This is a genomic window from Paractinoplanes polyasparticus, assembly GCF_019710575.1.
GTDB lineage: Bacteria > Actinomycetota > Actinomycetes > Mycobacteriales > Micromonosporaceae > Actinoplanes > Actinoplanes polyasparticus.
Genome location: NZ_JAHWFK010000064.1, coordinates 1 through 57,671, shown reverse-complemented (window position 1 = coordinate 57,671; position 57,671 = coordinate 1). Strand labels below are relative to the sequence as shown.

Here is a 57,671-nt window from a genome sequence, read left to right as displayed (position 1 = left end):
TTCAGGCCGGTCGCCGGACGACGCGCAGCCGGCCGGCCGCCGCGACATCCGGGCAGCCGGCGAGCCCCAGGGCGTCGTGCAGCTCGGCCTTGAACATGTGCAGCACGCGGCGGGCGCCCCGTTCGCCGCCGGCGGCCAGCCCCCAGATCAGTGGCCGCCCGAGCAGGACCCCGGAGGCGCCCAGGGCGAGCGCGCGCAGCACGTCCGTGCCGTTGCGGACGCCGCTGTCGAGCAGGATCTCGCATTCGCCGCGCACCGCGGCGGCGACACCGGGCAGGGCGTCGATGCTGGGCAGAGCGCCGTCGAGCTGGCGGCCGCCATGGTTGGACACCACGATCGCGTCCACGCCGTGGTCGACCGCCAGCCGCGCGTCCTCCGGCGCGAGGATCCCCTTCACCACCAGTGGGAGCCGGGTGTGCTCACGCAGCCGGTCGAGGATGGACCAGGTGAGGGCGGGGGAGAACTCCTGGCTGGTGTGTGCGGCGACCGCGGAGCCGTCGACGGCCGGCTGATGTGCGGCCGCGGTGGTCTCGATGTTCGCGGTGCGCACGTGGGCCGGCAACGCGAACCTGTTGCGGATGTCGCGAAGCCGCCGCCCCATCCACGGCACGTCGACGGTCACCACGATCGCCTCGCAGCCCGCGTCCTCGGCCCGCCGCACCAGATTCAGCGTGGTGGCCTCGTCGCGCAGCCAGTAGAGCTGAAGCCAGACCCGCCCGCCGGCCTCGGTGATCTGCTCGAGCGGCACACTGCTGAGGGTGCTGACCACGTAAGGGATCCCGGCCGTCTTCGCGGCACGGGCGGTGGCCGCTTCGCCTTCCGGATGGATCAGCCGCTGGTAGGCCACCGGCGCGGCGGCGACCGGCATCTCGGCCGGCCCGCCCAGCATCGTGCAGCGGGTGCTGCCGGCGGAGACGTCCTGCAGCACCCGGGGTACGACGAACACGCTGTCCAGGGCGGCCCGGTTGGCCGAGAGCGTCGCCTCGGCGCCGCTCCCGCCGGCGACGAAATCCCACACCTCGGCGGGCAGGAGCGCGGCGGCGGCCCGTTCGAAATCGGCCGTCGTGATTGGTTCAGCGTTGCGGTTCACGCGGCCTCGTTCTTTCGGTGTCATTTTCGGGACATTCGGTCGAATCTTTGTCCGGAGGTCCGGTCATCGGTGGATAAGGCATCGTTTTCTCCCGTGTGCAGGTCGGCCTCGTGGGGACTGTATTGCCTGATCAGGGGGGCCGGTGAAAGTGCCGATGGACAGATCCGACAGATCGTGGGCGACCGCTGTCCGACTGCTCAAGCGATTTCCGAACCATTTCCTGCAGGCCGGTGCGCCGATGTCGAATGACCGACCGAGATGGACAGTCGGACACCATCGAATCGGTTACGGATCGTGCCTAGTATCAGTTCGCCCGGCTGGTTCCAGCGCCGGGTCGTGGTATTTGGTGAACTGTGGTACGGGGGAGTTTGCCTTGCGAGAACTCATCAATCAGAATGCATTCCGGGTCCTGGCCCCGGTGCCGGACGAGGAGCCCTTCCTCGATCACCAGCCGGGGCGGCCGGTCGGTGACGGCGGCACCGAATGGCTGCCGGTCGCCGCACTGCGTCCGGCCGATTCGCCGCGGCGGGCCGGCGAGGACTTCGGGCACATCGAGATGCTGGCCTCGATCGAGGACCGGCTGCCGCCGATCCTGGTGCACCGGGGCAGCATGCGCGTCATCGACGGCATGCACCGCCTGCGCGCCGCCAAGCTGCGCGGCGACGACCTCATCGAGGTCTGCTGGTTCGACGGCACCGACCAGGAGGCCTTCGTCCTGGCGGTCACCGCCAACACGACACACGGCCTGCCGCTGTCGCTGGCCGACCGCACGCTGGCCACCGAGCGCATCATCGCCTCGCAGCCGACCTGGTCGGACCGGGCCATCGCGGCGGCGGCCGGGCTGGGCGCGCGCACGGTCGGCAACATCCGCCGCCGCATCCAGGACGAAGCCGGCATGGAGCCGGTCAGCGCACGCACCGGCCGGGACGGCCGGGTGCGGCCGGTGGACAACAGCGTGGGACGGCTGCGCGCCTCCGCGCTCATCAAGCAACGTCCCGAGGCGTCGCTGCGCGAGATCGCCCGCGAGGTCGGCGTCTCCCCGTCGACGGTCCGGGACGTGCGCCTGCGCCTCGAACGCGGCGAGGACCCCCTGCCGCAGATCCGGCAGCGCCGGGAGCGGCCGGCCGGGCGTGAGTCGATCCCGCTGATGCTGCAGGGGCTGCAGAGCGATCCGTCGCTGCGGTTCACCGAGTCGGGCCGAACGGTGCTGCGCTGGATACACACCCGCGCGATCCGAGCCGAGGAGTGGGCCGAGGTCGAGCACAAGGTGCCCGCGCACTGCGCCTACATCCTGGCCGACGTGGCCCGCTCGTGCGCCGACGAGTGGCTCCAGATAGCCGAGGGGCTCGAGCAGCGCGACACCCGCCCGGCCTGAGAAGAAACCACGAGCCCTTGCCGAAGGAGAGACTGTCATGGTCGTTGTGATGACGCCGGGTGCGACCCCGGCGGATGTGGAGGCGGTCGTCGGGCTGGTCCGGTCGGCGGGTGGACAGGCGTTCGTCAGCCGCGGGCTGTCCCGCACGATCGTCGGCCTGGTCGGCGACGTGACCGACTTCGAGGCCCTCAACCTGGGCAGCCTGCCCGGCGTGCTGCAGGTGATCCGGGTGTCGGTGCCGTTCAAGCTGGTCAGCCGCGAGCACCACGCCACCCGCTCGGTGATCCGGGTCGGCGGCGTGCCGATCGGACCGGACACGCTGACCGTGATTGCCGGCCCCTGCGCGGTGGAGTCGCCCGAACAGACCCTCGAGGCGGCGCGGATGGCCAAGTCGGCCGGCGCCTCGATGCTGCGGGGCGGCGCGTTCAAGCCGCGGACGTCCCCCTATTCCTATCAGGGACTGGGGGAACAGGGCCTGCGCATCCTGGCCGACGTGCGGGCCGAGACCGGGCTGCCGGTGGTCACCGAGGTCATCGATCCGTCCAGCGTGGACATGGTCGCCTCCTACGCCGACATGCTGCAGGTCGGCGCGCGCAACATGCAGAACTTCGCCCTGTTGCAGGCGGTCGGCTCGGCGGGCAAGCCGGTCCTGCTCAAGCGCGGCTTCAGCGCGACCATCGAGGAGTGGCTCAGCGCCGCCGAATACATCGCCCAGCGCGGAAACCTGGACATCGTGCTGTGCGAGCGCGGCATCCGGACGTTCGAGACCGCCACCCGCAACACCCTGGACATCAGCGCGGTTCCGGTGGCCCAGCGGCTCTCCCACCTGCCGGTGATCGTGGATCCGTCGCATTCCGGCGGCCGGCGCGACCTGGTGCTGCCGCTGACCCGCGCGGCGATCGCGGTGGGCGCGGACGGCCTGCTCATCGACGTGCACCCGGAGCCCAAGGAGGCGCTCTGCGACGGTGACCAGGCGCTGGCCGAGGCCGACATCCGTGAGATCGCCGACGTGCTGGCCGCCATGACCCCACTCATGGGCCGCATGCTCGCCCTCCCCGCGGAGGAGCTGGGCCGGATCGTCGCCGGTGTCTGACCCGGCGAAACCGGCAAACTTTCCATTCCCGGCTAGGGGTTAGGGGTCCGGCCGGCCTCATGGTCAGGGGATGCCATCGTCATAACTGAATGTTATGTTCCGGATGCGATGACCTGAACGACGCCCGGCGCGCGAGATCAGCGATCGATGCGCGCCGTTGGCGTCGGCAACTTCGAGCATGGGGGAGAAGAGTCATGGTCCCTGGCTGATCGACCGGTGTCCACACCCGGAATGAATGCGACCCGTCATCCACCGCCGTCATCGGAGTCGGCGGTCGATTCGTGTCCGCATGCGGAATGCCGCAATCGCCAGCTGAGGCCGATCTGCTCTGTGTGAGCCGCATTCGTGGCGCCGGCGGGCCGGGACCGACGGTCCGGCCCGTCCGAGTCGTGCCCCGAGCGTGCTCCACCAGGAGTGCCGGCCTGACACGTGCGCGCCCGAGTGCTGCCCGGCGCGCGCGTCAAGAGCCCGAGGAGCTCCGTTGACATCTGAAGAAGAGGACATCAACCAACAACCAGTCACCCTGCTGGAGATCAGCTCACTCGACCTGAGCGGATCACTCCGATCGGCCGGTGCCGACCCGGTGCACGTCGAGGTCATGATGCACGCGCAGAACGACCTGCCGCCGATCGTGGTGCACCGGTCGTCGATGCGCGTCATCGACGGCGCGCACCGGATCGAGGCCGCGCTGCGACGCGGCGAGACGACCATCGCCGGACGTTTCTTCGACGGTTCCGCCGACGAGGCGTTCGTGCTCTCGGTACGGCTCAATGTGTCGCACGGCCTGCCGCTCGCGCTGGCCGACCGCAAGCGTGCCGCGGAGCGCATCGCCGTGTCTCACCCGCACTGGTCGGATCGCCGGGTCGCCGCGGTGACCGGCATCTCGCCCGGCACGGTGGCCGACATCCGGCGCCGCGTCGCCGGCGCGGCCGCGCCCGAGGCCGGCCGGGTCGGCCAGGACGGCCGGGTGCGTCCGCTGGACAGCAGCGCGGGGCGCCTGCTGGCCGGCCGGTTGATGGCCGAGAACCCGGACCTGTCGCTCCGGCAGGTGGCCAAGGCCGCGGCGATCTCGCCGGAGACCGCCCGGGACGTTCGCAACCGGCTGCTCAGCGGCGCCGACGTGGTGCCGGCCCGGCGACCCCGGGGCTCGTCGCCGGCGAAGGGCGCGGCCCGCAGCGTCGAGCATCGGCCGCTGACCATCTTCCGGGCCGGCGACCAGCCGGAACCGGAGATCGACCGGTCCGTGATCGTCGGCCGGCTGATGAGCGATCCCGCCCTGCGCTACACCGAGACCGGGCGGAACCTGCTGCGCCTTCTGACGCTGCACACCCGCTGGACGGAGGAGTGGGACGCCATCGTCGACAACGTGCCGCCGCACTGCACCGACGTGGTGGCCGACCTGGCCCGTCAATTCGCCGACCAGTGGGCCCATTTCGCCACCCGGGTCGGCCCGGGACAGCGCGTCGCGGGCTGAACCCTCCGCACATAGACCGGCGGCCGGACCACCGATGCGGTGGTCCGGCCGCTGTCATTCGGCCGATCCGGTGCCTACCAGCGCCATTCGCGCTTGTTGTAGAGGTGCTCGGCGGTGATGCCGTTGCCGGAGCACCAGCCGAGGAACTCCTCGATCTGCTTGATCTGGTAGGTGTCCTCGTTGTAGGTCGTCGCCATGACGTGGCCCTGCCAGCTCTCCTCGCCCATGGCGTAGATGTAGCCCTCGTCCGCGCCGAGCTCGGTCATGATGGCGCCGGCCTGCTTGGCGTTGGATCCCGAGAGCTTGCGCGAGTCGCTCATCCGCTTGGTCACCGGGCGGGTCAGCAGGCCCTGGTAGAGCCAGGTGAGCGGGGCACCGTCGCACTCCATGCCGAGGAACGCCATGTCGACGTGGCCCAGGTGCTTGCGGACGTAGCGGTACAGCACCGGGTCGATGCCCGACGAGTCGGCGCCCACGTAGACGTTGGCCCCCGCGATCTGCACGAAGTAGGTCGACTTGGCGCGGATGTCCAGGTCGGAGTGCTCGCCCAGGAACGGTGTGGCCACCACCCGGCCGCCGGGGATCGGAATCTCGTCGAAGTCGTCGACCTCGACGACCCGGAAGCCCAGCGCCTTGAGGTAGAGCCCGATCGAGGGGTCGCACAGGTTGCCCCGCGACGAGCGCGGAACGACGACCGCGCCGATCCGGCTGCGCAGCTGGAACAGCGTCTCCAGCACGATGTGGTCCTGGTGGCCGTGCGTGATGAGCACGTAGTCGATGCGCTCCGGCAGGTCGTCGAGCGTGTAGCGGTCGCCGTGCCGGTTGTCGGCGCTGATGAAGGGGTCGGTGACGATGGTCGTCTCCGGCGACTGGATGACCAGGCAGGCGTGCCCGAAGTAGCGGACCCGGCCACCCGACTCGATGCTGCGGTCGGGCGAGAGGCTCGGCCGGTCGGTGAGCAGCGTGCGCAGCTGCACGGTCTGCGCGTCGTCGAGCTCGAGCGCCCCACGCAGGTGCCCCACCGTGGTGGGCGCGATCCGCGCCTTGAACAGCTCGTCGATGCCCGCGTGGGTGAACGGGATCTCCAGGTCCAGCACGTCCGGGTTCGGCAGTCGCGGCGTGCTCAGGATGAACGGCCGCTCGATGCCGGTCTCCAGTGACAGCTGGATCGACTGGCGGCTGACGTCGTAGTAGGGGCTGGTGTAGAGGACCGGCTCGAGCAGGTGCAGCGACGCCTGGTTGCCGGTGTCGTAGGCCAGCTCGACCAGCCCGTTGAGCGGCGACGGCAGCTTGGGGTAGAGCGGGGTGAGGTCGAAGCCGGTCGCGCTCTGCCGGAGCAGGTCGTCCGCGTCGGCGATCGCGTCCGCGAACGCCAGCATGTCGGCCCGGTCCCGCTTGATCGTGTCGAGCAGCGCCGCGATCTCCATGCTGCGCGCTTCCTCGACGTTGACGAAGTAGCCTCCGCGCAGCGCCGGATTGACGCTGGCCGCCACGTGCACCTGCGGATTCTGCAGATACGACTCCAGCAGCGGCACCTGGACCTTGGCCAGGTTCAGCGAGGCCGCCGCCGGCGACACGATGTGCATCCAGGCATAGAACCGGTCGACCAGCGGCTCGATGATCGCATTGGATCGCAGAAACACCGGCTCGTCACTGACACTCATGAACCCTCCAACCGAGAATGGTCACTCCGATCGACGGCAGAATTGTTTCCCGTCGTATCAGGAAGCGGGGAGTGCGTGGCTGCCACCGCGTTCCGGGAGTCACTATCGCAGCAGGGACCGTGTCGATGTCAACCGCGCGAAAATAGGTGCGTCCAACTGTTTTTCCGCGCAGTTGAACGGTCGTCCCGGGCGCTGTTCGACCGTGCTCGCCCATTGCGGTAGGCGAGCCTATCCTCACCCTCGTCAGCATCGGACGGGGAGGAAAAATGATCGGCACCACGGCGCCCGGCCGGCCCCTTGTCCGGCTGGCTCTGCACCGGTTGGAGAGAGTCGGCCCGCGAATGACGAGAATGATCGTCGCCGGTCCGGCCGTCGCGCAATTCGACGTCGGACCGTTCACCGACACGTACGTGCGGGTGGCTTTTCTGCGGCCCGGGGTGACCTACCCCGGCGACCTCGACATGCGCCGCATCCACGCCGATCTGCCGCGCGCGGCGTGGCCGCGCACCCGCACCTACACGGTGCGCTCCCTCGACCCGGTGGCCGGCGAGATGGCGATCGACATCTATGACCACGGCCGACCCGGGCTGACGCCGTCCTGGCTGTCCACGCTCCGCCCGGGCGATCCGGTGCTCCTGCACGAGTCGCGCGGTCTCTACCGGCCGGGCGCTGAGGCGGACTGGCATCTGCTGGTGGGCGACGCCGTCGCGCTGCCGGCGATCGCCGTGACCCTCGAGGCCATGGCGCCGGGCCGGCGGGCCAGGGTGATCGTCGAGGTCGGCGACGCCGGTGAGGAGCAGGAGCTGCCCACCGCCGCGGACTGCGAGATCCGGTGGGTGCACCGCAACCGGGGCGGGAGCCTGGCCGAGGCCGTGCGGTCGCTGTCCTTCGAGCCCGGGGTGGTGCAGGCTTTCGTGCACGGCGAGGGCGGCGTGATGCAGGATCTGCGCCGCTTCCTGCTCCGCGAACGCGCAGTGGCCAAGGAATTGCTGTCAATTTCCGGATATTGGCGCCGGGGACTCAACGACGAGCAGTGGCGTCAGGCGAAGGCGGCGGCGGCAGGCCGCTGACCGGGCACTGTCCAACCGGCGGAGGCACGCGGTTGGACAGGCGCCGAGATGCAATGTCCTATATCACCGAGGCCGATGGTGCAGGCAGGCGGTCCGGAAGGTCATTCACAGAAGATTCTTAGGTTCGGACCTTAATCGGGTAACCCGCCCCTGACCTGCCGAAAATGACGTCCGTCCGATCTGGATCTGCGTTTCCGTCGTTTGCTCCGCTTCGGTAGGGTCCGGTCCCATGCAGTAATGGGATGTGCCCGGCGGGGGGGCTCGTGATATTGAGTAGGCGAAGTTCGGAATTGCTGCTGTTCGATCAGGTCCACGAGGCGTCCACCCGCGGCAGCGGCGCGGTGCTGCTGGTCAGCGGCCCGGTCGGAACGGGGAAGACCGCCCTGCTCCAGGCCATGTCGGCGCGCGCCGCCCGCGAGGGCAGCTGGTGCTTCGAGGTAACCGGATCGGCCCGCGAGCGCGAGCTTCCGTACGGGGTCGTCGACCGGCTGATCCAGTCGATGTGTGGCGCCGGGATGGCCGATCCGTTCCCCGGCGGCCTCGACAGTGGCGAAGACTTCTTCGTGCTGATGGACCGTGTGGCCGCAGCGGTTCGCGACTTCGCTTGCGGTCGGACCCTGCTCATCGGCATCGACGACGTCCACTTCGCCGACGAGCAGTCGTTGCGGTGCCTCAGCTTTCTCATCCGGCGGGTCGAGTCGTCCGGTGTGGTGATGGTGCTGAACGAGAGCACCTCCTACGAGCGCGACACGGCGGATCTGCGCGCCGAGATGCTGCACCTACCGTTCTGCCGCCGGCTCCGGCTCACCCCGCTGACCCGCGCCGACATCGCCGAGCAGCTGCGCGAGCCTTTCGGTGGCGTGCCCGACCGGGCGCTCGTGCAGTTCTGCGCCGAGGTCAGCGGCGGCATCCCGCTGCTCCTGTTCGCGCTCATCGACGATCTGTCCGCCGCCTCCGACCCGGCAACCGGCGAGCCGGGCGTGAACTTCCGGCACGCCGTCCTGCGCAGCCTGCACCGCTGTGCCCCGTCGACCGCCAAGATCGGTGAAGCGATCGCGGTCCTCGGCGACCACGCCACCCCCGAGCTGGTCGCGGAGCTCAGCGGTCTCGACGTGGCCCAGGTCGACGAGGGCATCCGGGATCTGCGGGAGATGGGCGTCCTCGGCTGGGACGGGTTCCGGCACCCGCGCACCCGCGCGGCGGTGCTCTCCGGCATCCCGTTCCCGGAGCGGCCCGTGATGCACAGCCGGGCCGCCGAGCTGCTGCACGGCAGCGGGGCCTCGGCGAGCGCCGTGGCGGAGCATCTGATCACGGCGCAGGACGGTGGCAAGGCGCCGTGGCGGGTCGCCATCCTCTGCGAGGCGGCCCGCGAGGCGATGGCCGCGGGCGACGTCGACAGCGCGGTGAGCAGCCTGCGGCACGCCGTCTCGGCGAGCTCCGGCGAGGATCAGCGGGCCCGGGCCGGCGTCCTGCTCGCCGACGCGCAGTGGCACGCCGATCCGAGCCGGGCGGCGCGCCGCCTGCACGAGCTGGGCCAGGACGCCCGGGCCGGCCTGCTCGCCGGTCCCGACGTGCTGACCGCGGTCAATCAGCTGCTCTGGTGGGGCGAGTTCGACGAGGCCGAGGAGCTGATGCGGCTCACCGACCCCGGCGAGGGCGACTCGGGCGCGGCGCACCTCTGGTCCTTCTTCCGCCGCACCGGCGACGAGACCGGTCTGCCCGCCGACTCGCCGCTCGCCCTCAGCGGCCCGTTGGCCGCCGCGGCCTACCTCAGCGCGGCGGCGAGCCTCGCTGTCGACGGCGCGCCGAGCGACCGGGCCGACCAGATGCTGGTCGGCATGCGGGCGGGCACCCCGCTGACGCCCGCCCTCTACGCCCTCGTCGTGCTGGTGCAGACCGGCCGGCTGGCGGAGGCGATCGCCTGGTGCGACCGCCTGCTCAAGGAGGAGTGGATCAACCGGGTGCCGATGCGGCGGGTGATGATCGCGACGATCGAGGCCGTGGCCATGCTGCGGGCCGGCGACAGCGCCACCGCTCTCAGCAGCATCCGGGAGGTCTTCGACACCGTGCCGCCGCCCGTGTGGGGCGTGGTGGTCGGCCTTCCGCTGTCGGTCGCGGTCCGCGCCAGCACCGATCTGGGCGACAACGACTCGGCCCGGTCCTATCTGGCGGTCCCGGTGCCGCCCGCGATGTTCGACACGCCGTTCGCGCTGCCCTACCTGCTCGCCCTCGGCCAGTACCACCTGGCCATGGGCCACCCGGAGAGCGCGGCGACCTACACCCGGTCGTGCCTGGACCTGATCGCCCGCTGGGGCGTCGACGCGGCGTGCATTGTGGACGGTCCGGCCGGTCCCGAAACCGATCCGGTGCCGGGCTTTCCGCCCGCCGAGGCGCTGCCGCCGGCGCCCGAGGACGGGGCCAAGCTCACCGACGCCGAGCACCGGGTCGCCACGCTCGCCGCCGCCGGCAAGACCAACCGGCAGATCGCCGAGCGCCTTTTCGTCACGGTGAGCACCGTCGAGCAGCACCTCACCAAGGTCTATCGCAAACTCAACGTGCGCAGCCGGGCCGGGCTCCAGAGATACGGCTGCTGATTTCCGGTCCGGGGCGGTTGGACATCGTTTGACGGTCGCGAATGCGAAAACCTACCGTCGCGGGTGTCAGCTTCTTCGTATTGCTCGGAGGTTTGCGATGTCTTCGGCGTCGGTCAAGGAACTCATTCGCAGTAAGCCCCGCATGTGGGGGTGGCTCTACCGATGACGGCCACTCTCGAACGTCCCGTCGATTCGCCCGCGAGCACGGCCCGGCCGGCCATTTCACGAATGGTCGGAGTGGGCACCGCGTCGACCGGAACAACGGTCACCCAACCCGAATTGCTGGGACTTCTGGGAATCGACGATCCGAAGGTCCGCTCGGTTTATCTGAACAGCGCGATCACCCAGCGGCGCCTCACCCTTCCGGAGCCGGACGCCGACGGCCGGCGCCGGCCCGAGCCGCAGGGTGATCTGCTGGCCAAGCACAAGCGCCTCGCCATCGAGATGGGCAGCCAGGCGCTGCAGGCCTGCCTCAAGCGGACCGGCGCGGCCCTCTCCGACCTGCGCCACCTCTGCTGCGTGACGTCGACCGGCTTCCTGACCCCCGGGCTCAGCGCGCTGCTCATCAAGGAACTCGGCATCGACCCGCACTGCAGCCGTTCCGACATCGTGGGGATGGGCTGCAACGCCGGGCTCAACGCGCTCAACGTCGTCGCCGGTTGGTCCGCCGCGCACCCCGGTGAGCTGGCCGTGGTGCTCTGCGCCGAGGCCTGCTCGGCGGCGTACGCCCTCGACGGCACCATGCGCACGGCGGTCGTCAACAGCCTCTTCGGCGACGGCGCGGCCGCGCTGGCACTGATCAGTGACGGCCCCGGCGAGGCCCGCCCGGGTCCGCGGATCCTCAAGTTCGCCAGCTTCCTGATCACCGACGCGATCGACGCGATGCGCTACGACTGGGACAGCGCCCTCGACCGCTTCAGCTTCTTTCTCGACCCCCAGATCCCCTACGTCGTCGGGGCCAACGCCGAGACCGTGGTCGACCGGCTCCTCGCCGGCACCGGCCTGCGGCGCAGCGACATCGGGCACTGGCTCGTCCACTCCGGAGGCAAGAAGGTGATCGACGCCGTGGTGGTGAACCTCGGTCTGAGCCGCCACGACGTCCGGCACACCGTCCGGGTGCTGCGCGACTACGGCAACGTCTCCAGCGGCTCGTTCCTCTTCTCCTACGAGCGTCTGGTCGAGGAGGGTGTCACCCGGCCCGGCGACTACGGGGTTCTGATGACCATGGGTCCGGGCTCGACCATCGAAACGGCACTGATCCAATGGTGAGCGCGGCGGGCATCGACGACCTGGTGCTGCACGTCGACGGAGGCGAGCCGGTGTCGACGGCCGCGGTCGAGGCGGTGCTGAGGATCTGCGACCGGGCCGAGGACGGGTTCGCCTCCGGACTGCTGACCGCGTACGTCTCCGGCGCCCCGCGCCCGGGCTGGACGGAGGATCTCTCCGTCGGCCTGCTGACCAAGTGGGAACGCGCGGTGCGCCGGCTGGAACGGCTCGGCCTGGTCACCGTCGCCGTCGCCGAAGGGGACTGCGGTGGCACGGCCCTCGACGTCCTGCTCGCCACGGACATGCGGATCGCGGCGCCGGGAACCCGGCTGATCGTCCCCGCGGGTGGCGGCGCCACGTGGCCCGGCATGGCGTTGTACCGGCTCGCCCGGCAGGGCTCCAGTTCCGGCGTGCGGACGGCGGCGCTGCTCGGCACGCCGCTCGGCGCCGAGCAGGCGGCGACGGCCGGGCTGATCGACGTCGTGGCCGACCGGCCGGACGCGGTCCTCACCGAGATCGCCACCGTGTCGGCCGGCATCACCGGAAAGGAGCTGGCGATCCGGCGGCAGCTTCAGCTCGACGCCTCCGAGCACAGCTTCGAGGAGGCTCTCGGCTCGCATCTGGCCGCCTGCGACCGCGCCCTGCGCCGGGCGGCAGCATCGTGACCACGGCGGCCCCGGTGCGGGACCTCGGCGCCGACCGGGTGCGCCTGACCGACGTCGCGGCACAGACCGACCGGGTGCTGGCGGCGTTGCCGTCCCCCGGCCGGCGCACGCCGGGACAGCGGGCAGAGGCGGCGGCCGCCCACGACGCGGCCCGCCGCCTGCGGGCCCGGTTCATGGCGGCGTACGCCGATCATGTCTACGACGAGCTCACCGCTGGCCGCACGCGGCACCTGCGGGTGGACGAGCTCGCCGAGGCGGCCGCGGACGAGTTTCCGGGGCTGGCGCCCACCTCCGGACAGCTGGCCCGGGAACGGTCCCGCGATCAGTCCGACCAGGAGGGGCTCGAGATCGACCAGGGCATCTTCCTGCGGGCGGTGCTGCGGTCGGAGCGGTCCGGGCGGCATCTGATGGCCGCGATGCTGCGGCCCACCGCGCGGGCCCGGCGGCTGCTCCCGGAGTTCCGGCGTACGGGCGTGCTGGTCACCGAGGCGGTGCGGCTGGAACGGCGCGACGGGGTGGCCCGGCTGACGATGTGCCGGCAGGACAACCTCAACGCCGAGGACGAGCAGCAGGTCGACGACATGGAGACCGCCGTCGACCTGGCCCTGCTCGACCCCGCCGTACGGGTGGGTCTGGTCCGGGGCGGCGAGATGAGCCATCCCCGGTACCGGGGCCGGCGGGTGTTCAGCGCCGGAATCGACCTCAAGGCGATCAGCGCCGGCCGGATCTCGCTTACCGGGTTCCTGCTCCGGCGCGAGCTCGGCTACCTGCACAAGCTGGTGCGCGGCGTGGCCGACGACGACCCGGACCGGTGGCTGCCGCCGGCACAGAAACCGTGGGTGGCGGCCGTCGACTCCTTCGCGATCGGCGGCGGCTGCCAGCTCCTGCTGGTCTTCGACCACGTGCTGGCGGCCTCCGACGCCTACCTCAGCCTGCCCGCCGCCCGCGAGGGGATCGTTCCGGGCGCCGGCAACCTGCGCCTCGGCCGCATCGCCGGGGCCCGGCTGTCGCGTCAGGTCATCCTGGGCGGCCGCCGGATCCGGGCCACCGAACCGGACGCACGGCTGCTGGTCGACGAGGTGGTGGCGCCGGAGGAGATGGACGAGGCGGTGGAGCGCAGCCTGGCCGCGCTGTCCGGGGACGCCGTCGTGGCCAACCGGCGGATGCTCAACGTGGCCGAGGAGCCGCTCGACGCGCTGCGCGAATACCTGGCCGAGTTCGCTCTCGAGCAGGCGTTGCGCATCCACGCCGGCGACGTGATCGACAAGGTCGGCCGGTTCGCGGGGCGTTCGGCATGAGCGGGGCCCGGGTGCGCTACGAGAAGAAGGACCACGTCGCCCGGGTCACGCTGGACCGTCCCGACGTGCTCAACGCCATGGATCTGCGCATGCACGAGGAACTGGCCGAGGTCTGGGACGACGCCGAGGCGGACGACGAGGTCCGGGTCGTGGTGCTGACCGGAGCCGGCGATCGCGCGTTCTCCGTGGGACAGGATCTCAAGGAACGGGCACGCGGCGACGCGGCGGGCACGCCCGCCTCCTCCTTCGGCAGCCGGGGCCGGCCCGGCTGGCCGCGGCTCACCGAGCGTTTCGATTTCAGCAAGCCGGTCGTCGCGCGGGTCGACGGCTACGCCCTCGGCGGGGGCTTCGAGCTCGCCCTGGCCTGCGACCTGATCGTCGCGTCCGACCGCGCGGTGTTCGGTCTGCCGGAGGTGCGGCTGGGTCTCGTGCCGGGCGCCGGCGGCGTGTTCCGGCTGATCCGGCAGTTGCCGCAGAAGGTCGCGATGGGCCACCTGCTGACCGGTCGCCGGCTGGGCGCGGCCGCCGCACACGCGTACGGGCTGGTCAACGATGTCGTTCCGGCCGGGCGTCTGGACGAGTGCGTCGACGGCTGGGTCGCCGACCTGCTGGCCGCGGCGCCGCTTTCGGTCCGGGCGATCAAACAGGCCGCGCTGCGCTCGGTCGACCTGTCCCTGCCCGGCGCCTTCACCGCCACCTACGACTGGGAGGAGCGGCGCCGGCGCAGCGCCGACGCCGCCGAGGGACCCCGCGCCTTCGCGGAGAGACGTCCACCTAGCTGGTCCGGGACGTACGCCGAGCCGGGCAGCACACGAATCGAGGGAGACAAGTGACCATCACCGCCAAAGAAGTGACGCGCCTCCGGCCGGGCCGGAACCTCGGGGCGGCGACCGCCGCAGCCGCGGCCTTCCTCGAGGCGCTCGGCGTCGACCTGAGCCCGGAGAGCCTGCACGAGACGCCGGCCCGCATGGCCCGGGCCTACGCCGACCTGCTGACCGCCCGCGAGTTCAAGCTCACCACGTTCGACAACGACGAGGGGTACGACGAACTGGTCATGGCCCGCGACATTCCGTTCCGCTCGGTGTGCGAGCACCACCTGCTCCCGTTCACCGGGGTGGCGCACGTCGGCTACCTGCCCGCCTCCCGCATCCTCGGCCTGTCCAAGCTGGCCCGGGTCGTCGAGATGTTCGCGCACGGTGCCCAGGTGCAGGAAAGGCTGACGAAGCAGATCGCCGACTGGCTCACCAAGGAGCTCCAGCCGAACGGGGTAGGCGTGGTGATCGAGGCGGAGCACCTGTGCATGACGCTGCGCGGAGTGCAGGCCGTCGGCGCGCGCACCATCACCTCGACGATGCTGGGAGCGCTGCGCGACGACGCCCGCTCCCGCAGCGAGTTCCTGGCCGCCGCGGGACTCGGGGGCCGGTGATCCCATGACTGCGCTGCGGAAATCGGAGCTGCACGCGAGCATGTCCGACCCGGTCCTGGACACGATGAACTTCCTCAACGAGGTCACGCTGCGCTATCCCGATGCCGTCTCGTTCGCGCCGGGCCGCCCGTACGACGGCTTTTTCGAGACCGACGAGGTGATCGCCCACCTCCGCCGGTATCTCGACCACCTGAGCGACCAGGGCGCCACGCCGGCCCAGGTGCGCACGGCGGTCTACCAGTACGGTCCCACCGCCGGCCAGATCCGCGAGATCATCGCCGACTCGCTGCGCCGGGACGAGGGCATCGACGTTCCGGCCGAGTCCATCGTGGTCACCGTGGGCGCCCAGGAAGCGATGATGCTGGTCGTACGCGCGCTGATCCGCGACCCGCGCGATGTGCTGCTGGTCTCCAGCCCCTGCTATGTGGGCATCACCGGGGTGGCCCGGCTCCTGGACGTGACGCTCAGCGCGGTGCCGGAGACGGCCGACGGGGTCTGCCCGGCCCACCTCGCAGCGGCGATCCGGGCCGAGCGGGCCGCCGGACGCCGCCCGCGCGCGTTCTACCTCGTACCCGACCACGCCAACCCGTCCGGTTCTACGCTCTCCCGCACGGCCCGGGCCGAACTGCTCGAGCTGGCCGCGCGCGAGCAGATCCTGATCCTCGAGGACACCCCCTATCGTCTGGTCAGCCCGGGCGAACCCGTGCCCACGCTGAAGGCGCTGGACCGCAACCGCTCGGTGGTGCATCTCGGCTCGTACTCGAAGACGCTCTTCCCGGGCGCCCGGGTGGGCTTCGCCGTGGCCGACCAGCCGGTGGCGAGCGACGACGGCCGGGACGGCCTGCTGGCCGACGAGCTCTCGAAGATCAAGAGCATGGTCACCGTCAACACCTCGTCGCTGAGCCAGGCGGTGGTGGCAGGCGCGCTGCTGGCCTCGGGCGGCCGGGTCTCGGAGCTCAACGCCAAGGCGGCCGGCCACTACGGCGAGGCCATGCGCCGGGTGCTCGACCGGCTCGCCGAGCGGCTGCCGGAAGGGCGCCGGGCGGAGCTGGGAGTGCGGTGGAACGAGCCCAGCGGCGGCTTCTTCCTCGGCCTGACCGTCGGCTTCGAGGCCGACGACGCGGCGCTCACCCGCTCCGCCGAGGACTTCGGCGTCATCTGGACGCCGATGCGCTACTTCCACCCGGACGACGGCGGGCGGCGGGCCCTGCGGCTCTCCGTCAGCTACCTGTCGCCCGAGGAGATCGACGAAGGCATCACCCGGCTGGTGGCGTTCATCGAGGCCGAAACCGATCGGAAGCTGTGACATGGACATTCGCACGATCGACCATCTGGAGATGTTCACCGAGGACGCCGAGGAGTGCGCCGCCCGGCTCTGCACCGGATTCGGCTTCGCCGTGCACGGACGCGGCGACCTGGAGGACCGGGTCTCCCTCCTGCTGCGCCAGCACGACATCACCCTGCTCGTGACCGAGCCGCTCACCGCCGGCCACCGGGCGCACGACTACCTCGCCCGGCACGGCGAGGGCATCGCCGTGGTCGGATTGGCCGTCGACGACGCGGCCGCTGCCTTCACCGAGGCCGTCGAGCGGGGCGCCACCCCGCTCGAACCCCCGCACACCCTCGACCCCGAGGGCAGCCGGGTCACCTTCGCGGCGGTGAACGGCTTCGGCGACGTCGAGCATCGCTTCGCCTCGCGCCGGCGCCCGGACGGGCCGTTCGCGCCGGGCCTGATCGCCGAGCGGCCGCAACCCGCCGCCGGGCTGCTGCGCGACGTGGACCATCTGGCCGTCTGCCTGCCGCCCGGTGAGCTGGACGGCACGATCCGCCGGTACCAGCAGGTGTTCGACCTCGAGCACACCTTCGAGGAAAGGATCATCGTCGGGAAGCAGGCGATGCGCTCGAAGGTGGTGCAGAGCCGCTCGGGCGGTGTCACCTTCACCATCATCGAACCGGACGTCACCCGCGACCCGGGCCAGATCGACGCCTTCATCGCGGCCCACGAGGGCGCGGGCGTGCAGCACGTCGCCTTCCGCACCGAGGACATCGTGGCCGGCGTCCGCACCTGTGCTGCCGGCGGCGTGCCGTTCCTGTCCACGCCCGGCGAGTACTACGCGGCGCTGCCGGGACGGCTCGGTGCGGTCGGCGTCCCGGTGGAACGGCTGCGCGAGCTCAGCATCCTCGCCGACCGCGACTACGGCGGCGTCATGCTCCAGATCTTCACGGCGTCCACCCACCCGCGGCGCACCCTCTTCTGGGAGCTCATCGAGCGGCGCGGCGCACGCACCTTCGGCAGCAACAACATCAAGGCCCTGTACGAGGCGGTCGAACGCGAACAGGCCGCGGCGCAGGCCTGAGCGGGGAGGAGTTCGGTGGTGCGCAGTCTCCTGGTCGTCGGCACGGGTCTGATCGGCACCTCGGTGGCGCTCGCCGCCCGGCGCGCCGGGGTCGAGGTGTTCCTGGCCGACCGCGACGCCGCGACGGCCCGGGTGGCCGAGTCGCTCGGTGCGGGCCGGGCCGAGACGCCCCGCCACCCGGTGGACCTGGCCCTGGTCGCGGTGCCGCCCACCCAGGTCGGCCTGGTGCTGCGGGAGGCGCAGCAGCGCCGGGCAGCGCGCAGCTACACCGACGTGGCCGGGGTCAAGGGCGAGCCGGGGCGCGACGTCCTGCGGCTGGCGCCCGACCCGGCGGCGTACGTGGGAGGCCACCCGATGGCCGGGCGCGAACGCTCCGGCCCTCTGGCGGCCACCGCCGACCTGTTCACCGGCCGGACCTGGGTGCTGACCCCGTCCGAGCGGACCGGCGCCGCGGCGCTGCGGAGCGCCACCACGCTGGCCGAGCTGTGCGGCGCGACGCCGGTGTGCCTGGACAGCCGGGCGCACGACGCGATGGTGGCGCTGACCTCGCACGTGCCGCATCTCATGGCCGGCCTCACCGCGGCCCGCCTGCGGGAGGGGCCGGCCGGCACCGAGAAGCTGGTCGGCGAGGGAGTACGCGACGTCACCCGGGTCGCGGCCGGCGACCCGGCACTGTGGACCGACATCGTCCGCTCGAACGCCGCACCGATCGCCGCCGTGCTCCGAGCCGTCCACGACGACCTCACCCGCCTGCTGGCCGCCGTGGAAGCCTTGGCCGCCACCGGGCCGGACGGCCACGAACAGGCCGTGCACGACATCGCCGCCCTGCTGGAGCAGGGAGCGGCCGGCGCGGCCCGGGCCCGCCCGCCCGGCGACCGCATCCGGCTCCGGGTGACCGTCGGCCCCCAGCCGGGCGCCCTGGCCGCCCTGCTGCCGGCGACGCCGCAAGCCGTCGTCGCCGCCACCGCCAACCCCGACGGCACCCTGGCCGTCCACCTCGACGTGCCCGCCGCAACGGCCGGTGCCGCTGCGGCCGAGCTCCGCGCGGCCGGCTGGGACGTCGCCGTCGACGAGGGGGCGGCCGTGTGCCGGGTCGCGGCGGGCCGCTGACGGCCGTGGCCGTCGTGACCGGTGCGTGGCGCCACCGGGAAGCTTCGGCACCGTTTGGCAGCTCGCAGCGGCCACCAGCCCGAGTCGGCCGCCAGTTGTCTTCGGAGCATCGACGGGGATTGGGGTAACGCTGCCGCGATCCGGGCGTCAGCTCACCTCGATCAGGCCGTGGCGATGCCCAGCACAACGGGGGCCACGGCGACGAGCAGGATGACGGCCGGCGCACCGACCCCCTTCTTGTCGCCCGCACGCAGATGTGTGATCACGGCGCCCAGGAAGTACAGGACGACGCCGATCGCTGCCGCGATGCCCAGCGGGCGGTAGGCGATGCCGACGAGCAGCCCCAGTGCGCCAGCGATCTTGACAAGGCCGAGGGGCAGGAACCAGCTGTCACGCACCCCGATCGCTTTGAGCGGCTCGATGATCTTCGGGTCGCGGACGATGTCGCCGCGGGCAGACATGAGCAGCACCAACGACAGCAGGATGGCGACGACGACATACGCGATGAACACGGAAACTCCCATGAAGACAAGGGGGCTGTCGGTTGGCCCAGGAACCCGGTGCGGCAGATAGTGAGCGGATGCCGATAATCTATGTACTTCAACGATTGACGTCAAACGACGATATCCGTCTTGCTATGGTCGGACCATGGCTCCACGACGCGGCGGCACTGCCCCTACGACCAGCGCTGCCGCCCATTCGTCCGGCGGCGACGACTCCGGAACCGTGGGGCCGGAGTCGCGCCTCTCCCTGCTCCTGGCGAGGCACGGGGGAACCGCCGACGCCCGAATCCGTGAGGCGCTCACCACTTCCGGGGTCACCCCCCGCCACGCCGTCGTGCTGATGCACCTCGACGGCGGTCAGTTCAGCCAGCGTGACCTCGGTGCCCGGCTGGGTGTGGACCCCAGCGTCCTGGTCGCCCTGCTCAACGCGCTGGAGGACCGTGATCTGGTACGACGGCGCCGCGATCCGGCCGATCGCCGCCGCCACATCGTCGAGATCACCGAAGCCGGCGCGGCTGCCATGACCAAGTTCGACGCCGCCATCGCCCGTGTCGAGGAGGAACTCTTCGCCGACCTCACCGTCCAGGAGCGCGGCGCTTTGCACTCTCTACTGGCCCGGGTCCGTACGACCCAAGCCGGCGCCTGTGCCACCGCGACAGCTCCGGACACGGACTGCTGAATATGCCCATGGTGCCGGTCGGTTCTCTCCGGCAGCGCCCCGACAGGTGGCGGGCTACGAAAGAGTTGGCGGGGGCTATCTATCGGGAGCCGGCGGTCTAGAGTGGACCCGTGCTGGGAGTCGTCGCGGCCGCGCTTGGCGGTCCTGAGGTATTACAGGTGACTGAACTGCCCGAGCCTGAGGCCAGGCCCGGGCAGGTTGTGGTCAGGATCCGCGCGGTCTGTGTGCATCCGGCTGACGTGGCGGCCACCACCGGCGAAATTCCTCGTGGGCCGGTTCCGCCGCCGTTCTCGCCCGGGTGGGACATCGCCGGCGAGGTGGCCTCCGTCGGCCCCGACACGGCCGATTTCGGGGTGGGTGACCGCGTCGTCGGGATGATTCCGTGGTACTTGACCCGGGGTGCGCCGGGCGGCTACGCCGAGCTCGTGGCGGCCGACACGGACTGGTTGGTGCGGTTGCCGGACGGGCTCGACTTCGTGTCCGCATCCACGGTGCCGCTCAACGCCCAGACCGCACACCAGGGGCTGTCACTGGTGTCATTGGCCATGCTTCCGGCCGGCAGCAGCATTCTGGTCACCGGTGCCAGCGGCGGTGTCGGCGGCTTCGCCACCCAGCTTGCCGTTCAGAGCGGCTACCGTGTCCTGGCGCAGGCCAGCCACTCCGATGAGCAATGGGTGCACAGTCTCGGCGCTGACGAGGTAGTTCCCCGTTCCGTCGATCTGGCCACGGTCGGGTCGGTGGCCGCGGTGTTCGACGCGGTCCCCCTGGGCGAGGCGGCGGCCGCTGCCGTCGAGGACAGGGGAATCGTGGTGGCGACCCGGCCCACGCCGGCCATCATCCCAGCACGTGGTGTGCGCCAAGAGCTGCAACTCATCGCGCACGATCGCGAGCTGTTGGCGGACTTGGTGGGTCAAGTGGCGGCGGGACGGCTGCGCACGCGCGTGGCGGCCACGATGCCGTTGACCGAAGCGGCCGAGGCCCATCGGCGCGTACTGGCCGGTGGCCTGCGCGGAAAGCTCGTGCTGACGGTGGGCTGACGGGGAGCGTGGCCGCGACTGAGCCTGCCGCGGCGACGGCCGTCAGCTCGGCATCACCGGTAGGTTGAAGACTTCCGGTCCAGGTACGGATCGGCTTCGGCTCGGATCGTGAGGCAGCTCGTGGGGATCGTGTCGACCATTGTGCCGGCGCCGTTCGGGCATCGGTAGCGGACCAGGGCCGCCCATTCGCAGGCGCTCTCGACCACTCCCGCACGGCGGGCGCCACTGCGGTGCACCCATACCGGGTCGCCCGGCCGGCATGCCCCTGCCATTTCCGAGGCGGTCGGGCCCGGCGGGGAAACTGGGGTGGTATCAGCCCCGTACGTCTCGGTGTGGTCGCCGCTCTCGGTGGCCAAGGCCCAGGTGATAACGGCTTTGTCGATGGTGTTCGCGTGCCGCTTGGCGCTGAACATCGCCCGGTCCGCGCGGCGCAGCAAGTCGGGAAGATCAGCGGAGCGCCCAGCCGGTACGACGCCGATCGAGGCGGTGACGGACAGGGTGTGGCCCAGCACGTCCATCGGGGGCGCGATCGCAGCGCTCACCGAGCCGGCCATCTCGTGCCACCACGCATCCGGGACGTCGGCGCGCGGCGCGCGCGGCAGCGCGGCGAACTCGTCACCGCCGAACCGGGCCACCAGATGGTCGCCGAGGCAGGCGGCCATGCGCCGGGCGACCACGCAGAGGACCTCATCGCCGGCATCGTGCCCGTACGTGTCGTTGATCGGCTTGAAACCGTTGAGGTCGAGGACCAGAACGGCCGACGAGCGAGCGTCGGCGCGCAGCAGCTCGGGGGCGAGCGCGTGGAAGAGGCGGCGGTTGGCGAGTCCGGTGAGCTCGTCGTGGCCGGCCATCCAGCGGAGTGAGGCGCGCTCCTGCTCCAGCTGCTGGACGTGCGCCGCGAGCTGATCGATGCGAGCTTGGAGGCGGGCGGTCTCGGACCCCGCGCGCAGCTGAGCGTCCTCTGTCAGTGCACCGCCCGCGGCGGCGGTTGCAGGATCGAGGATCCGCATCGGCCGTCCTCTCAAAGCTGCGGGGGACCAGCTGGAGCTGTCAAGGTGGCGGCGAGGGATCGCCAAGCGCCACAAGGGAATCATGACAGTCGGCCGAGGCCCGTGCAAGATTTCACGAAGACAGGTCTCACCATGACAGGATGCATCCGAACCGGTTTTCGGCTACTCTAAGTGCTGCCACTTTCGTGGTGAAAGAGTCGTGCGTACTCGTTAATACTGATTCTGCACGTCAGGCGGCCGTCGCATCGGTGGCAGATTGGTTACGCACAGCAAGCAACTCCAGGGGGAGGGGCGCTGATGAGCAGCGAAACCGGCTGGATGATTTCCAGCAGGTCGACAGGCAACGGCGGCAGTTGCGTCGAGGCCCGCCGTCAGGACGGCTTCATCGAGGTCCGAAACAGCAAGGCACGCGAGGCCGGCACCGTGGTCTTCACCACCGAGGAGTGGGACTCGTTCCTGTTCGGCGCCAAGCGCGGCGAGTTCGACCGGCTCCTGACCGACTGATCACGACAGGCTTCCGCCGCTCGTCACCGGAACTCTGCGACCGGCACGGAATCTTTGCTGATGAGATCGAAGATCCGCCGGTATTCGTCAACCTCGACCTGCTCCTCCAGGTAGAGGGCACCGACGTGCGATTCGAGGTAAACCACGTCGGGATCGTCCGGGTCGTCGAACTCCAGGATCCGGAAGGCGCCGGCCATCGCCGCGTGCGCCCCGACCGAGAACGGCAGCACCCGGACGTCGACCGTATCCTCCCGGGACAGCCGCCGTAGATGCTCGATCTGCCCCTTCATCACGTGTTCGCCGCCGACCGGCCGGGTCAACGCTCCCTCGCCGAGCACCGTCACGAGGTGGATCGGTGGGTTACGGGCGAAGAGGGTCTTCTGCCGCTGCATGCGGAGCTTGATGTGGCGCTCGGCGAGCTCCGGGTCGACCGGCTGCTCGGCGCCGAAGATAGCGCGCGCGTACTCCGGGGTCTGCAGCTCGCCGGGAATGACCTCGCCGTCGTAACCGAACATCCGGGATGCGGACGCCTCCAGGCCCACGTACAGCTTGAACCATTCGGGGATCACCGGGCTGGCGTCCCACCACTCCTGCTGTGACGTGCCCAGCGCGAGGTCGGCAAGCGCGTCAGTGATGCTCTGATCCGCACCGTAGAGCCAGCAGAGCGCGCGTACGTTGGCCCCGGTGACCGGCACCTTGCCCGTCTCGATGCGGTGCAGCGTCGGCTCCGAGATGCCCAGGCGCGCTTCCACCACATCACGCCGGCTCATGCCGGACGTCGTGCGAAGCCGCGTCAATCGCCGCCCCAACGCCCGCCGCACGACGCGTTGGCCTGTGACCGGCACCCTTACCTCCGCCTTGCCAACCCATGTGGACGGTGTGACGCCGACTACCGTACCCGCGACACCGCGTTGTCAACAGGCAACCCGTCGTTGCTGACCGAACGTGTCAGGGCGGCGTGCCCGTGTTCGCGGTGATTCGTACGGGCTCGTAACGCCCGTGGGAAGCGCCAAGGCTGTGCCGGAGCCCGTCACCATGTCTGGTCGGCGGCACGGATCATGATTACGTTGACCGCTGCCCGCCGGTCGCGCAGGACGATGTAGGCGACCGCATCGGCGACGTCGGTGGGATGCAGCGGCTCGAGGCCGCTGATCTGTCCCAGCGCTGTCTCGCGGATGTCGTCGTCCAGGTGTATCCCACTCCTCGATCGTCGCGTGCAGCGCGGTGCCCAGCAGCATGACGCCGGCGTTGTTGACCAGGATGTCCAGCCGCTGGAACCGCTCGACGGTGTCCTGAACGGCCTGGTACGCCTGCTCGGGGCCGGTGATGTCGGCCTCGAACGCCTCCGCCCGCCCTCGTCCGCGATTCCCCGGACCAACCGGCTCAACCGCTCGCGGCGGCCGTCTACCAGGGCCACCACCGCGCCCTCAGCGGCCAGGCGTCGGCCGGTGGCGGCGCCGATGCCACTGCTGGCGCCAGTAACCAGCGCGACCGCTCCGGACAGTGGTTTGGCGTCCATGCTCGGCCTCTCCTTCGAGTCGTGACTCGCGCGGAGTCCGGGATCACTCGATCCCGTTGCTCGATCCGCGATCGGGAAGAGAATCGCTCGGATCGACGATGTTCAATGACTTGGACGGGCTCCTCACGATCGCCGAACGGGTTACCTTCCGCCACCCGCTCGTTCGGTCGGCCGTCTACCGGGCGGCGGCACCGCCCGAGCGCCGGGCCGCTCACCTGGCCCTGGCCCAGGTAACCGACCGGCAAGACGCCGCCGACCGTCGCGCCCGGCACCTCGCCGCGGCCGCGGCCGTGCCGGACGAGGAGGTCGCCACCGAACTGGAGAGATCGGCCGCTCAGGCCCGGGCCCGGGGTGGGATCGCGGCGGCGGCCGCGTTCCTCCGGCGCGCGGTCGTCCTGACCGCCGACCCCCACCGGCGCACCGATCGGCTGCTTGCGGCCGCCGAGGCCTGCCTTCCGGCCGGCGACCTCGACGAGGTACGGCAACTGCTGCGAATCCTCGGCGAGCAACAGCCGGACGCGCTCGCCGCCGGGCGGGCCATGGCGTTGCGAGGACAGGTCGCCTTCGCGTCCGGCCATGGTCGCGAAGCCACGGAGCTGCTACTGGAACTGCCCTCGTCGCCGAGGCCGACACGGTTTCCAAGGCGATCGGCAGTCCGATGCCGCCCTATGCCCAGCTGCGGCTGCTCTCGCTCCAGGGGCGAGAGGCCGAGGCGGCCCAGATCATCGGCCCCACCATCACCAATTCGATCGCCGCCGGCTTCGGATTGGGGGTCATCGCGGCCAACTGGGCAGCGGCCGTCCTGTACAACGGACTGGTCCGGTATCCGGAGGCCCTGCGCGCCATTCAGTCCGGCGGAGACCTCTTCGACGCGAACCTCTCCGCCTGGGTTCTGCCGGAACTGGTGGAAGCCGCGGTTCGCGTAGGCGATTCCGGGGTGGTGCTCGATGCCCTGGCCCGGCTCGTCAAGGAGACTCAGCCGTTCGGTGACGCACGGGACCACCTGCGCAGGGCGTACGACATCTTCGTGACGATCGGGATGGAGGGGTTCGCCGAGCGCGCGCGCCGGGAGCTCATCGCCACCGGCGAGACCGTGCGGAGACGGGCGGTCGCGACGGCCGCCGACGTGGAGCTGACCCCTCAGGAGCGGCAGATCGCCCGGCTGGTCCGGGAGGGCTTCACCGACGCGGAGGTCGCGTCCCGGCTGTTCCTCAGCCCGCGCACCGTCGAGTGGCACTTGCGCAAGGTGCTCGGGAAGCTCGGCGTCACCTCCCGGCGCCAGTTGCGCGACGCGTTCCCGCCGCGCCCCTCCGCCGGAGATGACGTCGACCGGTCTACTGGGTGACCGAGGGGTCGTGGACCCGGCCGATGAACAGCGGCACGCCGCTGGACCTGTCGTGGATGACGTACAGGAACGGCCGGTCCACGAAGAAGTCCGGCCCGCTCGGGATCGACGGCGGCCGGACGATCACGGCCGACGCCGCAGCCGCCTCGGCGCCCTTCTCGTCGATCCCGATGAAGGTCTCGTGCACCACATCGTCGATCTTCAGGGACGGATCGGTGCTCATGCCGGTGAGGTCGGCCCGCGCGGTGAACGCGGTCGGCATGCCCAGCCCGCTCAGTGTGGAGCCCAGCTGGACCGGCAGCCGGAACGTCCACTTCGGCAAGCGCAAGCGGACGTCCCGGATCTGAAAGCCCAGCAGTAGGCTGCCCAGCCACGCCGCGTCGAGCTGCGCCTCGAGCGCGGCCAGTCCGAGCCGGGTCGGCATGACGACCGCCATGGCGAGGCTGCCGTCGGCGAACGGCACGTCGACCGCGCGCCAGCCGTCTGTTTCGAGGTAGCCCATCCGCTCGAACGGCCCCCGCATCAGCGGCACGTCGACGACCCGGCCGTCGTCGCGGGTGAACGGCGCCGTGGCGGTCGCGGGCACGGTGAACGGGTACCGCCACGGCGCCTTCAGGTAGATGGTGTTCGTCAGGATCAGTGTCGTGTCGGGGCTCACCGAACCGGATTGCAGCAACTCGGGAATCCTCGAGTTGGTCCGGTCCGACGCCCAGGCGTTGATCTCCTGACGGGCGTCCTCCGTCGCACCGCGGAAGTCGACCGGATGTGCCGCGGCACCGTAGTACCCCGCCAGGACGTCCTGGAAGGCCGGCCGCAGGGTGAGGTCGAGTCGCGTCCACAGGGCGTTGGCGGTGGTCAGCTTGGGCGCCTTGATGCCGTCGCCGTCCTGGTACCGGCCCGCCAGCAGCTGATCGACGGTGTTGAGCCCGTTGTCGAGGGCGGCAGGACGCGGTTGCGGCGCGTGCAGCACCGTGTCCATCTCGTCCGCCGTGGTGCTTCCGGCGCCGGCGCGCGTCATCGCCAACGCGAGCGCGACCGAGTACGGGGCGCACACCACGTTGCCGTCGGGGGACACCGCGGCCAGCGAGCGGTACAAATCCGCGGTGAAGCCACGGACGGCGGCCGCGGCGGCCGGCGCCGAAGCCGGATCGGGCGGTACGCGCCCGGAGCTCCCCGATGCGGCCCGCCGGCGCGCGTCAACGGGGGCGCCGAGGGCCGCTACGGCGAGCGGGACAGCCTGCAGGAGGGATCGACGCGAGACCATAGGGCGACGGTAGAACGGTCGTCTGCCGGCACGCCAGAGTTCGAGCCAATAAATCCAGAGTCATCGATATTGCGCGCTCGCAGCCCTTGACCCGGGTCAGGGCAGTTCCTCCGCGGCGTCCTTCAACGAGATCAGCACGCGGCGGGTCTGCGGCGTGTCGGGGAGCACCGCGAGAAGCAGGGGAGCGGTCGAGAACGCCGACTGGTGAACCATCATCCGGCGCACCCATTCCATGCCCGCCGCCAGTTCGGCTTCGGGGTCGGTCGTGCCGCCCTCGCGTACCCAGTTGCCGAGGGCCGATCGGTGGATCGCGTCGATGAGGGCGGCGATGGCCATCGGCTGGAACGGGGGCGCGTCGGGCGGGAGGTGATCGCGCAGGTACGACCGGGTCAGCGCCACGTACCGCTCGTGTTCGACGACCTCCCGTTTGCGCAACTCGGGCACGATACGCGTGAGTTTGTAGCGCCGGAGCACGAGTTCGGGCCGGCTGAGGAATTCATGCAGCGACTCCTCGGTGGCCGCGATGACGGCATCCACCGGATCCGTGCCTTCCGGAGCCGCCGCGAGACACCGCTCGACCAGCCCGAGGCGCTCGGTGTGGTCCGGGAATACCAGTTCGTCCTTGCTTTCGAAGTGCCGGAAAACGGTACGGCGGGACACGCTGGACGCCGCGGCAACGGCTTCGACCGTGACGTTCGCGTACCCCTCCTTCAGGAACAGGGCCATGGCCGTTTCCGAGATCCGGTACTTGGTGTCGAGTATTTTCCGCGAAGTCACCGACCGGTGCCCTCTCCTGACGTCGTGTGGCGCGAATTGCCGTCCGGCGAACTGTAACCCTGCCCAGCGCGTGCCGACGCACGCCGCAGCCGCCGGATGTTCCACCGATGGCGGACGGTTCCCCAGATTCCGCGGCGGAACAGCAGCACCACGAGGACGAAGACCGATCCGGTGATCAGGTCGATGCCGTGGAAGCCGGAGGAGGCGAGGTAATCGGCGAGCGTCACGGTCAGGAACGCGCCCACGATGCCACCCCACAGCGTGCCGATACCACCGAGAACCGTCATCAGCACGACGTCGCCCGAGGTGGTCCAGTGCAGTTCGGTCAGCGCGACGAATCCGTGGTTGATGGCGAACACACCACCGGCCAGACCGGTCAGCCCGGCGGAGAGCACGAAGGCGACAGCCTTGTATTTGTCGGCGTCGTAGCCGAGCGCCCGGGCGCGCGGCGTGTTGTCGCGGATCGACACCAGGACTCGTCCGAACGGTGAGTGCACGATCCGCCACGCCGCCCACATGCCGAACAGCAGGATCGGCAGGGCCGCGTAATAGAAATAGAACGACTCGGTCTCCACCAGCTCGATGCCGAAGAACGACCGGGGTACGCCTTGCAGCCCGTTCTCGCCGCCCGTCAGGTCGCTCCACTGATAGCCGATGAAGTAGACCATCTGCGCGAAGGCGAGGGTGACCATCGCGAAGTAGATTCCGGAGCGGCGCACCGACACGTACCCGATGGGAAGCGCGAGAATCATCGCGAAGACTGCGCCACCGATGACGGCCACCGGGAACGGCACGCCGTAGTGCGTGGCGATCAGGCCGGTCACATACGCCGAACTGCCCCAGAACGCCGCGTGCCCGAAGGAGAGCAGGCCGGTGAAGCCGAGCAGGATGTCCAGGGCGATCGCGAACAGCGCCAGCGCCACGATGTCCATCGCCACCGGCGGATAGATGAACCAGGGCAGCGCCAGCGCCGCCACCAGGCCGACAGCCAGCAGAATCCACCGCAGCCTCGGGTTGCTCGCGGTCACGGGGGCGTCGGCCCCGGCCGGCGGGGCCTCTCTGATCACGGAGTGAGTCATGTTGTCGCCTCCTGGCGTCCGAACAACCCGGCCGGCCTGATCAGGATGACCAGGGCCATGAGGACGAAGATGAGGATCTGCGCGAACGTCGGGGCGTACGCCTGGCCGAAGGCCTCGACCAGGCCGACGAGGAAGCCCGCGACCACCGCGCCGACGATCGACCCGAGGCCGCCGATGACCACGACCGCGAACAGAATGATCGCGAAGTTGTTGCCCATGTCGGCGGTGATCGCCCGGAACGGCGCGGCGAGCACACCGGCCAGGCCGGCGAGCGCGACGCCGAAGCCGAAGACCGGCGTCACCCAGCGTCCCACGTTGATGCCCAGGGCCCGGGCGAGCTCAGGCTTCTCGGTCGCCGCCCGGACGATCATGCCGATCCGGGTCCGCGTCATCATCAGCCAGACGAGCACACACAACGCGATCGAGAAGAACAGAACGAACAGCTGGTAGCGCGGCAGCACCACGCCGGCCAGATCGATGCGTCCCTGCAGCCCGCTCGGCAGTCGGTACGGCAGCCCGGAGACGCCGTACTGCTGCTTGACCAGCTCGACCAGGACCAGCGTGAGCCCGAAGGTGAGCAGCAGGTTGTAGAGCGGATCGAGCCGGAGCAGCCACTGGACGAGCAGCCGCTCCACCACGACGCCGAACAGGAACATCAGCACCGGCACCACCAGCAGCGACCACCACAGCGTGAGATCCAGGGTGTCGAGCAGAACCGCCGTGGCGACCGCTCCGAGCATGTAGAACGCGCCGTGCGCGAAGTTCACCACGCCCAGGACCCCGAAGATGACCGCCAGCCCCAGCGCGGCCAACGCGTAGAAGCTGCCGGCCGCCAGCCCTTGTACGGCGTACTGAAGGAGCGCGCTCATGGCTTCATCGAGCAGCCGGACGCCTCGGCCGGCGGGAATCCCTCGGCCGCCGGAATCTTGGTCACGATCTCCTCGTAGTCCCAGGCCTCCTTCACGTCGGCCGGCTTCTTGACGCGGGCGAGGTTGGCGTCGTGGACGACGGAGTGGTCCTTGGCGCGGATCTCGCCGTTGCGCAGAAACACGTCGTTGACCTTCTTGCCCTCGAGGTTCGCGACCACCGCGTCGGCGTCGTCGGTGCCCACCGCCTGGACCGCCTCCAGGTATTGCAGCGCAGCGGAGTAGTTGCCGGCGTGTTCGAAGCTCGGGCGGGCCCCGGTCTCGGCCAGGAACCGGTCGGCCCAGGCGCGTGCCTCGGCGTCCATGTTCCAGTACCAGGGGTCGGTGAACAGCGTGCCGGCGAACTGCTCCACGCCCAGCGAGTGGATGTCGTTGATGAGCATCAGCCCGACGGCCAGCTCGACGCCCTTGTCCTTCAGCCCCGACTCGTTGAACTGTTTGACCAGGTTGATCAGGTCACCGCCGGCGTGCATCGTGCCGATCACATCGGGATTGCTGCTGCCCGCCTTGGTGAGGAAGGTCGCGAAGTTCTCGTTCGGGAACGGCGTCGGGATGGTCTCCTGAACCGTGCCACCCGCCTTCGTGACCGCATCGGTGAAGGACTTGGTCATGTTCTGCCCGAACTCGTAATCGGGGAAGAGGATCGTCCACTTCTTGCCACCGTCCCGGGTGACCGTCGTGCCGGTGCCGTTGGCGAGCAGGTAGGTGTTGTACGCCCACTGGAACGTGTACTTGTTGCACTGGGCGCCGGTCAGCGCGGTGGTCGCCGCGCTGACGTCGAGGAACAGCTTCTTGTGGTTCTTCGCCTGGTTGGCGACGGCCAGGGCGGCGGACGAGGTCGGCACGTCCAGGATGACGTCCGCGCCACCACGCTCGTACAGCTCGGAAGCCTTGGTGTTGGCGATGTCGGGCTTGTTCTGGTGGTCGGTCGAGGTCACCTCGATCTCTTGGACGACGGCCTTGTCCCCGTACTTCGCCCGGAAGTCGGCAACGGCCATCTTGACCGCCTTGACGGAGTTAGGGCCCGACGCGTCCTTGTAGATACCGGACTGGTCGTTGAGGACCGCCAGCACCAGCTTGTCTCCGGTGAAATCGCCGCCCGAACTCCCGGGTCCGCCACCGCCGCAGGCGCTCAGCAGCAGTGTCACCGTCAAGGCTGAGGCGCCGGCCCATTTCCGCGTGCTCTCCATGGTGTACTCCCCAGTCGGGTTAGATGCCGAGGTGTTTGAGTAGGTCGCCCTCGCGGCGCCGGAACTCGTCGTTGTCGAGGGTCTCGACGATGCGGCCCTGGCTGAGCAGGTAGTGCCGGTCGGCCACAGTGGCGGCGAACTTGACGTTCTGCTCGATCAGCAGCACGCCGGCGCCGGTGGCCTTGATCTCGCGGATGATCGCCCCGATCCGCGCCACGACCACCGGGGCCAAGCCTTCCGAGGGCTCGTCCATGAGCAGCAGACGGGCGCCGGTCCGCAGCACCCGGGCGATGGCCAGCATCTGCTGCTCCCCGCCGGAGAGCGTGGTGCCGGGCGCCTTACGGCGCTCGGCGAGCACGGGAAAGGCCTCATAGACCTGCTGCAGCGTCCAGGCCCGGTCGGAGACCGTGGGCGGCAGCAACAGGTTCTCCTCCACCGTGAGGCCGGCGTAGATGCCGCGGTCGTCCTGGACCCAGCCCATGCCGGCTCGGGCTCTGCGGTGCGCCGGCAGGCCGGTGATGTCGCGGCCGTGCAGACGCACGGTGCCGCCGGCCTGCCGGTGCAGTCCGATCAAGCACCGCACCAGGGTGGTCTTGCCGGCGCCGTTGCGGCCGGCCAGCGAGACGACCTCGCCCTCGTTCACGCGAACGTCCACCCCGTGCAGCGCCTGCGCCTGGCCGTACCACGCCGTCAGTCCGGTGACCTCAAGCATGTTCGGCCTCACCCAGGTACGCGGTGATCACCCGTTCGTCCCGGCGGACCTCGTCGTAGCCGCCCTCGGCCAAGATCTTGCCCTGCTGCAGCACGGTCACCCGGTCGGCCAGGCTGCCGACGACGTGCATGTTGTGGTCGACGAACACCACGGTGCGACCGGAAGCGAGGCGACGGACCAGCTCGATCGTGCGGTCCACATCCTCGATCCCCATCCCGGCCGTCGGCTCATCGAGCAGCATCACCGGTGGGTCCAGCGCCAGCACCAGGGCCAGCTCCAACGCGCGCTTCTGCCCGTACGCGAGAAGTCCGGCCTGCTTGTCCGCCAGCGACATCAGTCCCACCTGCGCGAGCAGTTCGTCCACGCGGGCTCGGTGCCGGCCGAGCAGTTTCTCCGACCGCCAGAACCGGAAACCCTGCCGGCTGTGCCCCTGAAGAGCGAGTTCCACGTGCTCGCGGCATGTCAGGGTGTCGAAGAGGCTGGTGATCTGGAACGACCGGGCCACGCCCCGGCGTGCGACCCGTTCGGGCGGCAGACCGGTGACGTCCTCGTCGAACACCGTGATCGTCCCGGACGTCGGGGCGAGGAAGCCGGTCAGCAGGTTGAACAACGTGGTCTTGCCCGCGCCGTTGGGGCCGACCAGCGCGTGCACGCTGCCCTCGCGAACCTCCAGGTCGACCGCATCGACCGCACGGAAACCCCGGAAAACCTTGGTCAGGGCCCGGGTACGGATCGCCACCCGGCCGCCCGGCGTCACGCGGTCCCCTGGGCACACCCGAAGCTCTGGGCACGCGCGGGATCACCCGAGCGATATCTCGGCCAGCCCGGGTACTCGCAGAGCGGACGTGTTCGTCCATCCCTGGGGTCCTGCACCACCGGCCGGGCCGGCGGCTGTCCGTCCTGCACCCAGCGTTCCAGGGCGGAGAGCGAGTCCCAGGTGGCGGCGAACGCGGGTGCGCCGAAGTTGGCGTGATTCGCGCCCGGCGCCACGTAGTACCGCATGAACGCGTTGGTCTGCCGTGCGCCGACCGTGGCCAGCACGCGTCGGTAATAGTCGTTCGTGGACCGGTGGGAGACCAGTTCGTCCGCGGAGCCGTGCATCAGAATCAGTCGTCCGCCGGCCCGCGCGAAGGGTCGGAGGTTCACGTTGTTGCGGTCCTGGACGGTGGAGAGATAGCTGATCCTCGGGAGCCACTTCCCGGGTCGCCGCGGATCCACGTCCAGGGAGTTGTAGCTGGGATCTCTGGTCAGGAAGTGCTTCACCCACTGATCCCAGTACTGGAACCCGTACGCGCTGGTCGTCGGCATGGGGTTGGCGGGCGCGGTGGTGCCGAATCCGAGATACGGCGTCCTCATGTCGGCGCCCGAGAGGAACGGAAATCCGGGGTAGTGCCGCTCGCCGCTGGCGATCCGGTACGGCCAGCGGAACGGTGTGGACGCTGCCGTCACCGAGGCGATCTGCGGGTCGGAGAGGCAGGTGGGCCCGGTGTCGGCGCCGGCCGGGCAGCGGAGCACCCGGAGGTCGAAGCGGCAGCCGCCGAGATTCGAGATGATTCTGTCCTCGACACCGTCGCGTCCGTCGCAGGCCGCCATGACGCTGTTGTAGAGCAGGGTCTGCTTGGCCGGTCCCGGGAACGCGCCGGGCCGGGACATCACGTGCGCCAGGTATCCGAGGTCCAGGATTTCGGCCGCGTTGTTCCAGGCCGGGTAGGCGGAGATGACGCCGTCGAACGCGTCCGGCCACCGCTGTGCGACGACCAGAGCCTCGCGTCCGCCGGTCGAGCCGCCCGCGAAATATGTCCGGCCGGGTCCGGCGCCATAGCCACGGCGGACGAGGTACAGGGCGGCGTCGTGGGTCTTCCTGAGCGCATCGCCGGCGGCGAAGTTCCGCAGGGCCTCGTCGTTGCGGCCGAAGGACCCGTCCAGGGACCCGGCAGGCCCGGCCTGATGCCCGGAATCGCTGGCGTACGTCGCATATCCCCGAGCCAGGGGAGTTGGCGAATCGGGACGTCCGAACGGCACGTTCTGGGCGATGTCGGGGATCGTGCCGTTGTAGCCGCCGCCGCCGAACATCATCGTGTTGCGGTTCCAGCCGACGGGCATCCCGAGCTGCAGCCTGATGTCCGGAGCGGACGGGTCCTTCGGGAAGAGCGACGCGCTCACGCTGCAGTACTCAACGGTCCGGCCGCTCACCACCCGGGTCACCAGGGATGCGGAGTCGACGCGGCCGCCGCGGGTCGGCAGGCTGATCGCCGCCGGCGGAATCGCCGTTCCCGCCAGTTCCGCGCACCTCGGCGCCGTGCTCTCCGTGGCCGCGGCCGGGCTCGGCCCGAAGACGACCGTCGCACTCACCACCGCGGTCACGAGTGCCAGCATTCGACTCATTTGCGAACCTCCAAAAGAGCACGCTGTGCCGCCGATGCCTGGAAGCGCGGCACTGAGTGCCATTGACTGTGCCATGGGTCACATTCGACCCGCAAGGGAAATGCCGAGGTAATGTCCGCAAAGGACTGTCGATCTTGAGCTATGCGTCGGGGTCCCTTGACCCGCGGGCCACCCATGACCGCGTTGGCGGGCGGTTACCCTCGTCAGGGTGGCTGGATGGCCATCCACGCCAGCGTCCAGTAGAGATGAACGGGTGCATGGCGACGTGACCGATGAAGCGGCCGAGTTGACCCTTCAGGCCGTCGCGTTGCTCCAAGGTGGCGGGCTGGACCGGCAGAGGATGGACTCGGCTGTCGCCATGCTCCGCCGGGCCTCGGCGGCGACACCGGCGAACAGTCCGCATCACGCCGGCCGGCTGACCAATCTCAGCGGGGCGTTGCACAGCCGATACCTGATGTTCGGCGAGGCCGACGACTTGACGGAATGCGTGACGTTCGGCCGGGCCGCGGCCGAAGCCGCCGATCCGGACAGCGAGGCCTTTGCCATCTGCCAGACGAATCTGGCCGCCTGCCTGCGGCTGCGGTTCGACCGGTGGAACGTGCCCGTCGATCTCGACGACTCGATCGAGGCCGGCCGGGCGGCCGTGGGCGCCACTGGCGAGTCCGGACCACAGCTGGCCGTCCGCTTGTCCAACCTCGCGAACGGTTTGCGGACCCGAGGCGAGGAGAGCGGCGGCGCGGAGGACATCCGGCAAGCGGCCGCGTACGCCGTCGAGGCGTATGAGCATTGCCCCGACGGGCACCCGAGCCGCGCCGCGATCGCCTCGAACGTCAGCATGTCGTTGTACGCCCGATACCGGTGGACGGGCGACGTGGACGACCTGCAGTCGGCCGTCACGGCGGGCCGTGACTGCCTCGCTGCCGCTCCGGCGGATTCGCGGGCCGGGGCGATCCGCCGGTCGAACACCGGCCTCATGATCCGTGACCTGGGGCGGCGGCTCGGCCGAGCCGACCTGTGCGACGAGGCGGTGACGATGACCGAGCACGCCGTGCGGCTGGTGGCGCGTCACGGAGTCGAGCACGAAGCGAACCTCACGATGGTGCGGCAGAGCGCCGGCCTGGCCCGGCTCGCGCGCTTCGACCTGACCGGACAACCGGACGACCTCGAGTCGGGAGTGCGGTGGGCACGGGATGCCGTCGCGGCGGCGACGATCGGCACGCCGGCCGCCCGGGCCTGGCATCACCTGTGTAACGCCCTGCAGACGCGGGCCGAGTGGCTCGGTGACCCGGAGCAGGAAGCCGGCGCCGGGCCGGACGCCGCGATAGAGGCCGGCGAGACGGCAGTGCGGATGGCCGGCGACCGGTACCCGGAACAGGCGACGCTTCTCAGCACCCTCAGCGCGGCCTATCGGCTTCGCTTCGAGATACACGGGCGCGCGGCGGACGTCGTACGGGCGGTCGACCTGTCCCGGACCGCTCTCGAGAAGGCTGCGGACGGTCGTTCCGCTGCACGTCGATCGGCGCTGTCCTGCCTGGGGGTCGCCCTGCAGTCCCGGTTCAAGGCGAACGGATCGGCTGACGACATCGGCGAGGCGGTGACCGTCCTCCGCACGGCGCATGCCATCGAGGACGGCTCGGCCGCGGTCACCGCGCGGCACAATCTTGCCTCTGCCCTCCTGCGATGCTTCGACATCGACCGGGATCCGGCGATGCTCGACGAGAGCATCGGCCTGGCCGTCGCCGCGGCCGACGAGACAGCGCCAGGGGAGCGCTGGCGGCCTGCCCGGCTCACGACGCTGAGCATGGCCCTACGGACCCGGGCCGAACTCACCGGGAACCGCGGCGACGCGGACCGGGCCGTGGCGATCGCCCGCCAAGCCTGGCGGAGCGCCTTCGAGGGCGAACCACGCCACGCGGCTCTGGCCGGTCTGGCGGTCACCCTGCAGACCAGGTACGGGCTGACCGTCTCCCTGCCCGATCTCGACGAGGCGATCCGGGTCGGATGGGAGGTCCTCGACGCTGTTCCCCCCGGGCATGCGGACCGGCCCGGTCACCTCAGCAACCAGGGCAGCGCACTGCACGACCGCTTCAGCGCGCGGAGTGTCGCTGCCGACCTGGACGCGGCCGTCGACTGCCTGCGGGCAGCCGTGGCGGCCGAGCTCACGCGGGCACCGGACCGGCCGGGCCGCCTCGGCAACCTGTCCTCGGCGCTGCGCGAGCGCTACGCCCTGACCGGCGACGAGGACGACCTCGCGGACGCCGTCACCGCCGCCCGCCAGGCGCTGGCGGACACCCCGCCCGGTCATCAGGACCGGCCGCGCTACCAGGAACTGCTGGGACTGGCCTTGGAGTATGCGGGTGACCTGGACGAGGCCCGTACGCTGCTGGCCGCCGCGGTCCACGACAGCGGTACCGCCGGCGACCGCATCATCCGGTTGTCCAATCAAGGCGGCCTGCTGTTGCGCGTCTGGGAACGTACGGGCTCGGTTGCCGACCTCGACGGGGCGATCCGGGCGGCACGTGAGGCGACCGCCGGCAGCCGCCCGGACGATCCGTACCGCCTGACCTACTTGTCCAATACCGGCGCAGCCCTGCACCGGCGATACGACGCCACCGGCGACAGCGCCGACCGGGCAGCCGCGATCGAGGCGTACCGGGAGGTGGCGGGCAGCACGATCGCCCCGGCCGCGGTCCGTGCTGCCGCCGCCCGGGGAGAGGCAATGCTCGCGGCCGACCAGCAGGACTGGTCCGGCGCTGCGGCGGCCGCCCGGACCTCGCTGGAACTCGCCGGACGCACCGCTGACCGGGCGCTGAGCCGGGCCGACCAGGAGCGGCTGCTGGCACCCGGCCAGGGCCTCGCCTCGCTCGCCGCCGCCTGCGCGCTCAACGACGCCGCCCCCGAGACAGCGCTCGAGCTCCTCGAGGCCGGGCGCGGCGTGCTGCTCAGCCAACTGCTGGACCTGCGGGCCGACGTGGGCGACGTGGGCCTCGACCGGCCCGATCTCGCCACCCGGTTCGCCGAACTGCGCGACCGGCTGGACACCGCCGCGCCGGCCGAGGCTGCTCCCGCGCCCCGGTCCAGCAGCCCGGTCACCGGTCTCGCAGCGGTGCGGGCGGCCGAGGGCCGGCGTGCGCTCACCGAGGAGCTCGACCGGGTCATCGAGGAGATCCGGACCGTCCCGGGCCACGAGCGGTTCCTGATGCTGCCGACCGGGCCGGAACTGCGCCGCGCCGCCGCGGACGGTCCGATCGTGCTGCTGAACGTCCATCGGCTCCGGTCGGACGCCCTGATCGTGCACCCCGGTGGGGTGACGCCAGTGCCGTTGCCCGCGGTCACACCGGCTGCGGTGGCCGAGCAGACCCGGCGTCTTCTGACCGCGGTCGGGGTGCTGCCCCGCGACGACCCGATGGGCGCCCGCGAGGCGGAGGACGAGGTGGCCGGCGTGCTGGCCTGGCTGCGCGACGCGATCGCCGAAGCGGTGCTCGCAGCCCTCGGGTCGCTTCCCCGGCGGCTGTGGTGGTGCCCGGTCGGGTCGCTGTCCTACCTCCCGCTGCACGCGGCCGTTCTGGACCAGGTGGTATCCAGTTACACGCCGACGGTCCGGGCGCTGATCAGGGCGCGCTCCGCGTCACCGGACACCGCGCCGCGCCGGCTGGCCGCGGTGGCCATGCCGCGTACTCCCGACGCGACACCACTGCGGCACGTAGCCGCCGAAGCTGCCGCGGTCGCCCGCCACTTCCCCGGCACGCACACCGTCCTCACCGGGCCGGCGGCGACCCACCGGCCCGTCGTCGCGGCGCTGAGCCGGGCGACCTGGGCACACCTCGCCTGCCACGCCGTCAGCGATCTGGCCGAGCCGTCGCGCAGCCGGCTGCTCCTGCACGACCATCGGGAGGCGCCGCTGACCGTGCTGGACGTCATCCGGCTTCGCCTGACCGGCGCCGAACTCGCCTACCTCTCGGCGTGCTCCACGTCGCTCACCGGTCCGGCGCTGCCCGACGAGGCGATCCATCTGGCCTCGGCGTTCCAACTGGCGGGCTACCGGCACGTGATCGGCACCCTGTGGCCGGTCGGCGACCGGGTGGCCCGGCGCACTGCCGAGGCCGTGTACTCGGCCATCGACAAGCCCGGTGATTGCGCGTACGCCCTGCACGCCGCCAGCCTCGCCGCCCGGGCGCGCCGGCCCGGATCGCCCACCTGGTGGGCGGCTACGACGCACTTCGGCGCCTGACCGTGGCGGACGACGATGCGCTCGAAGCGTGGCACGCGGCTGCCGCCCTTGTCGACCGGCACGAGCTGGCCGCGGCGGCCGAGCTGCTCAGCCCCTACGTACAGCGCACCGATCTGCGGCCACGCACCCGGGCCCGCATCCTGCTGGAGTGGAACTGGCTGCTGGCGGCCCGCTCTCGCTACAAGGAGGCCGCCGCCGGCTACGACGAGACGATCGCGCTCACCGCGCCGGACGACCTCTGGGACCTGCACACGGAGGCGCTGCTGGAAGCCGGGATCCTGGCTCGTAACGAGGGCCGGCTCGACGATGCGGACCAGTTCCTGGCCGGAGCCACCGGGGTTGCGGCCGGCCACGGCGACTGGTTGCGGGCCGGACAGTCGCTGGCGCAGCGGGCCGCGGTCGCGCATCAGCGGTACCGCTTCCTGGAGGCTCGGGAACACCTCGTGGAGCTGGCGGCGCTGCTCCAGCGATGCCCGCCCTCGGACCGGACCGATCAGCTGCGCGCCGATCTGTGCCACCGGGCGGCGGTCTCCGCCCGTATCGCCCGCGATTTCGATCAGGCCCGGGAACTGCTCGGTGAGGCGCGGGACCGGTATGCCGCGCTGGGCCGCCGGATCGGGACGGCCAACGCCGACCGGGAACTGGGCGCGGTGCTGGAACAGGTGGGCGACGAGGCGGGCGCTCGCCGGGCGTACGGGCAGGCCTTCGTCGCCTACCTGCGGGCCGGCCGTCGGCTGGGCGCGGCTCACGCGGCGCGGCGCCTCGGCCAGATGCGGCTGTTGTCGGTCCCGGAAGATGCCGCCGCCGCTGGTTACACAAGGCGTCGTCTCGAGCAGGCGCTGCGCCTCGGCGACGGCGAGCCGGGCAACCGCATGCTGTGTGAGCTTTACCTGGCCCGGCTCGACCGCCTGACCGGTGACCTGGACGCCGCGGAGCGCCGGCTCGCCGTTCTGCCGTACGACCAAGCGGCTGCCCGTGACCTCTCCCAAGCCGCGCTCGAGTGGGCCATGGTCGCCCGGGACCGGGGCGACCGCACGTCCGCGATCGAGTACCTGAGCCAAGCGCTGCTGCCGCTGGACGCCGACCGGGACCCGAGCGCCGCCTCGATCGCGCACTACCAGCTGGCGTATCAGTTGATCCTCGACGACCGGGTGACGGAGGCGCTGGAGCATGCCGTGGCGGCCTTCACCGCAGCCGAACGGGCCGGGCGACGGCTCGCCGATCCGGACCATCGTGAGACCTTCTACCGCGACCAGCGGCAGGCCTACATTCTGGCCATGCACTGCGCGGCCCGAGCCGGCGACGGCGCCACCGCGTTCACGGTGGCGACGGCGGCCCGGGCCGAGGCCCTGTCGGCATTCGTGCGCAGCGGCGCCCGGCTCAGCGACGACCTGCGTGACCTGGTCGAGGCGATCACCCTGGCCCGCGGGACACCCGAGCTGGCAGGCCTCTACCAGCGCCTGGAACGGGCGACCACGGCCGAGCTGCGGCGGGCGGTCACTCCGGAAGCGGCCGGCCTCGCCGAGACGGTCACCGCGCTGCCGTCCGGCGGACACGCGCTGATCCTGGACGTGTTGGAGGACGAGACCACCATCTGCAGCCGGATCTGGTTGCCGCCGGACGGCGTCCCGTGGGTCGACGAGGTCCGGCTGTCCGGCGACGTGCGGCGGTGGCTGGACCGCTATCACGCCGCCGAGCCCGGCCTGGCGGTCGAGCGGCAGGACGACCAGCTGACCGCGCTCGGCGATGCGATCATTCCGCCCGGTCTGGCCGCCGCGTTGAGCGCCGGGCCGGCGCCGCCACTGGTGGTGTCGACCGGCGGGTTGCTCGGGCCGGTGCCGGTGGCCGCGGTGCGTGTCGGATCGCGCTACCTGGCGGAGCTGGCCCGGGTGGTCGCGGTGCCGGCGATCACGCTGTGGACCTCGATCCGGTCACGATCGCCGCGGACGGGCACGGGGTTCGACGCATACCTGGACCCGGGCCTGCCCGGCACCCGGCGCGAACGGGACCGGCTGGTGCGGGCCTTCCCACAAGTCCGTCTGCTCGGCCGCGGGCAGGTGCGAGACGCCCTGCGGGAGGCGAGTGGCCGAGCCGGAATCATGCTCAGCGTGCACGGCACGGCCGGCGGCGGGCTGAGCCAGTCTCTGCTGCTGGCCCCGGACGACCCGCTGACCGCGGCGGAGCTGCTCACCTGCCGGTTGCCGGAGGCGGTGATGATGCCGGCGTGCTGGGCGGGCCGGCTCGATCTGCGGACGGCGGTGGAGCCGCTGGGCCTGCCCACCGCCGCCCTGCTGGCCGGGGCACGCTGGGTGCTGGCCGGAACGGTGGACATCGGCGGCACCACGACCGCATCCCTGCTCGGCGCGTTCTATCAGCGCTTGGCAGCCGGCGCCACCCCGGTCGACGCACTGCGCGCGGCGCAACTCGGCTACCTGAGCCGACGCCGGGGCGTGCCGCCGAGCCTGTGGGCCGGGCTCACCATCGTGGGTGACGGCTACGCCGGCTGAAGGAACACACTGTCCGTCAGGCATTCGGTGACAACGGCCTGCTCCGAGCGGGTGTAGCCGAGGAAGTAGACGGCCCGCAACACAGTCGAGGGTCGTGCGGCCAGGTGGTCGATCGTGGCGATCGTCATGGCGGCCACGGTGGCGGTGACGTCACCGTGGCCGCTGGCCACACCGAGCAGCGGGAACAGGACGCTTTCCAGGCCCAGGCCCTCCGCCAGGGCCAGCGCGTTGGTCACGCACGCGCCGACGTCGCGCACCTGCCGGAAACCCGCGCCCGGCTCGCCCTGCACCGAGGCGACATGGATGAGCGCCCGGACGTTGTGGCTCTCGGCCAGCGCCCCCGGACCGGTGACGAACGCGGCACCCGGCATGACCGGCCGGCGCGACTCGACCTGTGCCGCCAGTTCCCGGGCGATGGTGTCCTCGACGACCCGCCCGCTTCCATCGCGCCGGGCGCCCCAATAGCGGACGATGCCGGAGATGGTGAACTCGGCCGCCCGGGACATCTCCATGTCTGTGTTCTCGCTGCTCACCCAGGCGTCGGCGAACCGGACGCGGCGGATGTCGCCGGCCACCACACCCAGCCGGCACGCGGATCGGCGCGGCGGTGCCAGTGCGAACATTCGCACCTCCTCCGGGTCGGCCTCCATGGGCTGGTCGTCGTTCGAGCGGTCGGGCAGCGGCCGGCGCCGCAGCACGGCCAGGGCGAATTGCGCCGCGGCCTCGGCCGCGTACTCGTGCCAGGCGTCGTCCTTGGCCGCGTCGGCTTTGTCACTGACTGCCTTCACCAGAAGAAAAGCGGCATCGCTGCGGTAGGACGCAGTGGCTACGCCGAGCCCCTCCATCTCGACACCGATGGTCTTGGGCCAGGCGCTGCTCAACTCGGCCAGGGCAGCGGCGTCGACGATGACCTTTTCTCCGCTGAGGATCGTGCCGACATGCGCGCGGGGCTGTGTGCCAGTCCCGGCGGGCCGCACCGTCCGGATGAACGGCGCCCACTCGTCCGGTTCGACCTCCTGAGCGGCGGCGAGCAGGGCGAACGACGGTCGGTGCACATCCGGGCGCTGGTGCAGGCCGGTCAGGTCGCGGCGGCCGGGCTCGTAGCCGACGATGGTGTCGGCCACCAGCACGTCGCCGAGTTGGAGGGCCGGGGCCCGGGGTGCGCCGCCGGCGATACCAACCAGCAGGACGGCGGCAGGTCGCAAGGTGTCGATGACCTGTTGTGCGCCGGCTGCGGCGCCGGCGTTGCCCATGCCGGCCAGGCAACGGGCCGCCACCCGGTAGCGGCCGACCCGGCCGCCGAGGCCGAGCACCCGCAGGACGGCGCGGTGCTCGACGGGCAGCGCGGTGAGCACGACGACGTCCACTACCGGTGTACTCGACACCCTTCCACCGTGCCACACCCCGATAAACTGTCCACTGATGATTCCTCTGGACGCGGTGGACGTCGCGGACGCGCTCGACGGGCTCAGCGACGTGCCCGAATGGCGGCTGCCGGCCTCCGACTGGGACGACATCGCCGAGGTTCTGCAGGCGATGACCGACGCCCGGGCGCCCGAGGATTTCGCCGAGGCGACTGCTGACCTGGAACTCGCCAGCCCGAGGCGGTACACGCCGCTCGGCTCGACCCCGCTGGTCGGGCCTCCTCCTCGGGTGACCCTGCTGCGCGATCGTCTGTTCCGCACGCTGTCCGACCTCGATCTGCCGCCGGCGCCGGAACTGCCGCCGCGGCCCGACGCCACGACCGAAGGACTGCTCACGCACTACCTTGTGGTGCACGTGTTCGCGTCGGCGACCGACGCCGCCTACCCGAGGCTGCGCCGGCTGTGGGACGGCTGCGGGGCGGTCTTCGGGACCAACCAGCCGATCGACGAGCTCCACCTGCCCATCGCTCTGCCGGCGGCGATCCCCACCGGCACGACGATCGCTGCTCGCCGATCCGACCACGTCCAAGCCATCGTGCGCCGCGAGCACGACACGCTGGTGTTGTCCGTGGCAGCCAAAGCACCCGGGGTCACCTGGGCCCAGTTGGCGTCACGCTGGCAGCAAGTCGCTGCCCGCGGCGAGGACGGCCCGCTGATCGGCGTGGTCACGATCTTCGCCGGCACGGTTGAGACGTCACCGGACCTCGCGATCGGAGCCGTTGTCGGAGCACTTCCGGCGACGGTCGATGACTTCTGGCGCGCCGAGAGCAACGAGATCGGACCGTGCACGCTCTGGGAACTGCCGCCGTTCGTCGACGGACGACGGCGGCGGCTGGTCACGCTGGCCGGTCCGGGCCGAGAGCCCGAGCTCAGTGCGTTGATCTGGTCGCGCGGGGACGCGGAACTGGCTCCGCTGACCAGGTATCTGCTCAGTGCGGCCAAAGGACACTACGAACGCCGAGTTCTCGACGAGACCGCTCTCGAGCTCACCGATCCGTCCTGGATCGAAGCCCTTTCCGATGCGGCCGCCATCGCCGGCGAGAACATGGCCCAGTCCCTGGTTGCCGCCGGAGGGCCGGCCGATCCGCGGACCGGGCCGCTCAGCGCCGACTTCCGCGCCGTCACGACGATGCAACGGCAGATCGACCTCGACCGACGACACACAGCACGCAGCCGGGCCCACGCCGCCACATACGACGGACAGCCGACCATCGGGCTGGTCACCGCGCTGCCGCAGGAGTTCGCCGCGATGAGCGCACTGCTCGACAACCCGGCCGACAAACCGATCAAGGGCGACCGCGCCATGTACAGGTTGGGCACCCTGCCGAGCGCAGACCCCAACCGGCCGCACGAAGTGGTGCTCACCCTGCTCGCCGAGACCGGCAACGATGCCGCGGCGTACGGCGGAGCCCACCTGGTCCGCAGCTTCCCCTCCGTCGACCACCTCGTCATGGTGGGCATCGCGGCGGGCGTGCCCCGGACCGCCGACCCCGCCCGCCACGTCCGGCTGGGCGACATCGTCGTCGCCGGCTGGGACATCGTCGACTTCGACCACATCGTGGATCGGCCGGGCGGTCCGGAGCGCCGGCAGGACTTCCCGCGCCGATCGGATCTGCTGGCGGGGCGGGTGAAACTTCTCGTTTCCGGCGAGATCCTGGGCTGCACGCCGTGGGACGCTCATCTCGACCGGTTGATCGAGAAGCATTCGGTGTTCTCCCGACCGGCGGCCGATACCGATGTGGTGTATTCCGGCGACGACGACTTCGCCGAACCAGTACCGCATCCCGACCTCGAGCTCAGCGGGCACCGCCCCGGCCGGCCCAAGGTGCACGAGGGCCAGATCGGCAGCTCGGACCGTTCGATGCGCAACGCGTCCGCCCGCGACGAGTTCGCCCGGCAACACAACCTGGTGGCGATCGAGATGGAAGGCAAGGGCATCGGCCGGGCCGGGCACGCCGACGGCCGGGACTGGTTCGTCGTCCGCGGCATCAGCGACTACGGCGATCGCTGGACGAACAACGTGTGGCGTCCCTACGCGTCCGCGGCCGCCGCGGCATACGTGCGAGCCCTGCTCGAAGTCTGCCCGCCGCTCGACCCGCACGGCGGTCACACCGGCGGCGCCCGGCCGTGACCGCGCCGACCGACACGGTGCGTGCCCGCCTGCGGCGCTGTGTGGACGGGAGACGACGACGCCGTTCCGGGGATCCCGGCGCACAAGGACGTCGCGGTCAACCGCGTGGGGGGACCGGCAGCGTACCGAAGGTGAGGGTGTGGACGATGAAGGCGGCGGCCGCCTCTGACGCCCGTCGCCTGGTTTCATCAGTCAGCTCGCCGGTGCCCCAGTCCGAGATGCCCTTGACCATGATCCAGCCGCTGCGGCGCCCGGCAGTGGCCACGTAGACCCCGGTCAGTTCCATCTCGCCGGCCGACGCCTCTGGGAATTCCCGGCGCAGTTCCGCGCGCAACGCTGCGCTGCGGACGAGGGTGCTGCCGGACAGCACCGTGCCGATGTGGACCGGTCGGCCGGTCCAGCCGTGTGTCGCCGCCATGAGCGCAAGCAGCAGCGGGGCGCTCGCCTGGACCCGCTCGCCGCGCCAGACAGTCCGTTCGCTGCCGTCCTCGTCGGTCACCTTCCGGTGATCGACGTTCTGCACGTATTCGGAGACGACCACATCGCCGAGTTCCTGGGTGCCGTTGTCGTGCTCGCGCGACCAGAGCCCGAAGCAGATGCCGGCCAGGATCACGTAGTCGGGCTGCACGACGGGAATGAGCCGTTCCGCGGTGAGCATCATCGCGGCTCGGGTCACGATGCCTTGTGTGGACTGCGCGAGGAGCACCTCAGTGCCTTGATCACCGAGCCGGCCGAGGCGGAAGACCGGGTAACCGCCCAGCGTGTCGGGCTCGGCCAGCCGGCCGTTGGTGGCGGTGACCGCGCTGATGACCGCGTCTCGCTCGGTGTCCAGCACCGTCAGGACGAGGACGCGGAGGCGCCGGTTGATCGTCGTGTTCAAGTGGGCGTACGTCCTCTCCTGTCGTTTCTTGAACGTGCTCGCCTGCCGCCAGCCCGCGACGACGAGGCAGAGCACGACCACCAGGCCGAGCGGCAGCATCAGCCAGCCGAAGATCCGCGCCTGCGTGGTCGCCGGGGTCAAGCCGGCATCATCGAGGACCATGCGATTGATCAGCCAGGTCGTGGCGTCGATCCAGGTTGCCGGTCGGCCGGCGCAGTTCCCGGCCGCGGCGCACGCGGCGGCCTCGGCGTCCGCGGTGAGCAGGCCGACCACCGCGACGGCGAGCGACGTGCCGATCAGCAGCACCGGAATGAAGCTGATGGGCCGGTGTGCCCCCGGATCAGGTGGCACGAACCCGCCACCGTCGAGCACGACGTGCACGCCGGGCCGGTCGGGGCCCGAACCGGTCGCCGATGGTGCGGCCGAGACAGCCCGCCGGGCCTCCACGGTCGTGATCCCGCGCTCCAGGCACATCAGGGCGTGGGTGCCCTCCGCCACGTCCGGCCGGATGTTGTCCCTCGTCAGCTCCTGCGACCGGTCGAGGGCGGCCCGCAGCAGTCGATCGGCCTTCGCCGGGTCGGTCAGGTGGACCAGGACGACAGTCCAGTGCAGGCCGCGGGCGCTGTCGTCCGACGTGCCCCGCATCCGCTTGACGGAACGAAGGATGAGCCCGAGGGTCATCTGCGCCACGATGTACAGCAGCGCGATGCAGACGAGCAGGAGCGCGAGGAGCGTGCCCACCTGCGGAACGAACGACGTCGGCACGCTGAGGGCCAGCAGCAGGAACGGTGGGACGCCGAACACCAGGTGATCCCACCAGCGGTCCAGGCGTCCGGTCCAGGTGCGCCCAGCATCGCTGCTCGCCCACTCCGCGCCCCGGGCGATCGGCGGTTCGAGCAGGGCGAACTCGTCGGCCGACCGCCAGACCAGGCGACCGTCGCGCGCGGCCCCGTACAGCAACAGGCCGAGCGGTGGACGGGACCGGTGGATGCCGACGCCGGGCGGGCGCACCGCATCCCTGACCTGCGGCCAGCACGGTGTCGCGCGCACCGCACGGGCTGTTTCCCGGCAAGCGTTCAGGTCGGGTGCGAAGGACTGGTCGTGCGGGGTGGGGGAGGCCGACACCCGACCATCGTGCCTCACGTGGTCCACCGCGGCCGTTCGTTCACTGGGTGAAGGGGCGGTCGCTGTTTCTGCTCGGGGTCAGGACGTGTCGGAATCGGTCCCCGGTCCAGGCCGCTTCGAGGATCGCGGTCAGGCTGGCGGTGTCGGTGGGGCCCGGATGGTTCTGGATGAGGCGGGTGACGCCACCGGCCATCTCCGCGAAGCGCGGAAGGTCGGCGCGGGCCACGCCGATGTCCGCCAAGGTGGGTGGGATGCCGATGTCGGCCAGGAGTTGGTCGAGCCAGGTGAGGAAGCTGTCTGCGGCCTCGGCGTCGGAGGCGTCGGTCACGTCGAGCCCGCACACCCGGGCGAGGACGGCCAAGCGGTTGCTGATGGCATCCCTGGCCGCGTCCAGCGCGTAGGGCAGTAGCAGCCCGACGCCCAGACCGTGTGGCGTGTGCGTGGCCGCGCCGATGGGGTACTGGAGGGCGTGCGGGGCCGCGTTGCCCGCGTGGGAGAAGGCGAGCCCGGCGAGCATGGACCCATAGGACATGTCCGCGCGGGCGTCCGTGTCGCTTCCGTCGCTGACTGCGCGGCGCAGGCTACGGGCGATCCGCTCCGCGGCCAGGAGCGCGTGGTGGTCGGTGATCGAGTTGCGGCCGAGGAAGACCTGCTCCACCGGGTCGCGTGGTCCGTGGGGCCGGGGTCGCGCGGTGTAGCTCTCCACCGCGTGACAGAACGCGTCGATGCCGGAGTGGGCCGTGACGGTGGCGGGGCAGCTGTAGGTGAGTTCGGGGTCGACGATGGCGAAGTCGGGCACGATGTGGACGCTGGAGACTCCCACCTTCAGTTCGCGGTCCGGGTCGGTCAGCACCGAGACCGGTGTGAGCTCGGAGCCGGTGCCTGACGTCGTCGGGACCGCGATGAGCGGAATCGTCGGCCCCGGCACCTTCGACTCGCCGTAGTAGTCGCGCGGCGTCCCGCCGTGGCGCCGGATGACGCCGACGATCTTGGCGAGGTCGATCACCGTGCCGCCCCCGATGGCGAGGATCACGTCGGCGTCCACCTCGGCAGCGGCCGCGACGGCCAGGGCGACGTCGGCGAGTGGCACGTCCGGAGTCCCGTCGGAGAAGACCTCGAGGGCATCGACCTTTTCCCGTACGGCGGCCACGATCCCGGCCACGGCCGGCTGCCCCAGAAGGACGTGGTCGGTCACGACGAGGACTCGCGAGCCGAGCTCGGCCACTACCCGGGGGATGTTCTGCGCGACCCCTTCACCCATGATCAGCTGGCGTGGTCCGCGGACGGTCTCAAGCATGTCAGTGCCTCCCTGGAACGTCGGCGGTCACGGTAGGTCGATCGCGGCGTACGTGAGGTCGAGGTACTCCTGGATGCCTTCGTGCGACCCCTCCTTGCCGATCCCGGACTGCTTCACGCCTCCGAACGGAGCTGACGGGTCCGAGATCAGGCCGCGGTTGACGCCGAGCATCCCGGTATCCAGCCCCTCGGTGAACCGGAGCGCCCGCTGGAGGTCCCGGGTGAAGACGTAGCCGACCAGTCCGTACTCGGTGTCGTTGGCCTTCGCCATTACCTCGTCGTCGGACGTGAACGAGATGATCGGCGCCACCGGGCCGAAGATCTCCGCCTCGAGCATCAGCGCATCGCCGGGCATGTCGACGAGGACCGTGGGCGGGTAGAAGTGGCCCGGCCCGTCCGGACGTTCGCCGCCCACCAGGACCCGGGCGCCGCGATCGACCGCGTCGGCGACGAGCTCGTCGATCCTGGTGACCGAGGCCTCGTCGATCAACGCCCCGACGTCCACGCCGTCGTCGAGACCATGGCCCACCGAGAGCGCGCCCATCCGCTCGGCGAAGCGCGCCGTGAACTCCTCAAAAACCGGCTCCTCGACGTAGATCCGGTTGGCCGCGATGCACGATTCCCCGATGTTGCGCATCTTGGCCACCATCGCACCGTCGAGCGCGACGTCCAGGTCGGCGTCGGCACACACGATCAGGGCCGCGTTGCCGCCCAGTTCCATGGACGTGCGGAGCACGTTGTCCGCAGCCTGCCGGAGCAGCACACGCCCGACCTCGGTCGACCCGGTGAATGACAGCTTGCGGGTCCGGCGGTCGGCCAGCAGCGCCGAGACCACCTCGCCGGAACGTCTGGTGGTCACCACGTTGACGACGCCCGCGGGAACGCCGGCCTCCTCCATGATGCGGGCCAGCAGCAGCATGGTCAGTGGCGTCTGGCCGGCCGGCTTGGTGATCGTCGTGCAGCCCGCGGCCAGTGCAGGAGCGATCTTGCGGGCGCCCATGGCCAACGGAAAGTTCCAGGGCGTCACGAAGACGCACGGTCCGACCGGCTTCGGCACGGTGAGGATGCGATATCCGCCGGCGGGAGCAGTGTTGTAGCGCCCCTCGACGCGCACCGCCTCCTCGGCGAACCAACGGAAGAACTCGGCGCCGTACGCCACCTCGGCCCGAGCCTCGGCGAGCGGCTTGCCCATCTCGAGCGTTATCAGCCGGGCGACCTCCTCGGATCGCTCGGTGAGAGCCCGGTACGTCGCGGTCAGCAACTCCGACCGTTTCCGCGGCGGGGTCGCTGCCCACTCCGCCATGGCCTTGGCCGCCGCGTCCAGGGCGGCCAGCCCGTCACCGACGCCGGCGTCCGCCACCTCGGCGATGGTCTTGCCGGTGGCCGGGTCCTCGACGGCAAAGGTGGCTCCGCCGGCGGCGTCGCGCCAGGCGTCGCCGACCCGCAGCCGCCGGTGCTCGGGGGCCAGGGCGTTCATCGGGTCACTCATCGCGGTCACCGCCCGGCCCGGGACAGCGACAGCCCGGTGCCCGCGTCGAACAGGTGCGCACGGTCCAGGTCGACCGTGACCTGGAGCCGCTCGCCCTGCGTGCCGGTGACGGTGGGTCGCGCCTTGACCTTGAGGATCTCCGTTCCGACGCGGACGTCGACGACCGTCCGGTCACCGAGCGGCTCAAGTCCGTAGAGCTCGCCGGGCAACGCCGCGTCCCCACGCTGCTCGACGGACAGGTCTTCCGCGCGCAGGCCCAGCAGCAGCGCGCGACCGTCCTCAGCCGTGGTCCAGCGGGGCCGGGGCAGCGTCCAGCCTTCCGCACCGACCAGACGATCGCCCTCGGCACGGCAGGCGAGCAGGCTGATCGGCGGGCTCCCGACGAATCCGGCGACCCACCGGTTGGCCGGCCGCTCGTACACCTCGGTCGGTGTTCCGACCTGTTGCACCTTCCCCTCCTTGAGGACCGCGACCTGATCGGCCATGGACAGGGCCTCGACCTGGTCGTTGGTCACATAGAGGAAGGTGGCGCCGAGGCTGCGGTGGATGCGGGTGAGCTCGGTGCGCATCTCGACGCGCAGCTTGAGGTCGAGGTTGGTCAGCGGCTCGTCCATGAGGAATGCGCGCGGGCTCCGAACCAGGGCCCGGGCCAGGGCGACGCGCTGCATCTCACCGCCCGACAGCTGCGCGGGGCGACGCTGCAGCAGACGTTCGATGTGCAGCAGGCTCGACATCCGGTCGACGGCAGCGGCGATCTCGCTCGAGGAACACCGGCGTGCCCGCAGCGGCGAGGCGATGTTCTCGTACGCCGTGCGCCGCGGGTAGAGGGCGTAGTTCTGGAAGACCATGGCCAGGTCGCGTGCGGCCGGGGTGTCACCGGTCGCGTCCCTCCCGTCCAGATGGACCGACCCGGCGTCGAGCTTCTCCAGGCCGGCGATCGCTCGCAGGGTCGTCGTCTTGCCTGCCCCGGAGGGTCCGAGCACGACGAAGAACGAGCCGTCCGGCACGTCCAGCGTCACCCCGTCCAGGGCCTGAACCTTGTCGAAGGACTTGCGCAGCCCGTGCGCTGCCACGGTTCCCATCAGGCCACCAGCTCTTCCGTGCTCACGTCGTAGACCGCCGGGGTCCCGCCGGTGTGCCGCAGCCCGACCGGTGCGTCAGTGGCGAAACGGACGGTCGGCGCCATCCGGACCCGCGATTCGCGCCGGCCGCCGTGGTCGACCACGTAGATGATTTCGTCGCCCAGCCACTCCGCCGAGACCACGCGGGCCGGGACCGAACGTTCCGCACCGGCTTCGGTGACTTCCAGCGCCTCCGGCCGGACGCCGGCGACCAGGCGACGGTCGCGCGGCAGGCCCGGCGGTGGCGTGAGGACCAGTCCGCCCTCACTGCGCAGCTTCCCGTCGGCCACCTCCACGTCGATCAGGTTCATCGGCGGGGAGCCGATGAACGCGGCGCAGAAGAGACTCGCCGGACGGTCGTAGACCTCCAGCGGCGTGCCGATCTGCTCGACGCGGCCCTTGTTGAGGATGGCGATCCGGTGGCCCAGCGACATCGCCTCGACCTGGTCATGGGTGACGTAGACCATCGTCGTCCCCAGTTCCCCCTGCAGGTGCTTGATCTCCGTACGCATGTCCGCCCTCAGCTCGGCGTCCAGGTTGGTGAGAGGTTCGTCCATGAGGAAGGCGCGCGGTCGTCGCACCAGGGCGCGGGCGAGCGCGACGCGTTGCTGTTCCCCGCCGGACAGCCGGCTCGGTCGCCGGTTCAGCAGCGGTTCGAGCCGCATCAGCCGGGCGGCCTCTTCGACCCGTTCACGTACCTCCGCCTTGGGCAGTCCCTCGGCCCGCAGCGGGAAGGCGAGGTTGTCGCGGGTCCTCAGATGCGGGTAGAGGGCGTAGAACTGGAACACCATGGCGATGTCGCGCTCGGCCGGCGGCAGGTCGTTGACCAGCGTGTCGCCGATGCGGATGTCGCCCGTCGTCTGCCGCTCCAGGCCGGCTATGGCCCGCAGCGTGGTCGTCTTGCCGCAACCCGAAGGGCCGAGCATCACGAACAGCTCACCATCGTGAATGGACAGATCCACCTGATCGACCGCGACCGTGCCGTCCGGGTAGTGCTTGTGCAGGGCGGTCACCTCGATGCCGGCCATCAGCGTCGCACCGCCCCGAGCGTCACACCGGCGACGAGGTGCTTGCGTACCAGGTACGCGAAAATGAGTACCGGTAGGGCGAACACCACGGAGGCGGCCGCCACGAGACCCCAGTCCACTGTGGTGCCGCCGATGAGGCCGGCAATGGCGGGTGGGGCCGTCCGCACGTCGTCGCTGGAGGTGAGGAAGATGGCGAACACGAACTCGTTCCACGAGAAGATGAGGGCGAAGACCGCCGTCGCGGCGATGCCGGGCACCAGCAGGGGGAGGGTGAACTTCCAGAAGGCCTGCAAGCGGGTGTAGCCGTCGAGCATGGCAGCGTCCTCGTACTCGGGGGGCACCTCGTCGACGAACCCCTTCATCATCCAGATCGTGAACGGGACGTTGAACGCGGCGTAGATGAGGATCAGGCCGAGCTTGCTGTCGATGAGCCCGACCTGGCGGTACATGAGGAAGATCGGGATCACGACCACCACCGGCGGCATGAAGCGGGTGGACAGGATGAAGAACAGCTGGTCCTTCTTGGCCTTCACGGAGAAGCGTGAGTAGGCCCAGGCCGCCGGGACCCCCAGCACGGTGGCCAGCAGCGTGGAGACGCCGGCGACCACGACGGAGTTGAGGAACGAGACGGACACGGCCGAGCGGCCGCCGCCGGGGGCGACGAACACGTCCCTGAAGTGGTCCAGGGTGACCGTGAAGTCGAAGAACTTGGCCGGGATGGCATAGACGTCGCGGTTCTCCTTGATGGACGTCTCCAGCATCCACAGCGCCGGAAAGAGCATCACGGCGGCCAGCACGACCAGCAACGCGAGCTCCAGCACGGAGCGGCCCCGGCCACCGCGGCGGGGCGCGGGGGCGGTGTGATCCCGGACCGGACCGGGGGACACGGCCTCGTCGATGGAGACGGCCATCAGTCCTCCTTGAGCTTGTTCAGGTAGCGCAGGTAGAGCTGCGTGAGGACGATGACCACGAGGACCATGAGAATCCCGTACGCCGAGGCGGTTCCGGTGTTGAAGCCCAGGAACGCGACCTTGTAGACGTGGAACGACAACGTCTCGGTGGAGACTCCCGGCCCTCCGTTGGTGAGGATGTAGACGAGGTCGAACAGCCGGAAGGCCTCGATGGCCCGGAACAGCACGGCGATGAGAAGCAGCGGCCACACCAGCGGAAGAGTGATGGTGCGGAACCGGAACCACTCGGACGCCCGGTCGATCGAGGCGGCCTCGTACAGGTATTTGGGAACCGCGGTCAGGCCGGCCAGCGCGATGAGCATGATGAACGGCGTCCATTGCCAGGTGTCGACCACGATCAGGGAGATCAGTGCCGTTCGCTGCTGGGTGAGCCATTCCACCTGCCCCAGCCCGATCGAGCCCAGCATGCTGTTGATCACGCCGAACTGCGCGTCCAGCATGAAGCGCCAGAACAGCCCGACCACGACCGGCGACAGCATCATCGGCACCAGGAACAGAGTGGTCAGCAGTCCTCGCCCATGCGTGCGCCGGGAGATCAGGTACGCGATGGTGAAGCCGAGCACGGTCTGCAGAGTGACCGCGCCGACCACGTAGATCAACGTCGTCAAGGCCCTCGTGTGCACCTGCGCCGACGTCAGGATGGCCGTGTAGTTCTCGAACCACACGAAATGAGCGGGCCCCCCGCGGGTGGCCGAGTAGTCGGTGAAAGACAGGTACAGCGCCCAGAGCAACGGGAACACCGACATGGCGAGCAACAACAGCAACGCGGGAGCGATGAAGGCCACGGCGAGCCGGCGGTCGCTCAACCAGCGGGACCGACCCGGGGCAGGCGGCGTCGGCGTCGCCACCTGCCCCGGGCGGTCGGTCGTCAGCGAGACGGGATCGCTCACAGTCCGCCGCCGCCCTTGCGGCCGCTGGAGTCGAGCACGCTCTGCTGTTCCTTGGCGATGTCGTCGAGTGCCTCCTTCGGCTTCTTCGCGCCGTTGAGAGCTGCGTTCACGTTGGTGTTCTCGATGTCGACGAGGCGCGCGTACTCGGGCACGTTCCACATGTCCCGCATCCGCGGGACCGAGTCGGCGTACACCTTGTTGAACGGCCCGGCGTTGAGGAACTCGGACGACTCCAGGGCGTCCGTGCGCGACGGCACGCCGCCGGCGGCGGCCCACTTCTTCTGGATGTCAGGCTGCTCGAACCACTTCATGAAATTCAGTGCCTCGGCCTGGTTCGCCGCGGAAGAGTAGGCCGACACGTGCATGCCCATGCCGCCGAGAGGCACCAGGTTCGTCTTCTGGGCCGGCAGGGTGGCGAAGCCCAGCTTGTCGAGAATCTGCTCCCGCGTCTTGCCGAGCGTCGACTCCTTCGGGTCGAGCAGGCCGCCGCTGGCGGCGATCCAGTTGAACGCGATGCAGGCCTTGCCCTGGGCGACCGCCGCGTTCACCTCGTCGATGAACCAGTTGCCGGAGCCCTTGGCGGTCAGCGGCTTCATCTTGTTGACCAGGACGTCCATCGCCTCCTGGCCCGCGGCGTCGTTGACGACGCCATCGATCTTGCGCGTCTTGGCGTCCCACAGGTTGCCGCCGTAGACGCCGTTGACCGTGTTGTAGGTGACGGCCGCGGCGTCGGAGCCGTTGGCCTGGTGGAAAGCCAGCCCGCTGACGCCCGGGTTGTCCGCCTGGCACTTCGCGGCGGCTGAGATCATCTCGTCCCAGGTCTGCGGCGGCTTGTCGCCGATCAGGTCCTTGCGGTAGATCATCGTCCAGGTGTCGCCGAGCAGCGGCAGTCCGTACAGGCTGGCGTTCTCGTCGCGCTTGCCGGTCTCCGCCTGGGGGTATTGGCCGTAGGCCGCCAGGAGATACGGGTTGTAGGCCTTGACGTCGATGTTCTGTTTCACGAAGTCGGTGAGGTCGAGGATGTTGCCGTTCGTCACGGCCTCGCCGATGTGTTGGGAGTCCAGGATCGCGACGTCGAAGTCGGTCTTGCGCGCGGCGAACTGGGTGAACATCGCGTCGTGCCAGTTCGCGTTCGGCACGGTGTTGACCTTGATGGTCGCGTTCGGCCGCTGTTTCTTGTACTCCTCGTTCGCGAAGGCCTCCAGGGCTTTGGCGGGGGGCCACTCGAACCAGATGAAGCTGAGCGTCAGCGGGTCCTTGGTGAGCTCCGGGATGGTCGCCGGCGCCTTGGGAGCGCTCGCCTTCGCGTCGTCGTCCTGGCCGTCGCCGCCGCACGCCGCCACGGTCGTGGCCAGCAGCAACATGGCCGCCGTGGCCAGCTGCACCTTTCGGCCGGCAACGGATATTCGTCCTGTTCGCTTCGGATGCCGCATCTTTCTGCCTGCTTTCCGGGTGGGGACTTCCAGGGCCTCGCTACGTGTGTTTCGCCGAGCAGTTGCTGGGTTGTCCGGGCGTGGTGCCCGGCTGTCGCAGGAGCCGGTGTGACGAGTACGCCGCGTTGTGCCGGGTCTTGATGCGGCCGGTTGCCGAACCGGGCAGGACGTCGAGCATGCTCATGGGAACGTCAGTGATCGACGTTGAGCGACGGAAGGCGGTTCCGCGATGTGCCGGATGGCGATCATCCGGCGAATTTCCTATACGATCCGGCGTGGGCGTCAGCATGCCGCAGCGTTGTGATCGATGTCAACGGGCTCGCGAAGACGCAGGAAAGGACTTCAGGTCACGATGGACGACGGAGCGATGATCGCGCGGGGCCGCAGGTCCGTGACGGGTGCGGCGCCGCCGGGAAGATCCGGCGGCCGGCTGGCCGACGAGGTGTACGACACCCTGCTCGGGCAGCTGATGTCGCTACGGATCGAGCCCGACTCCCGCGTCACGATCGACGTCCTGGCGCGGGAGCTGGGGGTCTCGCAGACGCCGATCCGGGACGCTCTGAACCGCATGGAGGCCGAGGGCCTGGTCGTGCGTGTGCCCCACGCCGGCTACCGCATTCCTCCGCAGATCACCCGTCACCGCTTCGAGGACATGCTCGAGGTCCGGCTGCTCCTCGAGCCGGCCGCGGCGCGCAGATCCGCCGAACGCGCATCGCTGGAGCAGGTGGCCGGTCTGCGGCGAATGCTCGAGGAGATGGCGGAGTTGGAGGGGGGCAGCGGGCCCACGGCCTATGGCGCCTTCGGGCTGCGCGACGCCGCTTTCCACGATCTCGTCGCCCTGAGCGCGGAGAACCAGGTCATCCGGGAAACGCTCGCCCGCCTGCACAGTCACGTGCACCTCTTCCGGCTTCACCGCGACACCCAGGTCACGCACCTGGCCATGGCCGAGCACGAGGAAGTTGTGGCCGCGATCGCCGCGCGGGATCCCGATGCCGCCGCCTACGCGATGCGCCGGCACATCCTGCGGTCCGGCGACCGTTTCCGGCGATTGTTCGACGAGGCCAAGGACGAGGAAGCAATGGCGGCGGACGCTTGACGGGCGGCCTGGGCCGAGCAATGCTGACTCATCGGATCGGATCGGATCCGATTTGATCCAGATCACTCGCCCCCACGTGTAAGGAGAAGCAGGTGCCCAGAGCGCTGCTCCTGACCGGCGACGCCGCCGAGGAGCTCGACACCATGTATCCCTACTATCGCGTGCAGGAGGGCGGCTGGGACGTTGACGTCTCGTCACGGACGATGCGTGACGTGCAACTGGTCATCCACGAGTTCGACCCCAACTCCGACGCCTACGTGGAGAAGAACGGCCGGAAGCTGCCGGTCGACGTGCCCTGGGCCGAGGTCGACGTCGAGCGCTATGACGCCCTCATCATCCCCGGGGGACGCGCCCCCGAGTGGATCCGGGTCGACGCCGACGTCAGGCGCATCACCGAGCACTTCTTCGCGCGCAACCTCCCGATCGCGCTGGTGTGCCACGGCGCGCAGGTGCCGGCGGTGTACGGCCTGCTGAAGGGTCGCAAGACAGCATGCTTCCCGCCGATCACCGGTGACATGGAGAACGCGGGCGCGACGGTCATCGACGCGCCCGACGTCGTGGACGGCAACCTCGTCTCGTGCCGGGGCTGGCCCGACATGCCGCAATTCGGCCGGGCCATGATGGAGGTCTTTTCCAAGTCCGTCAGCCAGTGACGGCACTTCGGACCGTCACGGTCGACGGTTCGCCCGTCCACATCATGGAAAGCGGCACCGGACCCGCGGTGCTGATGCTGCACGGCTCCGGACCCGGCACGACCGGGTCCGGCGCCTGGGCAGCGACGGTGCAGGCGCTGGGCCCGACCTGGCGCTGGGTAGCTCCTGACCAGGCGGGATTCGGCAGTACACCCGTTCCGGCGGGCTCCCGGGGTGGGCTCCAGCTGTGGACGGGTCAGGCCGCGGGCCTGATGGATGCTCTCGGTGTCGAGCGCTACGCCGTGGTGGGTCATTCCATGGGCGGCGCCGTGGCGCTGGCGTTGGCGGCCGTGCGCCCCCAGCAGATCACCCGGGTCGTGGCGGTCTCGACGATGGGCGCCCCCGGCGCGCCGCTGTCCGCCGATCTCGACGCGGTCTGGGCCGCTCCCGCCGGCCCGCTCGGGGCGCGAGACATGCTGAGTCGCCTCGTCCTCGACCAGGCGCTCGTGACCGATTCGGCCGTCGATGCCCGTGCGGCCGCGATGCGAGCAGGGGCGGGCGCATTCGCGTCGTTGTTCCCCCCGCCCAGGGCACGGTGGGCCGACGAGCTCACCCTCTCGGCGCCGACGCTGGCCGCGGTTCGCGCGCCCGTGCTGCTCGTTCACGGCGCTGAGGACAGGCTGACCCCGCTGGGGACGGCTGCCCTGCCCCTGCTCGAACACCTCGCCGATGTCCGTCTGCACGTGCTCGGCCGATGCGGGCACGTGCCGGCGATCGAGCATCCGCACGAGTTCAGGCAACTCCTGTCGAGTTTCCTCGGCCCAGTTTGAGGTCACCGGACGGCTCCCCGCCGGGCCGGTCTGCCGGCATTGCCTAAACAATTCTCGGCACGTCCGGCGGCTATTCGAATGGGCCGCAGTTGGCCGCGGTCATGGTGTGCGCCGAATGGCCGTCGACCTTTTCGTTGGTCGCCATCCGTGTAAATCGACAGACAAGACTCCCGAGAATGGCACCGAAAAAGTGTTACGACCTGGATCGGTGGCGGCTCGGTCCTCGGTGGTGGCACCCGGTGGCGGTGGGGCCACGGAATCCGAATACAGTGCTTCCACCAGGTAGAACGACGGTCCAGGGAACTTCGGTGGCCGGTGCCCTTGAGCCTACTGAAACACTCTGGCAACATTGCCATCCTTGGATGTCTGATGTCCGCACCTCCTGATCGCTCAGTCCGCGGGAATTAGTCATCGGCGAGATGTGAACGTTAACCTTTACCGGAATGCAACGGCCAGGAGCGGCGAATGTACGCATGCGGCACACCTCTCAAAAGGCGTTGGCGGCGCGGGTATCTCGCGATTACCGCCGTGCTGGCACTGCTGGCCGGCACAGCGGTCACGGTTGTCGCCGCCCCGGCCGCTTCGGCTGCGACCATCGACACCAGCGCGTCGTACGTGCTGGTGAATCGCAACAGCGGCAAGGCCATCGACGTGTACAACCTGGCCACCACCGACGGGGCCCGGATCACCCAGTGGGCCCGTAACGACGGGAGCCAGCAGCAGTGGCAGTTCGTCGACTCCGGGGGTGGCTTCTACCGGCTGAAGTCGCGGTTGTCGGGCAAGGTGCTGGACGTCTCGGGCGCCTCGACGGCGGACGGCGGCGCGATCGTGCAGTGGTCGGACAACAACGCCGCCAATCAGCAGTTCAGCGTGCAGGACATCGACGGTTACATCCAGTTGATCAACCGGAACAGCGGCAAGGCCGTCGAGGTGCAGGGCGCCTCCACGGCCGACGGCGGCAACATCGTGCAGTACGCCGACTGGAACGGGACCAACCAGCAGTGGCAACTGGTCCGCGTCGGTGGCACCACCCCCACGACGCCGCCGCCGACCGGGACCTTCACCAATCCGGTGGTGTGGCAGGACTTCGCCGACGGCGACATCATCCGGGTCGGGGACGCCTACTACTACTCGGCGTCGACCATGCACTACTCGCCCGGCGCGCCCATCCTGCG

47 protein-coding genes and 2 pseudogenes are annotated in these 57,671 nt (G+C 70.4%); 24 read left to right on the top strand and 25 right to left on the bottom strand.

The genetic code is table 11. The features are described 5' to 3' along the window. Position 1 precedes the first annotated feature (1 nt). Entirely contained in the window at positions 2–1,114 is a 1,113-nt protein-coding gene (locus KXC43_RS46190; protein WP_221382646.1) for an alpha-hydroxy acid oxidase, read from the bottom strand. Positions 1,115–1,463: 349 nt separating this feature from the next. Between KXC43_RS46190 and KXC43_RS46185 the strand changes: the two genes are divergently transcribed. The 3 genes from KXC43_RS46185 (at position 1,464) to KXC43_RS46175 (ending at position 5,032) form a co-directional block, all read left to right on the top strand. Next, entirely contained in the window at positions 1,464–2,465 is a 1,002-nt protein-coding gene (locus KXC43_RS46185) for a ParB/RepB/Spo0J family partition protein (RefSeq protein WP_255645982.1), read from the top strand. A 37-nt stretch (positions 2,466–2,502) separates the two neighbouring features. Continuing rightward, the gene (aroF, locus tag KXC43_RS46180; protein ID WP_221382644.1) at positions 2,503–3,558 is read left to right on the top strand and encodes a 3-deoxy-7-phosphoheptulonate synthase; all 1,056 of its coding nucleotides are present in this window, start codon (positions 2,503–2,505) and stop codon (positions 3,556–3,558) included. 481 nt (positions 3,559–4,039) lie between these two features. Then, the gene (locus KXC43_RS46175; protein WP_221382643.1) at positions 4,040–5,032 is read left to right on the top strand and encodes a ParB N-terminal domain-containing protein; all 993 of its coding nucleotides are present in this window, start codon (positions 4,040–4,042) and stop codon (positions 5,030–5,032) included. Positions 5,033–5,106: 74 nt separating this feature from the next. Here KXC43_RS46175 and KXC43_RS46170 read toward each other — a convergent pair whose 3' ends face one another. Beyond that, on the bottom strand, positions 5,107–6,696 hold the full coding sequence (locus KXC43_RS46170; protein ID WP_221382642.1) for an MBL fold metallo-hydrolase: 1,590 nt from the start codon (positions 6,694–6,696) through the stop codon (positions 5,107–5,109). Between the two features lie 266 nt (positions 6,697–6,962). Between KXC43_RS46170 and KXC43_RS46165 the strand changes: the two genes are divergently transcribed. From KXC43_RS46165 to KXC43_RS46120, 10 genes are all read left to right on the top strand, one after another. Continuing rightward, the gene (locus KXC43_RS46165; protein ID WP_221382641.1) at positions 6,963–7,766 is read left to right on the top strand and encodes a siderophore-interacting protein; all 804 of its coding nucleotides are present in this window, start codon (positions 6,963–6,965) and stop codon (positions 7,764–7,766) included. Positions 7,767–8,056: 290 nt separating this feature from the next. Continuing rightward, positions 8,057–10,360, top strand: a complete 2,304-nt coding sequence (locus KXC43_RS46160; RefSeq protein WP_221382640.1) for a helix-turn-helix transcriptional regulator — start codon at positions 8,057–8,059, stop codon at positions 10,358–10,360. Positions 10,361–10,522: 162 nt separating this feature from the next. Further along, positions 10,523–11,629 carry a 3,5-dihydroxyphenylacetyl-CoA synthase DpgA gene (gene dpgA / locus KXC43_RS46155; RefSeq protein WP_221382639.1) on the top strand — a complete coding sequence of 369 codons (1,107 nt, stop codon included), beginning with the start codon at positions 10,523–10,525 and terminating at the stop codon, positions 11,627–11,629. Next, a complete protein-coding gene (gene dpgB, locus KXC43_RS46150; RefSeq protein WP_221382638.1) occupies positions 11,623–12,291 on the top strand; it encodes an enoyl-CoA-hydratase DpgB in 669 nt (222 codons plus the stop codon). Before dpgA ends, dpgB begins: the two co-directional genes overlap by 7 nt. Then, positions 12,288–13,589, top strand: a complete 1,302-nt coding sequence (gene dpgC, locus KXC43_RS46145; RefSeq protein WP_221382637.1) for a (3,5-dihydroxyphenyl)acetyl-CoA 1,2-dioxygenase DpgC — start codon at positions 12,288–12,290, stop codon at positions 13,587–13,589. The genes dpgB and dpgC overlap by 4 nt, the downstream gene beginning before the upstream one ends. Continuing rightward, positions 13,586–14,422: an enoyl-CoA-hydratase DpgD gene (dpgD, locus tag KXC43_RS46140; protein ID WP_221382636.1), complete on the top strand. Its 837-nt coding sequence runs from the start codon at positions 13,586–13,588 to the stop codon at positions 14,420–14,422. The genes dpgC and dpgD overlap by 4 nt, the downstream gene beginning before the upstream one ends. Next, on the top strand, positions 14,419–15,015 hold the full coding sequence (gene folE / locus KXC43_RS46135) for a GTP cyclohydrolase I FolE (protein WP_221382635.1): 597 nt from the start codon (positions 14,419–14,421) through the stop codon (positions 15,013–15,015). The genes dpgD and folE overlap by 4 nt, the downstream gene beginning before the upstream one ends. A gap of 4 nt (positions 15,016–15,019) precedes the next feature. Continuing rightward, positions 15,020–16,321, top strand: a complete 1,302-nt coding sequence (locus KXC43_RS46130; RefSeq protein ID WP_221382634.1) for an aminotransferase-like domain-containing protein — start codon at positions 15,020–15,022, stop codon at positions 16,319–16,321. A gap of 1 nt (position 16,322) precedes the next feature. Beyond that, positions 16,323–17,372, top strand: coding sequence for a 4-hydroxyphenylpyruvate dioxygenase (gene hppD / locus KXC43_RS46125; RefSeq protein WP_221382633.1), 1,050 nt, complete (start codon positions 16,323–16,325; stop codon positions 17,370–17,372). An 18-nt stretch (positions 17,373–17,390) separates the two neighbouring features. Then, positions 17,391–18,482: a prephenate dehydrogenase gene (locus KXC43_RS46120; RefSeq protein WP_221382632.1), complete on the top strand. Its 1,092-nt coding sequence runs from the start codon at positions 17,391–17,393 to the stop codon at positions 18,480–18,482. A gap of 161 nt (positions 18,483–18,643) precedes the next feature. Here KXC43_RS46120 and KXC43_RS46115 read toward each other — a convergent pair whose 3' ends face one another. Continuing rightward, positions 18,644–18,994, bottom strand: coding sequence for a DoxX family protein (locus KXC43_RS46115; protein ID WP_221382631.1), 351 nt, complete (start codon positions 18,992–18,994; stop codon positions 18,644–18,646). 136 nt (positions 18,995–19,130) lie between these two features. Between KXC43_RS46115 and KXC43_RS46110 the strand changes: the two genes are divergently transcribed. Both KXC43_RS46110 and KXC43_RS46105 read left to right on the top strand, forming a co-directional pair. Further along, positions 19,131–19,664, top strand: a complete 534-nt coding sequence (locus KXC43_RS46110) for a MarR family winged helix-turn-helix transcriptional regulator (RefSeq protein ID WP_221382630.1) — start codon at positions 19,131–19,133, stop codon at positions 19,662–19,664. A 110-nt stretch (positions 19,665–19,774) separates the two neighbouring features. Next, positions 19,775–20,701, top strand: coding sequence for an NADP-dependent oxidoreductase (locus KXC43_RS46105; RefSeq protein WP_221382629.1), 927 nt, complete (start codon positions 19,775–19,777; stop codon positions 20,699–20,701). Positions 20,702–20,754: 53 nt separating this feature from the next. Here KXC43_RS46105 and KXC43_RS46100 read toward each other — a convergent pair whose 3' ends face one another. Beyond that, positions 20,755–21,711 (bottom strand): GGDEF domain-containing protein, encoded by a 957-nt coding sequence (locus KXC43_RS46100; RefSeq protein ID WP_221382628.1) that lies wholly within the window; start codon positions 21,709–21,711, stop codon positions 20,755–20,757. Between the two features lie 297 nt (positions 21,712–22,008). On the opposite strand from KXC43_RS46100, the gene KXC43_RS46095 reads away from it, so the two are divergent. After that, positions 22,009–22,215, top strand: coding sequence for a DUF397 domain-containing protein (locus KXC43_RS46095; protein ID WP_221382627.1), 207 nt, complete (start codon positions 22,009–22,011; stop codon positions 22,213–22,215). Between the two features lie 23 nt (positions 22,216–22,238). Here the strand turns inward: KXC43_RS46095 and KXC43_RS46090 are convergent, their stop codons facing one another. The 3 genes and pseudogenes from KXC43_RS46090 to KXC43_RS52095 form a co-directional block, all read right to left on the bottom strand. Further along, a complete protein-coding gene (locus tag KXC43_RS46090; RefSeq protein ID WP_221382626.1) occupies positions 22,239–23,036 on the bottom strand; it encodes a helix-turn-helix domain-containing protein in 798 nt (265 codons plus the stop codon). Positions 23,037–23,129: 93 nt separating this feature from the next. Then, positions 23,130–23,734: pseudogene (locus KXC43_RS52100) on the bottom strand (SDR family oxidoreductase). Next, positions 23,620–24,312 carry a hypothetical protein gene (locus KXC43_RS52095; RefSeq protein ID WP_255646000.1) on the bottom strand — a complete coding sequence of 231 codons (693 nt, stop codon included), beginning with the start codon at positions 24,310–24,312 and terminating at the stop codon, positions 23,620–23,622. Before KXC43_RS52095 ends, KXC43_RS52100 begins: the two are co-directional and overlap by 115 nt. 80 nt (positions 24,313–24,392) lie before the next feature. Here KXC43_RS52095 and KXC43_RS46075 point away from each other — a divergent pair, with 80 nt between their 5' ends. Then, positions 24,393–25,079 (top strand): helix-turn-helix transcriptional regulator, encoded by a 687-nt coding sequence (locus KXC43_RS46075; protein ID WP_221382625.1) that lies wholly within the window; start codon positions 24,393–24,395, stop codon positions 25,077–25,079. On the opposite strand, the gene KXC43_RS46070 is transcribed toward KXC43_RS46075, so the two are convergent. From KXC43_RS46070 to KXC43_RS46035, 8 genes and pseudogenes are all read right to left on the bottom strand, one after another. Beyond that, positions 25,069–26,343, bottom strand: a complete 1,275-nt coding sequence (locus tag KXC43_RS46070; protein WP_221382624.1) for a serpin family protein — start codon at positions 26,341–26,343, stop codon at positions 25,069–25,071. The two genes, KXC43_RS46075 and KXC43_RS46070, sit on opposite strands and share 11 nt — an antisense overlap. A gap of 96 nt (positions 26,344–26,439) precedes the next feature. Then, positions 26,440–27,120, bottom strand: a complete 681-nt coding sequence (locus tag KXC43_RS46065) for a TetR/AcrR family transcriptional regulator (RefSeq protein WP_221382623.1) — start codon at positions 27,118–27,120, stop codon at positions 26,440–26,442. Positions 27,121–27,209: 89 nt separating this feature from the next. After that, positions 27,210–28,199, bottom strand: a pseudogene (locus tag KXC43_RS46060) (branched-chain amino acid ABC transporter permease); the annotation flags it as partial. Next, positions 28,196–29,068 carry a branched-chain amino acid ABC transporter permease gene (locus KXC43_RS46055; protein WP_221382621.1) on the bottom strand — a complete coding sequence of 291 codons (873 nt, stop codon included), beginning with the start codon at positions 29,066–29,068 and terminating at the stop codon, positions 28,196–28,198. The pseudogene KXC43_RS46060 and the gene KXC43_RS46055, both read right to left, overlap by 4 nt. Then, the gene (locus KXC43_RS46050) at positions 29,065–30,315 is read right to left on the bottom strand and encodes an ABC transporter substrate-binding protein (RefSeq protein WP_221382620.1); all 1,251 of its coding nucleotides are present in this window, start codon (positions 30,313–30,315) and stop codon (positions 29,065–29,067) included. Before KXC43_RS46050 ends, KXC43_RS46055 begins: the two co-directional genes overlap by 4 nt. Positions 30,316–30,334: 19 nt before the next feature. Continuing rightward, positions 30,335–31,027, bottom strand: a complete 693-nt coding sequence (locus KXC43_RS46045) for an ABC transporter ATP-binding protein (protein WP_221382619.1) — start codon at positions 31,025–31,027, stop codon at positions 30,335–30,337. Next, positions 31,020–31,784 (bottom strand): ABC transporter ATP-binding protein, encoded by a 765-nt coding sequence (locus KXC43_RS46040; protein WP_308129568.1) that lies wholly within the window; start codon positions 31,782–31,784, stop codon positions 31,020–31,022. The genes KXC43_RS46045 and KXC43_RS46040 overlap by 8 nt, the downstream gene beginning before the upstream one ends. Then, positions 31,781–33,412, bottom strand: coding sequence for a tannase/feruloyl esterase family alpha/beta hydrolase (locus KXC43_RS46035; protein ID WP_221382618.1), 1,632 nt, complete (start codon positions 33,410–33,412; stop codon positions 31,781–31,783). The genes KXC43_RS46040 and KXC43_RS46035 overlap by 4 nt, the downstream gene beginning before the upstream one ends. Before the next feature lie 265 nt (positions 33,413–33,677). Here KXC43_RS46035 and KXC43_RS53110 point away from each other — a divergent pair, with 265 nt between their 5' ends. Both KXC43_RS53110 and KXC43_RS53105 read left to right on the top strand, forming a co-directional pair. Continuing rightward, positions 33,678–37,643, top strand: coding sequence for a CHAT domain-containing tetratricopeptide repeat protein (locus KXC43_RS53110; RefSeq protein ID WP_221382617.1), 3,966 nt, complete (start codon positions 33,678–33,680; stop codon positions 37,641–37,643). Next, positions 37,613–40,150, top strand: a complete 2,538-nt coding sequence (locus KXC43_RS53105; RefSeq protein ID WP_221382616.1) for a CHAT domain-containing protein — start codon at positions 37,613–37,615, stop codon at positions 40,148–40,150. Before KXC43_RS53110 ends, KXC43_RS53105 begins: the two co-directional genes overlap by 31 nt. On the opposite strand, the gene KXC43_RS46020 is transcribed toward KXC43_RS53105, so the two are convergent. Then, on the bottom strand, positions 40,138–41,535 hold the full coding sequence (locus KXC43_RS46020) for a phosphorylase family protein (protein WP_221382615.1): 1,398 nt from the start codon (positions 41,533–41,535) through the stop codon (positions 40,138–40,140). The genes KXC43_RS53105 and KXC43_RS46020 overlap by 13 nt on opposite strands. Positions 41,536–41,572: 37 nt before the next feature. Here KXC43_RS46020 and KXC43_RS46015 point away from each other — a divergent pair, with 37 nt between their 5' ends. Then, positions 41,573–43,705: a CATRA conflict system CASPASE/TPR repeat-associated protein gene (locus KXC43_RS46015; RefSeq protein ID WP_221382614.1), complete on the top strand. Its 2,133-nt coding sequence runs from the start codon at positions 41,573–41,575 to the stop codon at positions 43,703–43,705. Between the two features lie 97 nt (positions 43,706–43,802). On the opposite strand, the gene KXC43_RS53100 is transcribed toward KXC43_RS46015, so the two are convergent. The 9 genes from KXC43_RS53100 to KXC43_RS45970 form a co-directional block, all read right to left on the bottom strand. Continuing rightward, entirely contained in the window at positions 43,803–45,710 is a 1,908-nt protein-coding gene (locus KXC43_RS53100) for a 5'-methylthioadenosine/S-adenosylhomocysteine nucleosidase family protein (RefSeq protein ID WP_221382613.1), read from the bottom strand. A 40-nt stretch (positions 45,711–45,750) separates the two neighbouring features. Continuing rightward, on the bottom strand, positions 45,751–47,007 hold the full coding sequence (locus tag KXC43_RS46005; protein WP_221382612.1) for an iron-containing alcohol dehydrogenase: 1,257 nt from the start codon (positions 47,005–47,007) through the stop codon (positions 45,751–45,753). A 27-nt stretch (positions 47,008–47,034) separates the two neighbouring features. Next, positions 47,035–48,495 (bottom strand): NAD-dependent succinate-semialdehyde dehydrogenase, encoded by a 1,461-nt coding sequence (locus tag KXC43_RS46000; protein WP_221382611.1) that lies wholly within the window; start codon positions 48,493–48,495, stop codon positions 47,035–47,037. A gap of 5 nt (positions 48,496–48,500) precedes the next feature. Further along, positions 48,501–49,577 (bottom strand): ABC transporter ATP-binding protein, encoded by a 1,077-nt coding sequence (locus tag KXC43_RS45995; RefSeq protein ID WP_221382610.1) that lies wholly within the window; start codon positions 49,575–49,577, stop codon positions 48,501–48,503. Continuing rightward, positions 49,577–50,644: an ABC transporter ATP-binding protein gene (locus tag KXC43_RS45990; RefSeq protein ID WP_221382609.1), complete on the bottom strand. Its 1,068-nt coding sequence runs from the start codon at positions 50,642–50,644 to the stop codon at positions 49,577–49,579. Before KXC43_RS45990 ends, KXC43_RS45995 begins: the two co-directional genes overlap by 1 nt. After that, on the bottom strand, positions 50,644–51,555 hold the full coding sequence (locus tag KXC43_RS45985; protein WP_221382608.1) for a carbohydrate ABC transporter permease: 912 nt from the start codon (positions 51,553–51,555) through the stop codon (positions 50,644–50,646). The genes KXC43_RS45990 and KXC43_RS45985 overlap by 1 nt, the downstream gene beginning before the upstream one ends. Further along, complete coding sequence (locus tag KXC43_RS45980; protein WP_221382607.1) at positions 51,555–52,505, bottom strand: carbohydrate ABC transporter permease; 951 nt, start codon at positions 52,503–52,505, stop codon at positions 51,555–51,557. Before KXC43_RS45980 ends, KXC43_RS45985 begins: the two co-directional genes overlap by 1 nt. Continuing rightward, positions 52,502–53,890, bottom strand: a complete 1,389-nt coding sequence (locus KXC43_RS45975; protein ID WP_308129567.1) for an extracellular solute-binding protein — start codon at positions 53,888–53,890, stop codon at positions 52,502–52,504. The genes KXC43_RS45980 and KXC43_RS45975 overlap by 4 nt, the downstream gene beginning before the upstream one ends. An 88-nt stretch (positions 53,891–53,978) precedes the next feature. Then, positions 53,979–54,122, bottom strand: a complete 144-nt coding sequence (locus tag KXC43_RS45970) for a hypothetical protein (protein WP_221382605.1) — start codon at positions 54,120–54,122, stop codon at positions 53,979–53,981. Positions 54,123–54,290: 168 nt separating this feature from the next. Between KXC43_RS45970 and KXC43_RS45965 the strand changes: the two genes are divergently transcribed. From KXC43_RS45965 to KXC43_RS45950, 4 genes are all read left to right on the top strand, one after another. After that, positions 54,291–55,034 (top strand): GntR family transcriptional regulator, encoded by a 744-nt coding sequence (locus tag KXC43_RS45965; protein WP_255645978.1) that lies wholly within the window; start codon positions 54,291–54,293, stop codon positions 55,032–55,034. A 92-nt stretch (positions 55,035–55,126) separates the two neighbouring features. Beyond that, entirely contained in the window at positions 55,127–55,687 is a 561-nt protein-coding gene (locus KXC43_RS45960; protein ID WP_221382603.1) for a DJ-1/PfpI family protein, read from the top strand. After that, a complete protein-coding gene (locus KXC43_RS45955; protein ID WP_221382602.1) occupies positions 55,684–56,496 on the top strand; it encodes an alpha/beta fold hydrolase in 813 nt (270 codons plus the stop codon). Before KXC43_RS45960 ends, KXC43_RS45955 begins: the two co-directional genes overlap by 4 nt. Positions 56,497–56,961: 465 nt before the next feature. Then, positions 56,962–57,671, top strand: a 710-nt coding sequence (locus tag KXC43_RS45950) for an RICIN domain-containing protein (protein WP_221382601.1), incomplete at its 3' end; no start/stop codon positions are given.

Excerpts from the sequence above, each read along its gene's own strand:
- KXC43_RS46190 (WP_221382646.1), bottom strand. The coding sequence starts at position 1,114 with ATGACACCGAAAGAACGAGGCCGCGTGAACCGCAACGCTGAACCAATC.
- aroF (WP_221382644.1), top strand. The coding sequence starts at position 2,503 with ATGGTCGTTGTGATGACGCCGGGTGCGACCCCGGCGGATGTGGAGGCG.
- KXC43_RS46170 (WP_221382642.1), bottom strand. The coding sequence starts at position 6,696 with ATGAGTGTCAGTGACGAGCCGGTGTTTCTGCGATCCAATGCGATCATC.
- KXC43_RS46165 (WP_221382641.1), top strand. The coding sequence starts at position 6,963 with ATGATCGGCACCACGGCGCCCGGCCGGCCCCTTGTCCGGCTGGCTCTG.
- dpgA (WP_221382639.1), top strand. The coding sequence starts at position 10,523 with ATGACGGCCACTCTCGAACGTCCCGTCGATTCGCCCGCGAGCACGGCC.
- dpgB (WP_221382638.1), top strand. The coding sequence starts at position 11,623 with ATGGTGAGCGCGGCGGGCATCGACGACCTGGTGCTGCACGTCGACGGA.
- dpgD (WP_221382636.1), top strand. The coding sequence starts at position 13,586 with ATGAGCGGGGCCCGGGTGCGCTACGAGAAGAAGGACCACGTCGCCCGG.
- KXC43_RS46130 (WP_221382634.1), top strand. The coding sequence starts at position 15,020 with ATGACTGCGCTGCGGAAATCGGAGCTGCACGCGAGCATGTCCGACCCG.
- hppD (WP_221382633.1), top strand. The coding sequence starts at position 16,323 with ATGGACATTCGCACGATCGACCATCTGGAGATGTTCACCGAGGACGCC.
- KXC43_RS46110 (WP_221382630.1), top strand. The coding sequence starts at position 19,131 with ATGGCTCCACGACGCGGCGGCACTGCCCCTACGACCAGCGCTGCCGCC.
- KXC43_RS46100 (WP_221382628.1), bottom strand. The coding sequence starts at position 21,711 with ATGCGGATCCTCGATCCTGCAACCGCCGCCGCGGGCGGTGCACTGACA.
- KXC43_RS46095 (WP_221382627.1), top strand. The coding sequence starts at position 22,009 with ATGAGCAGCGAAACCGGCTGGATGATTTCCAGCAGGTCGACAGGCAAC.
- KXC43_RS52095 (WP_255646000.1), bottom strand. The coding sequence starts at position 24,312 with ATGGCCGGACGCGAAGGCGACCTGTCCTCGCAACGCCATGGCCCGCCC.
- KXC43_RS46075 (WP_221382625.1), top strand. The coding sequence starts at position 24,393 with ATGCCGCCCTATGCCCAGCTGCGGCTGCTCTCGCTCCAGGGGCGAGAG.
- KXC43_RS46070 (WP_221382624.1), bottom strand. The coding sequence starts at position 26,343 with ATGGTCTCGCGTCGATCCCTCCTGCAGGCTGTCCCGCTCGCCGTAGCG.
- KXC43_RS46055 (WP_221382621.1), bottom strand. The coding sequence starts at position 29,068 with ATGAGCGCGCTCCTTCAGTACGCCGTACAAGGGCTGGCGGCCGGCAGC.
- KXC43_RS46050 (WP_221382620.1), bottom strand. The coding sequence starts at position 30,315 with ATGGAGAGCACGCGGAAATGGGCCGGCGCCTCAGCCTTGACGGTGACA.
- KXC43_RS46045 (WP_221382619.1), bottom strand. The coding sequence starts at position 31,027 with ATGCTTGAGGTCACCGGACTGACGGCGTGGTACGGCCAGGCGCAGGCG.
- KXC43_RS46035 (WP_221382618.1), bottom strand. The coding sequence starts at position 33,412 with ATGAGTCGAATGCTGGCACTCGTGACCGCGGTGGTGAGTGCGACGGTC.
- KXC43_RS46015 (WP_221382614.1), top strand. The coding sequence starts at position 41,573 with ATGATTCCTCTGGACGCGGTGGACGTCGCGGACGCGCTCGACGGGCTC.
- KXC43_RS46005 (WP_221382612.1), bottom strand. The coding sequence starts at position 47,007 with ATGCTTGAGACCGTCCGCGGACCACGCCAGCTGATCATGGGTGAAGGG.
- KXC43_RS46000 (WP_221382611.1), bottom strand. The coding sequence starts at position 48,495 with ATGAGTGACCCGATGAACGCCCTGGCCCCCGAGCACCGGCGGCTGCGG.
- KXC43_RS45995 (WP_221382610.1), bottom strand. The coding sequence starts at position 49,577 with ATGGGAACCGTGGCAGCGCACGGGCTGCGCAAGTCCTTCGACAAGGTT.
- KXC43_RS45990 (WP_221382609.1), bottom strand. The coding sequence starts at position 50,644 with ATGGCCGGCATCGAGGTGACCGCCCTGCACAAGCACTACCCGGACGGC.
- KXC43_RS45985 (WP_221382608.1), bottom strand. The coding sequence starts at position 51,555 with ATGGCCGTCTCCATCGACGAGGCCGTGTCCCCCGGTCCGGTCCGGGAT.
- KXC43_RS45970 (WP_221382605.1), bottom strand. The coding sequence starts at position 54,122 with ATGAGCATGCTCGACGTCCTGCCCGGTTCGGCAACCGGCCGCATCAAG.
- KXC43_RS45965 (WP_255645978.1), top strand. The coding sequence starts at position 54,291 with ATGGACGACGGAGCGATGATCGCGCGGGGCCGCAGGTCCGTGACGGGT.